The sequence below is a fragment of the Bacillus sp. EB106-04-02-XG92 genome (assembly GCF_058791995.1).
Map to the genome: position 1 here is coordinate 1 of NZ_JBYTEA010000016.1, position 57,671 is coordinate 57,671.

The following is a 57,671-nucleotide window of genomic DNA, read 5'->3' on the forward strand; positions in this document are numbered from 1 at the left end:
ATGTAAATTCTATTTCTAAAGTAAATGAAGAATCTAAAAAACAACAAGAAAACCATGTAGTTGGGGTAATAAATGATTCAGATTCTTATTATGTGACTGTTGCATATAAAGATGCTAATGGAAGTAGTCAAGAAGTTACTATAGACTTCCCGAATGGTAGTAACTCTAACTTTAAAAACGGGGACAAAGTTAAAGTTGCTAACAAAAATCAATGGAAACATCAAAAAATCTATGGACAAACTGTATTTTACACTGATGTAAATTCTATTTCTAAAGTAAATGAAGAATCTAAAAAACAACAAGAAAACCATGTAATGAGTAAAGATAAAGAACAAAAACTCTTAGCACAACTAAAAAAACGTTCTGGTACAGTGACAAAAAAATCCGAAGATAGCCTTGAAATTTCAAGTGAAAACCAAACCATTCGTGCCCATGTTAATTCGAAAATACTACCAAATATTAGTATAGGTGATACAGTAAATGTTTATGCTAAAGCATTTGAAATGGATCCTATACTTTTAAAGGACTTACCTTTCGAGGCAAGAAACGCGATTATTCAAAAAGGAAATGAACAAAATATTTTGGAGAATCAATACAAAAAAATCACAGGAAATGTTACAGGAAAATCTGATAATTCAATCTTAGTTTCGAGTAACAACATAACTTATGAAGTTGAAGCTTCAACCGAAGTATTACAAGATATTGTAATCGGTGATACGGTGAACGTTTATGCTGCATCTTTTGAGTTTAGCCCTATTTTACTTGCTGGTGTTCTTGTGAAGGCTATTTCTCCGATTGTTGAAAAAACAAATTAATGTTCAACATTCTATAAATTTATTGACTTCATCCGAAAAGAACTCCTAAATAACATAGGAGTTCTTTTTATGAAGTTATGTTTTTCTATAGTGCTCGTAAGACCTAGTATATTAATCGTGATTTACTATCTGTCCAACAGTAACTATCTTATTTTTATTTCCATAAGTTTTTATCAAGAGACAGAGCTTAATTTGCCCTTCTTTCTTTGAACTCCCCCACTCTCACTTCTAGATAAAGTGAACGTGTGGAATTCAACTGTTTTTAAGAAATATCAAATTTTATGAATAGAGGAAAAGCGCATAAATTATCTGAGATAAAATTTGCAAATATAAACATAAGGATATATTTAAGTATACTACTTAGAGCATTTAACGAGAAAAAAAGCCCTTAAAAGTTGCACCATACATGTGCAGCTAATCATTTTAGCAAAAACAAAGATTTTGTTCTATTAGTGAGCCAACCGGGACATCACTTAATAGAAATAACATCTTTGTATACAAAGATTGATGATTGAAAACCGTGAAGCTATTGAACGCTTGTAACACCGTCAATTAGAAGATAGTGATAGCTAACATAATGTACTTTAACTAAAAATGGAACATATTAAGATTTTTATAATATTATTAGGAGTTGAAAATTCAAATGAATAAATTCACTAAATTAGTCGCTGCTGAAGATTTTTCAGAGAATGTGTGGACAAAGAAAGATTATATCGTTTTACTTTTAATCCCATTAATATTATTTGTAGGCTTTATCACTCAATATTTCTCAGTAAAAAATCAATTGTCAGCAATTATTGATACCAGTTTACGCATTATTATGTTTATTTTCCTTATGGTTGTTTATGCTCCGATGCTTCGTAGACATTGGAGTAAATTTAAACTGGCATGGAAACGTTCCGTTCTATTAGTAATTGTTGGTGGTGTTCTTTTACAAATTATAGTTAGTTTGGTTCGCTCACTTATTCCAAGAGTTAGCACCAGCTTAAAAACAGATGTACCACCTTTAATTGAACCTTTAACTGCAAGTCCTGAAATGTTCATGCTCTTAATTTATATCGCTTTGGGTCCTATTGTTACGGGATTAATTGAAGATACTGTTTTTCGTTATACACTTCTCGGTAAAATATTTCAGGGTAGTTTTTTTAAAAAAGCATGTATTATCATTTTGAATTCAATTCTTTTCGGGTTAATTCACTATTATAATTTCGGGAGCATAATAGGTACAATCCCCTTCATGTTTGCAGGTCTATTTCTAAATATAATATATCTATGGACTAAAAATATTTGGCACGTGCTATTAATCCACACTGTCAATAATGCGTTCCTTACAATAGGGGCGCTATTAATCATAGTAATCTTACGACTACTTGGCCTAAAGGCATAACAGCGGAATAATGAACAAGCATAAAAGCCTTAAAAGAGTATTTCTCTTTTAAGGCTTCTTTTAACGTATTTTCCGAAAGAATTCTCCTTCTTCAATCGTGTGAAGGGCGTAGCCCAACGATAGGTGAGTCCTTCCCCTATTCCTTTGTACATATTGTACTATATAATAAGGAAGCAATTGAATACAAATTGAATACCATTAACTGTTTTCGCAATTAAGATTTCTTATATTTTATATGCTTTATTTATTAACATAGAATACACTCCACTTTCATCTCCCACCTAAAATTGGAGTTTCACACCTTCACATTTTTTGAGAGAGATATATTATATTGGAAAATGACAAAGGCGTTACGTAACATAAGCCTTCCTTTCTCAATTAATTCATTCTCATCCCAGCTGTACCTACTTGTTAAGTATTCCTCTACCATTGAATCGACTATTTTCTGAGTAATTTGCCCAAATAATATTGGTAGTTTTAATAACTTCTTTAATCGATACACCTGTTTTGATGGTGGGTCTATCCCGTTGCTTAACCATCTATGATGATTTACATAATATTCATATCCATACTTTCTAGAACAATCCAATACTATTTTATACTTCAAAAAAGACCATGAAAACTCAAATATACTTTCTCTCCCCTTTGTTCTAGCTGTATGTGAATTACTGGCCACTTAACGCCCTAACTGGGGGCTTCTTTACTTTTGATAGCTAACTCGTCTTAAGACAGCCGAGCTAACTCCCTTGTTCCAAAGGTTATTTTATTGCTTTTTACGCTAACTTTAATAGGCGTATTTAAGAGCTCTGCCTAAAGTCTTCTCTTTTTAATTCCCTCTAATATTAAAAAATTAACTGCATTAACTTCATCCAAAAAGCACTCCTCAATAACCTCGGGACACTTTTAAAACATTTTTTTATTAAGATTACATAACCTAGTATACTCCCCATACATTACTACCTGTCTAACATCAACTACCCCTTTTTCTTCCGTCTTCCTTATTTTTTGGTAACAAGAATCTCACTGCTGGTCTTTTTAGATTTTGGATTGTCAAATGCTAGGTTTATTGGTTAATGCGAAAATAACCCTATTCACTAATTCTTCTGGCATCCATTTATGATTTTTATCATTTGTTTCATCCGTCCCTAAAGAATCAATGAACTTTTTAAACTTTGGAAATAAAACAATAGAAGTGATCCAATGTATCGTATGATTTATAGAGAAGAAATGAAATACTCCTTGTTTTTCCCCCTCCTGCAATATTTCCTTTAACTGTTCAAAACTACCTATAAAATACGGTTTAATCTTTTCTAATCTTGCACTTTCCTTAATAATCTCCTCATATGCCAATGTGCCAATTTCAGGATTTTCTTTTATATGTGTAGTAAAGACTGTTAAATATTCTCTTAGAGCATTAATAGGATTAAATTGATTCTTCTCAAGAAAATTAGGTAACTCTTTAACAAGACCATATTTCTTAAATACCTCATAATATAGGTTTTCTTTCCCATTAAAATAGTAAGAAACCATAGCAACATTCACTTTCGCTTCTTTTGCAATTTCCTGTATGCTAGTACCTTCATAGCCACTTTCTCCAAATTTCCTCTTAGCAGCCTTTAAAATATTTTCCATCGTCCACTCTCGTGATTTTCCCATTCCCCACACCTCAACTAGTATATAGCTCATTTCAAAAGTCCAATAAGAACTTTGAATTGATTATCTTTTTAATTAAATTTAATTATATGTTTAAAATGATAATTTAACAATCGAAGAATTCTTAATCACTTTGGGCAATTCATTACACAACCAATATTTTAAAAACACAACATCTTCTGAACATATTCTTTTCCTACTTCATCAAAAAAGTATCCATTTAGAATCCATACGACAAACAGACTGGCATCTATTAGATAGATAGTGAAATAATACTGACAAATTGTCCGGCAACATTTTATGTATGTCGAACAAGTAAGATGGCTTCCTACTCTTCCTTGTTCGAAGCCAATTCATCTCCCATCTACTCACCGGGCTGAAGCCCTTCAAGTTCCTTGAGTAAGGTGGCTTCTTGGCCAAATGATAAAATGAATAGCTCTCAATTACTTCATTCTCTTATCTAGATTAGGGAATGAAGTAATTGGGTGACAAATATCTATTTTCAGCTTAATCTTGTATGCGAAAGAAAAAATAATAAGGATCAAATCTTATCTATTTTACGAATAAGATCTGATCCCTTCATTGCATAATACGTGTTTAAAAAATGCCACATTACTCATGTCTCGATAAAATAATCATCCATCAATTGTATTTCATTCATTGATTAGATTTGTTTAACCTCAATATAAGGTCCTTTAATGTTTAACTTGTTGATATCATTTGAGATATTACCTACAGTTGTTTTTTCATTAAACGTATAGACTTTTTCACCATTTACAAAGATACCCCAATTTTTATCTGCATAACTGATACCATAGCCAGCATTGCTAGATGTAGCTTTGAGTTGATTTCCATTCATTGAAAAAGATAATTTACCTTTTCCTTTGTTAAGTTTTTCATTTACACTATTGATACCATTCTTTTGCTCTTCAAGGGCTTTTTGATTATCAAGAGTAACTTGATGTTTGTTCCAGTCTAATTTATAGTGGTTAGTAAAGAACTCATTATATGTATCCTTGTTGTTTGTTCCCCACCATTTTGAACTTACCCATTCAATATTGTACTGATCTGAAATTCTACGATTTGTTATTTTTAAATCTGATGTAGCTTCTGTTTTATCAGCAGTAATAACCGCTACTACGTTTGGAGAAAAACCATATCCTGTTAAAGCTGGTACTGTATCTTTTGAAACAAAATTATTGGTTCCTTCATTATAACTACGTGATTTCATGAATAGTTGGTTGCCATAGAAAGTATTGAATGAATCACGATTATAAATTCCCCACTCTGGGAAATTAAATGATTGGAATCCTACTTTCCAATTTAATTTTTTATCTGTCTGAGTCTCTAATACTGTTTTATAATCTGCTTGATCGTAAGATACACTTTCTTTCCAAGCATAACTACCTGTAATACTCGCTTCAGCATTTGGTCCTTTATCATTTACCCCAACTTTAACACTACCACCAAGTGTATACCCTACTTCAGAACTAACCTTTGCTGAAGTCATTGTATTAACTGGGGCAGCTTTATGAAATTGAGCACTATCATCACTTGTTATTTCTGCTTCCGTATGATATGCCGATGGCCATTTTAATCCGCCATTATAGTATCCGCCATTAATTGTATATTTAGCATCTATATTACTACCATCCGTAGTAACAATTGCAATCTTTTTATCTGCGTACGGATCCTCAATAAAGGAAACCTTTATTGAATTTTTGATATTCTGCTTCATGTCATAAGTAGTTTTAAAACTATTATAGACCTTCCCACCATTTTGAAGATTTTCTACAGTTCCCTTAGAATCTGCCAATGCAGATGTTGTTTGTAAGCCAAATGTTCCTGACATTATAACGGAAGCTACCGCAACATATTTAGCTATTCCATTTACTTTTTTCATACAAACAGCCACTCCTTCTATAAACATATTATTTTTAAATTTCAATACTAGAGATAGATTCATAACAATACTATATAAAAATTTATAAATCTTTATGGCATTAACTAGCAGCACCGGTTTCGCTAATTTTCATCTCTCTTATCGATATCCATTATCAATATTATTAAAACACAAGATAACGATTTAAACAACAATTTTAAATTCATATTTAAAATTGTTGTTTAAAAAATAACAAAAAATTATAGGTATTCTTTACTCCTCATTTCTTCTTGTGTAACTATTCGTATAAAAAAACTAATCCTATAATACGTTCTTATTCACAACTAATTTAATTACAATTTATTATTTATTCTAATTTTTTTACAATTCTCTATTTTGGTTATCTTAAAAAATGAATTCAGTACAAACAGCTTTGTAGATTTGATTAGCTTATAAATAACGCATTTCATTACTTATCCAAGACATGTAACATTCCTTTTAAAAATGTAAGATATACCCAAATTTAACATCTATTATATTCACCCATACATACGAGTTTAATCAAAATAAACTTTATATCTTATGAATCACTAATAGCAACTGATTTTATAATAAATAATTTGTAAATAACAATACATATTCTTCTTTTATTTAATTCAAGGAACCCTTTCGTTTTATAGAATATAAAAGATTCTTATCAACTCTTAGATTTATTATAAGTGGGTAATTATTTATCTTATATAATAATTACTTACTACATTATTAACATAGTTACCTTACAAAAATGTAAGATTCATTTCATTGACACTCGTATATATAAGTTCCTATACTAGTTACACAATGTTGGTAAATATATAAATAGTCTCAATCTCTAAGTGTGTGACTATGGATTCTTTTTAAAATAATAGCCTATATTTACTTATATATTTCCTATCTGTAATATATAATTCCACTTACATTTGTTCTGATACGTAGAAACTAAAATACTCTTAAAAAGGTGTGTGATAAGTATGTAAAAAGAATATAGATTCAAATAGAAACATTATTAGCCAGATAGGTGAAACCCCATATACTAAAGCATAAACATTTCAATTCATATATTTCAAATAATGATAAGTTGTATTTTAAAAATGAAAAAATCCAAATTTATAGTTATGCTATTAATCATACTTTTCGACATACTGTATAACTTTTTAATAAATAAAAGTTATCTTTCTTTTTAGGGATCTAGACAAAAACACCCAGGTGACGTTTTATGTTGCCTAATACAAATTAGGGGGAATATGTATCATGTTCCAAGAGAGGAAAATAAACGGAAGACCAGTTTATCACTTAAAATACTTAGGTGAGACAGTAGCAATCTGTTCACGTAATGCTTGGAAACGTTGGGAAGTCAAGGGCATTACTATCGATATTTACATATCGGCAAAAACAAAGTTTCAATCAATTAATTTATTTGAACATAAATATAAATTGTATTTAAGAGGTATGAAATATGATAACTGATTTTATTTGCAAAGTTTCCTAACCCTAGTTACAATCTAGAAAAATGTGAGAAAAAGCAACGGTGATTACAACAGACAAGATTCCCGCTTTACTTAACGTGTCCAATAATATTGAAAGGGCAATGTTTTAAAAGCATACCACTCTTTGCACAATCAAGCATTTGAATAATCTCACTACACAGGGGCATAAACATATCAAACGGCGTTATTCCAGATTTGCAGAATTTCAAAGTCTTCTCTATACTTCACACACCTTGAAAGGAATCGAAACCATTCATGTCCTATATTAACAAAAACGAAGTTTGACAATCAAACTTCGTTTTTTCGGTGTACATTTACGAAAGACGAAAAAAGAAGAGGGGTTTCCTCCCTCTTCACCAATAAAATCGAACATATTTACAATTAAGGAAGGGTCTACATTCATCATGAGATGAATGTAATAATAATAGTTCACCTAGTGAATTATAACACAAATCCACCTACATTAATAGATAATTTTAACATTTATGGATTATATGTGGCAGAACTGTTAAACATCTTAATATTAAAAGGTTTTATATGATAGAACTAGAAAATGGCAAGTGTAGGGATAAAATATAAGGGGGATATGTATTATGTTTACAAAAAAACAAAAATTAGTAACAACCGTAACAGCTTTAACATTAGGATGTGGATTTACTTTCGGATTAACACCGGCATTTGCAGATTCTAATAAAGCGTCTGTAAGCACTACACCTATTTATTCTATTCATAAACAAGAACAAGATCCTTTTACTGGATATGTCATTTCAGTAGAAAACAATTATTTAGTGGTTGCTTCTACATCTACAAAAGATGAAGCTCTCGCTTACCAAAATGATTGGTGGGAGTTAGTAAATCAAAATAAGATTTTAAGAGTTCCTATTTCAGATGGTGAAAATTACACTATAGGTGAACAGTTAAATATTTATGCTGCTGCATGGACCAAATCTTTACCACCAATTGCCGTGATGCCTAAAATTGAAAAAGTACTTCAATAGATTATACTAAAAATAATAGGGCATTATTCTAATTAGAATGCTGCCCTATTATTTAGGAAAAAACCGAATACGTAATATTTATATTCTTTTTCGTTGCTCTCTGATTTTCATCATATATTAACCTAATACTTATCATTCTGCACCTGACGCAAGATCCTACATCTCACATTACTGTAAAGATATTACTCGCTATCTTTCATCTCTACAATAGTAGTATCGTTTACAATTCCATGGCATACCCTTTAAAAACATTAAGAAATATCTTATTTCATACCCCTATCTTTTACAATCTTACTGCTATCGCTAGCCAATTTAATTCTTTAATTCTATTTTCACAGATTCATATATTCTTCTAAAGTCAATTTTTTCTTATATATACTTTCAGCAATATCTCCTACATAGCGAATATGCCACGGTTCATATGCATATCCAGTAATACTCTCTTTACCTTTTGGATAACGGATGATAAATCCTGCACGATGCGCATTTTCTTTCAGCCATTTTCCTTCTTTCGTATTCGCAAAGGTTAGCTCTAGTTCATTATTTGCACTTTTAGAAGAGACATCCATCGTTAATCCTGTTTGATGTTCACTATGTCCAGGTTTTGCCGAGAAGCGATCCGTATGCTCTTGTCCTTTTCTTTTCACGTTGTTTGCATACAGGTTTTTTTGATAATCATAGGAGCGAAACCCAGAAACAGCATTCAACTGGATTCCTTCTTTCTTTGCTAAATCAAATAACCTTTCTAGTGCTTCTGCTGCCTCTTTACGAAGGTAACTCTTTTCTAGCGTTCCACTGAATGAGAATGGTACATTTGGTACAACTAAATCCTCCGGTTTATAGTCTTCAGGCAATCCATATTCCTTATTAACTACAGCCTGTATACTAGCAAAAGAACTCGCTATGTTATTTGAAGTACCATTTTTCTCTCTATTTATGGAGTTTTCATGAGTTTCATAGTTTGTTTTTTTTGGTTCTTTACCAATAGATTGATTGGTATAAACGATAAAGATACCAAGTATCACAATCATACAAGTAAAAATCCCTACTAATTTAATTCTCATTATTCATTTCCTTCCTGCCACTCTTAATATTTCTCGTTTATAATACTACAATCATATCAAATTCATATTAATTTGAAGTGAACTTTTGTTCTTAACAGAAAGACAGTATATCCTCCTTTTCGTTCGATACGCTAAAGATACTAACACGCAGAAACCAATTCTATTCCTACATATGGAAAAATAATCTAAAAATTTGTATAATAAGATTAGAAGTGTAGCATTCTATTATAGAAAGGTCTTGGTATAATGCTAGGTATTCATGTAAAAAAAACAAAAGAAGAGTTAATAATTTCATGGCAATTGGCGAAGATTACGATTCCATTACGGGATGTAATTGAGGTTACTGAAGATGCTACCTATGCGGGTGTTGAAGATACTAGTGCAATCCGTATTGGCACTGCATATGGAACAACAGACCGTATTTTAATCAAAACGGTAAAACAAAATTATGTATTATTTACAACAAATAAAGTTTCAATTTTAAATGCAATAAACGCTTAAAAATGAACAAGCTAACGGGCTTAAACAAGTCCAAGTTTAATAAAAAGGTGCGAAGCCATGGAATTGACTTTACACCTTTTTTAAATACTCTATATGAATATAAATCCCCTTTAACATTTCAATACTTTATCACTTCTATCACATCTTACTACTTTATACCCCATTTTTCTAAGCAAAGTAGAACATTACCCCATTCTCTGTATTAGTTACACCATACTTCCCAACATGTAAGTCAAATATGTTTTTTACAATTGAAAAAACAAAGCCCGTGCTGCAGCTTGAAAAATCAGTCGAGATATACAAGGTTTTTATGCCTGAATACAGCATGAAAAAAGCCTTGGCGACCAAACCAAGACTTTTTATGATCTTACGACCTATCAATCAACAAGAATCAGAACCACCCGACTTCTTGCTCATTATAATCTAGCATACACCCTCAATTTACTATACATTTTTTATATTTTCAACAATTTGCATTGCTTTTACACAACATTCATACTTTTCAATTCTGAAAGTCCCCTTACTCTACCTCTGCCATATAAATCTCCGTTCTAATACAGTTTGTACATCGGTATCATTCTACCTTCATCATAATCCAAATACACTATATTAGTAATTTTTGCTGTGTCTATTGATAAATATAATAAGACTGCCAAGTACACTTAATGAAAGCACAAAATATAACAATAAATCAGGTAGAAATTCTAAAGAAATTATTTCTACTGATTGAAAAATAAAAATGGCAATGATACCTACAGATAAGATATTGTACAACACATTATTTGTTTTATATTGAATTTCTCTCCCTCTTTCGTCTTTTGCTTCATCACTGGACTGAAATTGTATTACGTACATCTGACTAATGAATATTACAACTAAAAATAAAATTTTTAACCACAACATATGACTCACTCCTCCTGATAATCAAACACGTCAGTTATTGACTTTTCAAATACATTTGCGATTTTAAAGGCAAGAATTAGAGAAGGATTATATTTATTCTTTTCAAGAGTAGCGATAGTTTGTCGACTAACACCAACCCTTTTTGCCAATTCTTCTTGAGTCCAACCTTTTTCTGCTCGACAAACTACAATTCTATTATGTAACAATAGGAACACCTCTTAGAAAAATTGTAATTTATTTCTTACAATTCGTAAAGTATTTTTTACAAATCTTTCAACACTTAAAATAAATTTAGATTAAAAGATCATGAGTTATAAACCCCAAAATTCCCCCCTTTATAAAATAAAGCTCTTTACTTTAAAGTATATAAATATCCCTAACCAAAACTAAGAAAGTATTAAATCATATTTGATTAAGTAGAAGTTTCGTTTGATACATCTATATACTCTCATTATGATAATTACTTAGCGGAAGTATAAACCTACATTTTATGAAAAGTTACACTTCCTATGATACTTATCAAAAACCTACGCTCCCTCTCATAAGAAGTATTTAATAGAAAACTGTAAAAAAATCAAAAAATACATTAACGAAACTTGTACTACCTTACCTATACTTTTCAAATTTAAAAACATGGACAACTCTTTAATTCAGAATATTCTGTATATTTATGAAAAAAATCGTGATTAAATTTAATTTATCGAATTCCTGTTATTATCAGAATAAGCCTTTACAGAGAAATGGGGGATATTATGACTGTTCAAGAAAAAAGTAATAAACAATTGATGGAATTATTACATGAATGGTATGAAGAAATTCGTTTATATCATGTAGTAGAAGCAAAACAAACATATCTAAAAGTAAAAGAAAGTTTAAAAGAAATAGAAACAGACCAATATGTATCATTCTATTATTCCCTGCTGAATTTTAGATATAAAGTTTTGGTAGATGGAATGAGTATTACAAAAGATTCTTTTAATCAAATAGAAAAACTACCTCATATTAAAGATGAATTTTCATTTTTAGCTTACTATTATTATTTCTTTAAGGCAATCCACTCTACAATTATAGCAAATTATACTGAGGCAAAAACATACTATGAAAAGGCGGAAGGACTTTTAAAAGATATACCTGACGAAATAGAAAAAGCTGAGTTTGAGTATAGATTTTCAACATACTGTTATCAATCTTATCAACCATTTGAAGCGATTCAACATGCAGTAAAAGCCAAAGAAATATATTTGAATCATGTAGGCTATAAAATTAATATTGCTTTATGCGACAATGTATATGGACTGGCTTGTATAGATCTAAGAGAATTTGAAAGAGCGGAAGAATGTCTCAATATGGTTATTGATATTTTTAAGAAGTATGATGAAGAACAATTATTATTACGAGTACGATCCAATTTAGGCTGGTTATATAATATTCAAGATTTATATCCATTGGCGATTAGACAGAGTTCTGAAATTATAAATACCATACCGAACCATTTTAAAGCATTATTTGTCTTAGCAAGAGCATATTATAAGTTAGAAGGCATTGAAACAGCAAGAGCATATATCGAGCAAGGAATGAAATATACAAATGAATCAGGAAATGAGGAATATAAACACCGTTTCGCAGTTTTAAATGAACTAATTACAGAACTGCCTAGAATTAAACTAGAAAAAGTAGTTACTGATGCCATTTCTTATTTTGAAAAAGAGGAAATGTGGGATTGTGTAAAAGAATATGCAGAGATTTTAGCACTACAATTTTACGAGGCAAATAATCATGTTAAAGCGAGCAAGTATTTCTATATTAGTAATAATGCTGATAAGAAACATTTAAGAAAAGGAGCGTTAAAGTAATGAAAAAAATAAAAAAATTGTTATTCAGTACGATAATAGTAAGTACATTAGCATGTAGCATGATTAGTTTAAATGTATCACAACAATCTTCATTTAATGGTGGAGATACGCCAGCACCAACAAAACTGAGTGTCTCTGGTGGAGTATCTATTAATTAGCGTAATCCAGTTTTTCCACTTTAAAAATCAGAAAATTCAGCCTACAAACATAAAAAAGTTTAATATAGTAGATAAAATATTAAACTCCCAGTCCGAAACAGATTTGTTTCGGACTACTCACGTTACTATAATTGTGTGTAGGATGACAGACTAAAAATAGAGAAGTTTTTCTATACATAAATAGAAAACGAGCACCCTATCGCCATGTATAGGGATGCTCGTTTGTATATATTTACACTTCTGGTTAAAAATTTAAATCTACTACTTAAAAAAATCACAATTCTATATTTAAATTTTTTTGCACCAGAGTCATTTTTCTTATATTTTTTTCACACTTTTACTAAGTTTTTTGTAAAATTCACCTTTCGTTTTTATATGCTTAAACTGATTTGGATTAATATTTGCTTTTTGTGAGAGTGCTACAATCTCTTCTTTTGTAATTGAATCTTTAGTATTTATAGAGGCTATATTTGTATATTTTCCATCTTCAGTTTTTGGAATTTCTAAAACCCCTTTATTTACAAGATCCACTACAGCCTTATGCTCTGAAGAATGTGTATTCACGCCAGTAATTTTCCAATTATGCATAACTTTTGGTGTGTATACACCATTCTTTACCTCTTTTAAATATGTAATAGCAAGATTACGAATGGTTCCACCAGTTTCCCCGAATGCATTCTCTTGTTTAGATGACCAAATTTGTTCAAACTTACGCCCCTCTAAAGCTCCACCTTTTGCCTGAAGAGCCTCCATTCTATATGCATTCATTCCCAGCGTCATAACATCGTTCGTTTTGATTGGTTTATTTGTACGAATAGAACGTAAATTTGTAATTCTACTTCCATATGGTTTTGTTAAATCAATTTCGTATTTTACGCCTCCAAAGAAATCATTCGTACTGTATTTAGACGCACGACGGGTTTTATCAAAACTAACTGTTACATCTCCAGGACGAGATGAATTAAAGTACCCTGCTGCCCATTCCATATAGTCTTTTAAGTCTTTCCCAGTTACCTTATATACCGTAATTTCACCCAAAGCATATTGATAATTATATGCAATATCTTTTTTCTTAATAGGACCTACATCCAAACGGGCATTATCATTATCAATTTGATGGGCGACTACATCTGCTTTGCTGTAATAGAGCATGACCTCATGAAAGAAATCTGATAAAGGTGTCTCTTGAATCTGCACACTTGGAATACCCTTTATTTCATTTTCAGGAACAAGGTTTCTACCCTTTAATTGAGCGACTACAACATTTGCATCACCCCTCGCATACTCGTGAAAAGGTGTCAGTGTGTCTTCAAGTGTAGGATCAGATACTACTGTTGTTCCATCAGTATTTTTTACAGGTATAGCTGTAGCAGTTTTATCTTTTAGAACCAGCTTTCCATCTTGCTTTGTAAAAGTAAGGTCAATACGTGAGATATGTGTTCCATATTTATCTGGTTCTGTAATAATGACACCATTTACAACTTCTTTTTTAACAAGCTTATGCATATGAGCTGCAAAAATAGCGCTTAGTTCCGGACAAGCATTCGCAATATCTTGAACCCCAGTACCAGGGATTCCATTCTCATTTTCTAGTCCCATATGCATAACGCCTACCATTACATCTACTTTACCTTCTAACTCTTTAATGGCCTTCTTTGTCTCTTCTACTGGATTTTTCACCACTAAACCATCCAAATGATCTGTCCCTTTTTCAAAATCACTAATCATTGGTGTATTCATACCAATAATCCCGACTTTAATTCCACCTTTTTCAACAATTGTATATGCAGGAAGAAAACGCTCTCCATTTTCCTTATAAATATTTCCTGCTAATGTCTTTCCCTTATATTGTTCACTAACTTTTTTTAATGTATCTAAGCCAAAGTTAAATTCATGATTTCCAAATGCCCAAGCATCATATCCCATCGCATTCATCGCTACCATCATTGGCGATTGCGGCTGATCATTGAATAACTCTACTGAATTTCCTTGAATTGTATCCCCAGCATCTACTAATATGGTATTTGGATTTTCTTGACGTACCTTCTTTATAACCGTATAGAGTTGCGTTAAACTTCCACTCGTATTTGCACCATCAAGCGCATAATCCCAAGGCATAAATCTACCATGAATATCTGCAGTACCTAACAAAGTAATATTAACATCAGATTCCTCAGCTTTTGAGATAGATGGTTTGACTGTTACTGCTGTTCCAAGAAGTATTAGAATAAAAAAATAACATAAATAGTTCTTCCATTTCATTTTTTGCATAATAACAATATTTCTCCCCTTTTGTACTGTCATATAGTTGCTTGAACCTTAAAAATGTAACTTATTATTCGGAAAACTTCAACTACAAAAAGTAATTTTGCGGGTGATTCTGCATGAAAAACAAAAAATGATATAGAAAAAGCACTGCCGAATTGTTGAGCAATACTTTTCTATTAAACGTACTATAACAATGAGTGTCTATTTTCTTTTATTCATGAGTACTATAGGTTCATATATGTTCACTTTAATTTCAAGATACGTTCTATTTCCTCTACACTCAACTTACTTGCTTTTGCAATAGTTTCAAGTGGTACACCAATTTCATGCATTCCTCGGATCATTTGCATCTTACCTTGTTCAATGCCTTTTTCCATGCCCTCCTGTTCTGCATGTACTAGCTTAGCTTGTTCATCTAAAAGCAATTTCTCGCGAGCTTCATATGCTGTTCGGAAAGAAGAATCATGGCTCATATTTTCCCATTTATTAATTGCTTTTTGTAAAATTGGATCTTGATTCATCGCAATCTCCTCCAATGCAATGTTTGAGTTAAATGTTCACCTTCATGCGCTGGTAGTAATAACATCCAACGAACAAATGTATTTTCCCAAGGGTTTACTTTTTCTTCACGCCATTGTTTTACCAATTTTGGTATCTCTACAAAATGGATTTCAATGTCGCCACTTAATAGTTTTTGCATTTTTGTATTCCATAATTGTCTAATGGTATGAAATGCATCATTCTGAGAAAATAAAAAAGTAGTGAATTTACACTACTTCGTTGTATATAAATTATTTGAATTCTTTTCTATATAATTTAAATAGAATACATTTCTCTCAAAATAGACAATGATTTTTACTTTCCAACTTCACAAAGTAATTTTATCTCCTTAATTTGTTCTATGTGGCGCTGTTCATGTAAATAGATCAGTTCTATCCACTGCTCAAGAAGTAATTCTCCAAGAGCTGGATGCATCACTGATTTTTTCGCTAATATAGATTCATCTTCTATTGTACTTAGGAAACGCATTAATTCTTTTCTCGATTTGTTTAACAAATCGACCATTTGCTGTACTTCAAATGTCTCTATGCTTGGTTCAATCATTTCTGGTGCTATAAATTTTATTGATCTATCTAATAATATAGATTGAATTTCTTTACGCTCATTTTGTGTACTATCCATCTTTTTTAATCCAGATGAAATGACCTTTATAACCCTTTCATCTAATAACATTAAGTGATGACATACTTGTGCTATACTCCATTTATCCTTATCTGGTTTCTTATTAAATTGAGTATCACTTAACAAAGTAATTTCCTCAAATAAATGATTTCGCGTATCATAAAACTTGTCATTAACAAATGTATTCATGTTAATTCCCCTTTCATCAAAAGCAAAATAGATTAATTCCTACTCTAGCATTATTCTCTATGAAAAAATATTATCCTTCACTACCTATTGGTTATCATATCTGTTGTTGCTTGTGACAATTTAACAGCAAAACTTGTACCGAAACGAAATTTAAACCAAAACAAGAAACGAATAAAAGCAATCTTTGCAATATAAGTTTGTATATAATTCCATTCAAAGGCTTAAAATATCCAAGTGTCTATTCATAAATCCATTGTTTTTAATCTCATCTCAAAAAGGAGCTGTATTATATGGATAAAGAAAAGCTAGTAAGCGAACAGATTGCTCGCGTCCCATCGGATGCCCTAAATACCCCTAGTAAGGAACAAGAACAAATGCTAGAAACATCATCTCAAGTGGAACATAATCCAAACAATAACAATAAAGATAATAACCAAGACCTATACGGCACAGACTTCCCCATTTCAAATGTAGATAGAACAACAAACAAAAAGTAAATAACTAACAAGTCAGAAACACAGGCCAAAATAAAAGATTTTTTTTACATAATCTCTGAAAGAATTCTCTTACTTTAAATGTTCGCAGGACAATAATCTGGCAATAACAGTATGAGGAATTTTTCTTTCTGCCTACAAATAGCAAAACGAGCACCTTATCACTATGAATAGGATTGCTCGTTTTTATTTTCGTCTATTCCTTTGCTGGCCAAATTTTCGCGTTTGGTTCTAATAACCACTTGTGTTCTTCCTCCATGATACGATCATTCCAAGGATTATTCTCAAGGTGTCGAATCATCCAACAAAAATACATGGCATATCCAGGCGCCGTTGCTTGTGGATGGTCTAGCTCACCTGGAATTGTAATAAAGCTATTATGTACAACGCGATATGCATCCTCACCAACCATTGCACAACCAAATCCCTGTGGTTTGTTAAAGCGATAATAATATACCTCCGGTTGATCATGGTGATGTGGCGGATAACTAGACCATCGACCTGGATAAGAAATAACTTCTCCTACTACCATATTAGAATATGCTGCATTGTTATAGTCAAAAATTGTACGAATAACACGCTGCGCCGTTCCCTCCCATACCCCATCTCCCGCTACAACACTTTGACACTCATTTGGAGTATATAACTTAGACGCAAATTCTTGATCATTATCTGTTTTTTGAACAAGCACTTCACTATCTGAAAGAGCAGTAATGGTAACCTTCACATTTTTAGATACATGTAAGCACCAAGGGTTTTCTTCAAACACAGAATGTCTTTGAATAACTTGTTCCATTCCTTCCCACTCTAAACGTATTGCCCCTTCCAGTAAAAGAACCGCTGTTTCATTCTTATTATCAAATAGCAACTCTTCTTTCCCATTAGACATCTTATATATGCCTATATCCATTAACATATCACTGCATTGACCGTTCATTTCTGTTAATACATTATATCCTTCAGTTAATTCACCTAATTTTCCTAACATGGCTTTCTCCCCCTTTTATTTAATGGCTACTCAATCATTCTCTACTTTTTTCAGTTCACTACATTCCGAGTTTCGTCTAACTATTACTGAAGAAAGCTTTTCTATTTATACTCTGTTTTCACTTCCGAATATTTGCATATGAATTTTAACATTTTCGTATGCAGCCTCAATAACATCCTGGTGGTACGTAAAGTAATCTGAATACGGATTATTTAGGACGGCAGTGTTAACCGCCGTAATTACATTCTGAAATGTGGCTGTTGCTACATTAATTTTTCGAACACCATGTTGAATACTTTGCTTGAAATCCTTTGAACTAATGCCAGAACCACCATGTAATACGAGTGGAATATGGACTACCTCGTTAATTTCTTGTAGACGGCCTAATCGTAAATTAGGATCTCCATTGTACATACCATGCGCATTTCCAATTGCAACAGCTAACGCATCTACGTCTGTCTCTTCAGCAAATCGTTTTGCTTCTGTAGTGCTTGTCAGCAACATTTCAATATCTTCTGATCCGTCCTCACTACCACCAACTCTACCAATCTCAGCTTCTACCGTCGCTCCATACTGTTTCGCAAGTTCTACAATTTCTTTTGTCTTTTGGATATTCTCTTCTAACGGATAGTGAGAGCCATCAAACATAACCGAACTAAAACCAATTTCTAACGTCTCTTGAATCTTTTCAAATGTCATACCGTGATCAAAGTGAACTGCTACTGGAACATTTGCTTGTTTCGCTGCAGCTACCATCAATGGACCAATCATATGAATTGGCGAATGATTCAAACGAACTTCCGCAATTTGTAGAATAAGCGGCGAACTTATCTCTTCAGCTGCTTTAATAGCTCCCATTACCATTTCCATATTCGCGACACTAAAAGCTCCAACCCCATAATTCTCTTGATTTGCTTTCATTAAAATATCTTTCATTTGAACTAATGGCATTACATACTCCCCTATTTCAATATTATTTATTACATGTAAAACCAACCTTCACGTCTTTTTACCCCTTTTGTAAGAAGACATGTTGATTACCATACCATTTACTTAGGGATAATCTTAAAATGCTTAAATTACAGACCGGCTTTTTCTTGTATAAATTTTCGGGCTTTTAATGCGTATTCAAAAGGATTCGCTAAAGCTGGGTCTTGCTCTGCTTCTACCACAAACCACCCTTGATAATCAGAGTTTGCAAGGATAGTAAACACTTCATCAAATTCAATTACGCCATCCCCGGGAACTGTAAATGCCCCATTCTTCACTGCCTGTAAGAAGCTCAATTCGTTTTCCTTTACAATATCTACTACTTCTTGACGAATATCTTTTAAATGTACGTGTTTAATACGAGGTAAATATTTCTTCAAAATATAAAGTGGCTCTTCTCCTGAAAAAACAAGATGACCTGTATCAAAAAGCAGAGATACAAGTGCTGAATCAGTTATATCCATTAACTTTTCAATTTCTGCCGTTGTTTGAACACCCGTACCCATATGGTGATGGTATACAATATGCAGCCCCTTTTCCTGAGCTAATTTACCCAGGTGATGTAATCCATCCGCAAGCTTATTCCACTCTTCTTCTGTAAAAACAGGCTTATTTTTAAATAGTGGTACATCCATTAAACCTTGAATACTATGCCCTTGCTCTGAAACAACGATAACTTTTGCACCCATGTCGTGTAAGAAATCCCTATGCTTAATAAATTCTTCTACTGTCTCTTCAAGCGGCTTCGTTGTTAAAAACGTACTAAACCATGCACTTGCAATCTCCAAGTTTCGTAATTCCAAAGATTTTTTTAATACAACCGTATTTCTCGGATATTTATTCCCTACTTCACTTCCATTAAATCCAGCTAGTGCCATCTCACTAATACATTGTTCAAACGTATTTTCTGCCCCTAGCTCCGGCATATCATCATTTGTCCAAGCAATTGGTGCAATTCCAAGCTTAACTGTATTTTCTTTAAACATCCCCTTGTCTCTCCTCTTTACAAAATGTGATAGAATTTCGCCAAATTCTCTTATCTGGTTATTGAAAAGAGAGCTTCTTAAACCATATGCATGTAGATAAAAAGCTCTCTTTGTGTCCTAATCTAATAAGATCTTGCCTGTTGCAAATTACTTACTTTACTCTCGTACGCAGCTTGTATACTTTGACTTTTAGATACTTCCGCAACACCTACATGCCACCATGACTCGTATCCATTTGTCATTGTTTTTGGTAATACTTTAATATCAATTAATGTGGAAACTGTTTGTTTTTTCGCATCTATAAGTGCTTCCTGTAATTGTTCTATTGATGTAACATGATATGTTTTCACACCATATCCAGCTGCGCTAGCTGCAAAATCAATTTTCATAATTCCCCCGTCTAATTTACGAGTTTCCTGGTTTCGATAGCGAAACTCTGTTCCAAAGCTCCCCATTCCATTGCCCATTTGTAAGTTATTAATGCAACCAAATCCGGAGTTATCAAACAATAAGACGTTAATTTTCTTGTTTTCTTGAAGACTTGTGACAAGCTCTGAATGAAGCATCTGGTAACTACCATCCCCTACCATTGCATATACTTCCTTCAATGGTTCAGCTAGCTTTGCACCTAGTGCACCCGCAACCTCATAGCCCATGCAAGAGTATCCATACTCCATGTGATATGTATTTGGTTTTCTTGATGCCCACATTCTTTGTAAATCACCTGGAAGACTTCCTGCCGCTCCAACGATAATTGCATCTTCATCAAGTAATGTATTAATTTGTCCAATGACTGCAGTCTGTGTTAATTGTGAACCAAGTGCGTCTACATACTCATTTAACTTTCCATCGAAATGACCTTCGACTTCTGGTGTGAACTCTTGATCTGTAAAGCGAATATTATGTAGACGTGCTAATTCTGTTTCCCAAGCCTCTTTTGCATCACCAATTTCTACTGTATAACTAGATCGATAATCCATTACTTGCAGTTCATCTATTAGAGCAAGAAGCGCTTCTTTCGCATCCGCTATAACCTTTAATGCATCCAGCTTATTCGCATGGAATTCTGAAATATTGATGTTTAAAAACTCAACTTCCTCATTTTGAAATAATTGTTTCGATGCCGTTGTAAAATCAGTAAATCTCGTCCCGATTCCAATAACAAGATCCGCTTCCTTTGCAATTGTATTAGCTGCTATATTTCCTGTTACCCCAATGCCGCCTAGATTATATGGATGACTACTTTCAATTGCACTTTTTCCAGCTTGTGTTTCTCCAAATGGAATGTGGAATGTTTCAGCAAACTGTTTTAACTCTTTTGCCGCTTCTGCGTATCTTACACCACCACCGCAAATCATAACTGGCTTTTTCTTTCTCTTAATCATTTCCACTGCATCCGCTAAGCTGGCTTTTGTAGGTAGACGACGTTCAATACGGTGAACACGCTTTTGGAAGAAGTAATCTGGGAAATCCCATGCTTCCCCCTGGACATCTTGTGGTAAACAAATTGTTACAGCTCCTGTTTCTGCCGGATTTGTTAAAACACGCATCGCTTGAATCATAGCTGTCATCAATTGTTCAGGACGATTTATCCTATCCCAGTACTTACTTACTGCACGGAAAGCATCATTTGTAGAAATAGATAAGTCATGTGTTTGTTCAATTTGTTGAAGAACAGGATCAGGTTGTCTCGTTGCAAATACATCTCCTGGAAGTAATAAAACGGGAATATTATTTGCCGAAGCTGTTGCTGCAGAGGTAATCATATTTGCTGATCCAGGACCAACAGAAGAAGTACATACCAAAATTTGTTTTCTATGTTTTTGTTTTGCAAAGGCCATCGCAGCATTTGCCATTCCTTGTTCATTTCTCCCTTGATATACTTCTAATTCTCCTGCATCTTCTTCTAAAGCTTGACCTAGGCCTACTACATTCCCATGACCAAAAATCGTAAAGATTCCCTTAATAAACTTTTGTTGCTTTCCATCAAACTCTACGTATTGCTGATTCAAAAATTTTACCAATGCTTGCGCCGTCGTCATTCTAACAGTTTGCATACGATTTGCTCCTTTCTATCTCTAACAGTCATTCTGCATATGAAAAAGGAGTATTAGGAATTTGATAGACTCCTAATACTTCCTTCTTATGCTTTACTACTTTCCTTACTTTTGCTTACAAGCAACTAAACAGATTCTACTTCTCTCTTAAAGATTACTTTTCCCAACGAGATGTAAGCATTTTCTTTCTAGTATAAAACTCAACGCCGTCAGTACCGTTCGCATGAAGATCACCATAGAAAGAGTCTTTCCAGCCAGAGAACGGGAAGAATGCCATTGGCGCCGGAACCCCAACATTCACACCTAACATGCCGGATTCAATTGTTTCACGGAATTGACGTACACTTGCCCCGCTATCTGTATAAATGCAAGCTCCATTTGCAAAGCGAGACTCATTTGCAATTTCAATCGCTTCATCTAATGATTTCACACGAACAATCGATAAAACAGGAGCAAAAATCTCATCTTGCCAGATTTTCATTTCTTTTGTAACATGGTCAAAAATTGTTGGCCCAACGAAGTAACCAGCTCCTTTTACAGCTGTATCCTCGCGTCCATCACGAACTAATGTAGCGCCCTGTTCTACACCTGAATCGATGTAACCAATTGTGCGCTCTTTATGGTTATCACGAATAACTGGTCCTAAAAACACATCTTCATCAAGACCATTTCCGATGACAATTTTATTCGCTTCTTCTACGAGTCTTCCAACTAATTGATCTGCAATTTCTTCTTCTACTGTTACAACAGAAGCAGCCATACAACGCTCACCTGCTGAACCGAATGCGGCACTAACAATTTGCTTTGTTGCTAGTTCAAGATTTGCATCATTTAATACAATGGAATGGTTTTTCGCACCCGCTAGTGCTTGAACACGTTTTAAGTTTTCTGTTCCTTTTTTGTATACATATTCTGCGACAGGCTGAGAACCTACAAATGAAATTGCCTTCACTAATTTATGTTCAAGAAGACCGTTTACTACATCGTGAGCACCATTTACGATATTTAATACACCTTTTGGTATGCCTGCTTCTGCAGCTAATTCTGCTAATCTTGCCGCTAGAAGTGGTGTACGCTCTGAAGGTTTTAATACAAAAGTATTACCACAAGCAATTGCAAGTGGGAACATCCAGCATGGAACCATCATTGGGAAGTTAAAAGGTGTAATTCCGCCTATAACACCAATTGGGTAACGATACATACCAGACTCAATACCTGTTGCAATATCAGGTAATTGTTTTCCCATCATTAATGTAGGGGCACCCGCAGCAAACTCCACGCACTCAATACCACGAAGAACTTCACCGTAAGCCTCGTTATAGCTTTTTCCGTTTTCAATCGTAATTAGTTTCGCTAACTCTTCCCAGTTATCTACTAGTAATTGTTGATATTTAAATAGAATACGAGCGCGTTTTGGCACAGCCGTTTTAGACCAAGATTTGAATGCTTCATTTGCTGCTAATACAGCTTGTTCAACATCTCCTTTTGTTGAAAGTGGTACTTGAGCGATTACTTCTCCTGTTGCTGGATTATATACAGCTTCCATTTTAGTTGAAATGGATTCTACCCATTCGCCGCCAATGTAGTTTTTTACAATTTGTGCTGTTTGTACTGTCATATTCATTCTCTCCCTTTTATGTAATGTAGAAGCATCCAATAGGATACGCACCTACTTGATTATTAATTCATGAGGTTTCTATACCAATTCCTCAGCCGTTTCCATGAATGCAGAAATCTCTGCCCTTGTTGGCATTGCATCAGAACAGCTATGTTTAGAAATAACGATCGAAGCAGAAGCGCCACCTAATCGCATCGCTTGAGGAATTTCAAGCCCTTGCATTAAGCCATAAATAAACGCAGATGCATACGAGTCGCCAGCGCCAAACGTCTTTAACACCTTTGTTTTAAAGATACCGCCGCGGTGAGATTGACCGTCTCTCGTATAAGCGATTGAACCATCCCCGCCGTGTTTAATTACAACGATTTTCGCATGATGAGAAAACCATCTTTCAGCCGTAACTTGGTCATTAGATTGTTCGTAGTTTAATAGTTTTTCCATCATATCGAATTCTTCGCGCGTTCCAATAATGACATCAGATTTTTCAGCCGCTAGGTTGTAATACACAGCCGTTTCAGCTTCTGACTGCCATGTATACGGGCGGTAATCCACATCAAAAAATACAACTACATCATGTTTACGCGCATATTCTAGTGCTAAAAATACTGCCTCGCGAGAAGGGCTTTTTGCTAAAGCTGTACCTGAAATTAAGAGGGCTTTTGATTGTTTAATATAGTCCTCAGATACCTCTGTTGGATCTAGGTTTAAGTCTGCGACATTGTCGCGGTACATTAAAATACTGCAATCCTCAGGGCTTTTAATTTCTGTAAATGCTAAACCTGTCACTGCACCAGTAAGATCGATACATATCTGATCTGTATTAATATTGTTGTCCTTTAGGTACCCCGTAATAAAGCGGCCCATTTGGTCATCGGACACTTTACCGATAAATCCTGTTTGTAAGCCAAGACGTGCAGCACCAATCGCAATATTCGCAGGAGAACCTCCTACATATTTAGTAAACGTTCTTGTTTCTTCCATAGGACGTTGTGTTTCATTAGCATTTAAATCAACGCATAAACGTCCAACTGCAATTAGGTCCAATGGACGACTTTCTTTAAAAATAAGTGGATTCATTGTTACTACCTCCCATGCTTTATGAAAGAATGAATGCTGTGGTTCATATTTTTATTAACCTACTATTCATTACTCTTTATCTATCTATAAGTAAGCGCTCTCTTTATTGATTTAATGCAGGCTGTTTATGTTCAATTTGAACAGGTTTTCCTGTTAGCAAAGATTCCTTCGCAGCTTTCGCAATTCGCTCTGCTTGTAACCCATCATTACCACTGCAAATAACAGCTTGTCCTTCTATAATTGACTTTGTAAATTGTGTTACTTCCTCAATGTAAGCTTGCGTGTAGCGCTCTAAGAAGAAATAAAGCGGCTTATCTTTTACAATACCTTCTGTTTTTGACACTTGTACTGTTGTCGGGCAGCAATTATCCGCAGCAACCGCACCTTTTTCACCAAACACTTCAACACGCTGGTCATATCCATAAACAGCTTGGCGGCTATTATCAATTACTCCTAAAGCTCCATTTGCAAATTTTAATGTGACAATTGCTGTATCTACATCATTTACTTCCTGAATGGTTGGATCAATTAATGTTGTTCCATATGCAAATACTTCAACAACTTCACTATTCATCACATAGCGAGCCATATCAAAATCATGAATCATCATATCCATAAACAATCCGCCTGAAGAGCGAACGTATTCTATACTTGGCGGTTGTGGATCGCGTGACGTAATTTTTAAGATATGCGGCTGCCCCACTTCACCTTGTTGAATCAGATCATACACTTTCCTGAAGTTCGGATCAAAACGACGATTAAATCCTACTTGAAGAGATACTCCCTGTTCTTTTACCACTTCTAATGCTTCTAATGTTTCTTCTACTGAGAAACTAACAGGTTTTTCACAGAAAATATGTTTTTTCGCAAGAGCTGCTTCTTTAATAATTTGCGCATGTGTATTTGTTGGTGAACAAATAAAGACAGCATCAATTTCTGGATCTGCTAATAAATCCTGATAATTTGTAGTCAGAGTGGAAATCCCTTTATCTTGAGCCCACTTTTCTAGATGACTAATCACTACATCTGAAACCGCTTTAATTTTCACTTGTGGCATAAGCTGCAAATTATCAACATGTAGTTTCCCAATTCGCCCAGCACCAATAATCCCAATCTTTAAAACGTTCATATGATTTCTCCCTCTATATTAAAATTTAAGAAACGAAATGAAAGTCTATAGGGTTTAGCGTATCAAGTTAGTTAAGCGCTTCCCCTATTTTTCTTCATTATACACACTTGATTCTAAATTGAAAACATTTTTATTTTTTTGAATACTCCTCTTTTCATCCGAATTTTGCATTCCCTCAATATACGTATTACATAAAAATAAAAATTAATAATTAGAAATAAACACTCTAAAAAGCTACAAATATACTCTTTTAAAATACTGATATAACAAAGAAAACCAAGCCTTTAAATAGTAATCCCCATGTATAAGGTATTTCTTTCTTTTCATACTCGCCATTATTTTATTCTCCAATAAGTAAATAGAATCTTTCTATAAAAGAAAGTTGTAAATTATCAAAAAATTTAATTGACGACCCCATAATGTAAGCGTATACTTTTTTTATCAAAAAGAATTAAGCGCTTAACCAAAAAATAACTTATCGGTGGTGGGAGAATGAACGCTATTAGTTCAAACAAAACATTTATGGACAGGATTGGGATCCCTTCTAATTTAACTTGGGGATACATAGGGATTATTGTTTTTATGATTGGGGACGGGTTAGAACAGGGATGGTTATCCCCTTATCTTGTTGAAAAAGGACTAACGCTAGAACACGCTGCTTTCCTGTTTACTATTTACGGAATTACTGTATCTGCTTCTTCTTGGTTTTCTGGGGTATTTGTACAAATGTGGGGACCAAGAAAAGTCATGACGTTTGGTTTAGTATCATTCATTTTAGGTTCAATCGGATTCATAGGTATAGGAATTCAACATATGAATTATCCCGTAATATTAATTTGTTATGCCCTACGAGGGTTCGGTTATCCTTTATTTGCGTATTCTTTTCTAGTTTGGGTATCTTACAGTACGCCTCAACAAATGCTTTCAAGAGCAGTTGGCTGGTTCTGGTTCGTATTCCAGCTGGGGCTTAGTGTTATTGGGGCCTTTTATTCTAGTTATATGGTTCCGAAAATCGGCGAAATTGCTACATTATGGAGCGCTTTAATTTTTGTTGTCGTCGGTGGATTGTTCTCAATTGTGGTAAATAAGGACAGGTTTAAAGCACAAACCGTAAGCGCTAACAAATCAAGCGAATTACTAAAAGGCATTACCATCGCATTTGAAAATCCTAAAGTTGGGATTGGTGGTATTGTTAAAATTATAAACTCTGCCGCTCAGTTTGGATTTGTTGTTTTCCTTCCTACCTATATGATGAAATATAATTTTACGATGACTGAATGGCTTCAAATTTGGGGTACTCTATTCTTTGTAAATATGGTGTTTAATATTATTTTTGGTATTGTTGGAGACAAGTTTGGTTGGGTAAATACGATTAAATGGTTCGGAGGAGTCGGTTGCGGAATTGTAACTCTTGCACTCTATTATGTACCACAAATGGTGGGACATAATTATTGGGCAATATTATTTGTTGCCTGTTGCTATGGAGCAACACTTGCCGGTTATGTACCTCTTACCGCATTAGTTCCATCTTTATCTCCTGAAAATAAAGGAGCTGCTATGTCTGTCTTAAATTTAGGTTCAGGATTATCCGCATTTGTTGGACCATTAGTAGTAACTGCCTTCATCGGGCCATTAGGTGTTGGCGGCGTGATGTGGATCTTTGCTGGTTTGTATTTCTTTGGTGCATTTTTAACTCATTTCCTTACTATTCCAAAAGAAAATGAGATGGAGCAGGATTTAAATACGAAAAGCGGTGAGCAATTCTCTGTATAAATCCCATATATAAAAGAAGGTCATCCTAACTATACTTAGTTACGATGACCTTCTTTTGTTACATTCAAATAGGCTTATAAAAAATCTATCATGTAATATCCTTTACTGAGGATCGCTCTACTAACTGAGGAATAATTGTAATTTTTTGCTTAGCATGCTCCTTCATTTCCATCGTTTTTAAGAGTTGTTCAAACGTACAGGCTGCCATTTGTTTAATTGGCTGCTCAATTGTCGTTAACCCCGGATCTGCAATCTCAGCATAGATTGTATTATCAAATCCGATTATTGATAAATCTTCCGGAATTGAAAGTCCTTGTTTTCTTGCTTCATTCATAAGGCATATAGCAATCAAATCTGTACAAGCAAAAACCGCTGTAGGTCTGTTAGGCAAATGAAGTAATTCCTTACTTGCACGTTTACTGTCTTCCACTGTCGAATAGCAGCTAATGATAGCCTCATCATCTAACGAAATCCCCGAATCCATAAGAGCTTGTTTGAAACCATTCAATCTCCCTAAGCTACTTTTTCTATCCTTCTCCATCATAATCGTTAAAGATGTATGGCCTTTCTGCGTTAGATAGCTTCCAGCTAGATAGCCTCCCCTCATATCATCAGTTGTCACAACATGAGTCGTGATGGAAGGATGATCTACAGTGAATAGTACTAGTGGCAAATCTCGATTCACGATTTTTTTTACAAGTTTATAATCATTTATCTCTGTCGCAATAATAATGCCATCTACTTGCTTTTTAAACAATAAATCAATGTATTCATGCTCACGTTTTGTTTGATGGTCTGTACTACATAAAATGAGTGTATACCCTGATTCTCGTGCACTATTTTCAAACGCTCTTGCTACTTCAGCAAAAAATGGGTTTGAGATATCTGGGACAAGTACCCCAATTGTATATGTTTTTTTGCCTGTTAACGCTGCTGCTACACTACTTGGCTGGTAATCTAATTCATCCATTACCTGATTTACTTTGTTTATTGTTTTTTCACTAATACGCCCAGTTTGATTAATTACCTTGGATACAGTTGCTATTGATACACCTGCTTTTTCCGCAACATCATAGATTGTTGGTTTCACTTTAATTATCCCTTCTTAATCATCTTTTTCTATATTTTATCATAAAAATATTTTGCTTCTTGGTACACAAAAGGAATTCTTTTAAAATTTGTAAATACCTCTACCCTTAGGCGTAGTTCCTCTCATTAACATAACAACTAGCTCAAAGTGAATATTTCAACTAATAAATATCCACATACCAACTTTTTACAAAAAACATACTTTACATCTATACTAATATCTATATAAATATTAATATGTATTATAGATATATATTGTATATAAAATCAAAAAATTTATTTTAGGAGAAATTAACTATGAAATTCAAAAACGTAATCGCAACTGGTTTAATTGCTGCTACTTTATTTGGCGCAACAAATCCAACACATGCACAGACTAAACATTTCAACGATGTACCACAAGGACACTGGTCTGAAGAATCGATTTATTATTTAGCTGATAAGGATGTAATAAGTGGGTATGGTAATGGAAATTTTGGATTTGGGGACAAAGTAACACGTGGGCAAGTTTCTGCTATTATTTCTAAATATTACGGTTTACGGGATGATAATTATTACGGTAAAAACTTTTCAGATATCAAAGGACATATGTTTGAAAGTAATATCAAAGCTGTTGTACATGCAGGTTTTATGAGTGGAGACAATACAGATAAATTCCGACCTGATGATACGTTAACCCGTTATGAAATGGCCGTTATTCTTCAAAAAGCTTTTCGTTTAGAAGTTAAAGGGAATATGCCATTCAATGATATACCAAGGGGGCATTGGGCAACAGACTACGTACGTGCCTTGTATAGCAATGGGATAACAAGTGGTGTCGGACAAAATCAGTACGGTGGGCAATATAGCGTAACAAGAGAACAGTTTGCTAAGTTCATGTACAATTCAATCTTCATTCATGGTAAAGAAGATAGATCCTCAGAATTAATCAACCTTGCAAAATCTTTAGGTTTTGTTGATAGGGATGAGGAATATGGAACACTTGGATATAATCTCCATGGAAAAAAAGCTGACCCTATGTCTGACATTATAACTATATTCCCATATGGTAACGGTGGTGGTTATTGGGACTCTATAATTTTTATCGAGAGTAGAGATTCTGCAATTAATGAGCCTATCAAAGCATTATTCAATCAATTGCTGCCAACAAAAGGAGATTATTTATATTCTATAGTTAATAATCCAAGCCTACCGAAAACAAGACAAACTTTTGAATTAGATGGTAGAGAAGTTCAAGTAGATAATACATATAAACTAAGTATTTCTTTTGGGAAGGTAAAAAAATAATTTACAAGAAAAGAGTCATTCAAATGTGGCTCTTTTTATAATATATTGAAATCTATTTATTTAATCAATTCCTTCATTTTATTCATTGTAATTCCTAATATTAAGATGTAAAATAACATTATCTTATATGCGCTTAAGATAGATCGGAATAAGAAAAGGAACCCTCCTGGGTTCCTTTTTCTATGAAACAATAAAAAGCACTCTATTTAGATGCTCTCCGCTCTTACTTTTTTTATATAACACTAAATCCTATTGCCATAAGGATACCTCATACAATACATACTAACCCTACTAATATTTAAAACTCTAGTAACCCAAAATGTCCAAGTATCATGCATAGAATTAAGCCTATAGGATATACAAAGACTTCTTTCCAATTTACCCGTTCATTTTCACTAGCTATATAGGACATAGTTATACGACAATTAAGACTCCTAATATAATTAAAACAACACACTTTACTTTCTTCAAATTTAATCCTTTTTGCTTATCCCTTTACTGTCTCGATAATTGAAACTATCCCTTTTCCCTTTTTGAACTACCCCCACTTTCACTTCGTTTAGAAGTGAGGGATTCCTAAGTAAAGAGTTCTATCGAACTCTAATTGATTAGGCTAACCCCGCAGTCCCTACGGTTAGAAGTCTTATTGCTTCATTCTTTATATTGATACTTGCGTTAATATCCCTATCATGGTGTGTACGACAAGAAGGACAGTCCCATTTACGTAGGTTTAGATTTTTAACGTCTTTATTTTGATATCCACAGCAAGAACATAATTGGCTGGAAGCAAATGTTTTCGATACGACAATGACTTGTTTACCATACCATTTTGCTTTATATTCCAACATGGTTCGAAACTGTGACCAAGATACTTCACTAATTGCTTTTGCTAACTTACGATTTTTTAACATATTCGATACTTGCAAATCCTCTATACCGATAACATCGTGGTTTTTGATGATTTCAGTTGAGATTTTGTCTAAGTAATCTTTTCTAGCATTTGATATGTATTCATGAATTCTAGCTACTTTTACTCGTTGTTTATTCCAGCGAGAAGATCCTTTCATTCTTCTAGAAAGGACACGCTGTGCTTTCGCCAACTTATCTTCTAATGATCGGAAAAACTTCGGATTTTCATAGGGTTTTCCATCTGACAAAATAGCGAAATCTTTGAGTCCTACATCTATCCCAATGTAAGAATGTGTTTTCGGAAGTTCTTGTAATTCTGTTTCAACTAATAGTGACACAAAATATCTGCCAGAAGGGTTCCGTCTAACAGTCGCATTTACAATACGTCCCGTTATTTCACGACTTTTGGCAAATCGAACAAGACCTAGTTTTGGCAATTTTATTTTGTTTCCTACAATGGCAATGTTTTCATTTGTTTGTTTTGTGGTATAAGATTGTACGTTATTTTTCTTGGATTTGAAACGGGGGGCACTATTTTGTTTTTTGAAAAATCGTGTATACGCATCCGCAAGGTTGCGAACAGACGACTGAATCGCAATACTATCCACTTCTTTGAGCCAAACAAACTCTTTCTTCATGGCAGGAAGTTTGGCAGAGCATGTACCATATGTTAAACCTTTTCCAGTTTCTTTATATGCGTGATCCCATAGGGATAGGAAATGATTGAATACAAAGCGAGAACAACCTATTGTTTTATTAATTAGAATTGTTTGTGCTTGATTTGGATAGATACGAAACTTAAAGGATTTATTAATTATCATTTGATTCACCTCCATTTCGGTATATGACCATTATACACCAAACATACATTCGATAGATAGTGAAGTAACACTTTATGTATGTCGAACAATTAGGATAGCTTCCTGCCATCCCTTGTTCGAAGCCAATTCATCTTCCACCTACTCACTTCGCGTTTCTTGAGGAAGGAGTCTTCTTGGCTAAAATGATAAAATAAAAAATATTATAACCAAATCTAGTTACTGGTCAATCCTGCAATTTTTTAAATATGACAACATTATATTTTACATCTACATTAATACATCTATCAAACCTATTATATTTATATATAATTATAATAGGTTTCGGTATACTTATTAAAATACTATATCGCTTTTACGGAGGTAATGTTATGAAAAGAAAATTAGTTAAATTATGCTCTGCTCTATCTATTAGTACCTTAACAATACTTGGAGCTGGACATTATACTGCCCATGCTGAAGAAGTCTTTACTGATGTACCACAAAACCATTGGTCATTTACAGCAATACATGACTTAAAAGAAAAACAGATCCTATCTGGATACGGAAATGGGATATTTGGCTTTGGAGACGATGTAACACGAGAACAAGTTGCCATTCTTATGTACAATTACCTCAAACCAGATAATAGAGAAGGATTTACTAATCCTTATTCAGATATCAATTCTCTCACAACCCATTACTCAAAGGAGATTTTATCTCTGACAAGCTTAGGAATCTTCACTGGAGATGAACATGGTAATTTCCGCCCTAAGGATACTTTAACACGTGCTGAAATGGCTTCTGTATTAACGAAGGCATTCCAATTAAAAGCAACGGGAGCATTTACTTTTAAAGATATATCGAATGGATATTGGGCAAAAGATGCAATTCATGCTATTCATTCCAATCATATTGCCGAAGGTACAGGTAACAATGACTATAGTCCTTATATGAAGGTGTCTAGAGAACAGTACGCACAATTTATCTTTAATGCTATGAATAGAAATAATGAACCAGATAATAATAATTTACCACTTATACCTGTTGAGGAAATTGGAGGAATTGGAGAGTCTCATGTTACTAATGGAGGAACAATTTTTAAAGGATAAAATTTTCTATTACAATATTAATAATTAACCATCTATATCTACTTTCGAATAATAGACCGAAAGTTTGCTAATAATATAAAATACCAAGTCTCCAATTTCCCTGGAGCTGAGCAGTTAGTTCATACTACCTGCTCTTTTTATTTTTTATTGTCACCCTTCCATAGTACCTCCATATGTTGTATAGAGATATCTCCTTCTAAATTGTCATTAATGCCTCTTTCAAGTCCTAATACACACCTTAAAAGAGCACTTTTAAAAAGTGCTCTTTTTAATTTGCATGTCACTCATCCTTGTATAAGGATAGTAATACTCTTTAATTTTATCTTTAGAAAGGTAATAACCTCCCCTTAAACAGTATGATAGGAGGTTATTAAAGTCATTTGAAATTTGTTTTTTTTTATGTTTTCGATTTTAGTAAATAATAATATTGTTTAATTTGAGAAGCAAATTTTAAAAACAAACTTCTTTATTTCAAGATCATAATTTTTTCTTTTACAAATACTGCAAACCTCTCCAGGTCACCTTCCTCAATTAAATTCATCACTTCACGTTCGCCATCATGAAAAAAAATGATTTTCTTTCCTGTTAATAATCCTTTTTCTACATCTATTGAATTAATTTTGGCATAATTAAATACTTTAAACGTTTCACTCCCTAAATATTTTGTATAAAAACACATACGTTCATTTGTAGCGACCAATATCCCTTTTCTTTGACTACCCATACCAAATACTTGATATTGAAACATTCCATATAGGCTGTTTTCAATAATCTCATTTTCATTAAGATGTGATTGTACCAATGTCATAGCCGTTTTTATATTTTTCATGACAACTCCTCCTGTATTCTCCCTTTATTAACTATAAGGATATTAGAATACCCACATTTTCATCATACAGGATAAGGAGTTTAAATTCCAATTAATACCACTTTTTTTGAAACAACTTTATTAACTGTGAATAGTCCTACGATGAATTGGGATTTTTACTTATGACTAATTGATGGAATTATTTCCAATACTACAAACAGATTGGTAACAGCCCATCTGTTTCCATAATGCATCTCTGATTTTCTTGAATTCTCCCTGAGGTAAGACGGCTATTTTTTTATAGCTGCCTTTTTGTATGAACAGCAAATATAGGTTTATACTATTAACGGAATGCTTGAATCATTGTCATTAAAAATGTTCAGCGCTTCCGCTCCTTAAGAGAACAGTCTACGCAACTGTTCTCTTTCCTATTTCCTTTTTTCACACATATAATATGACAAGCATTATTAACTCAGCTACAATCAATAGCATTGCAACATCCTCAACGTTTCCTCAACAATTTCTCAATATTTTTCATGGACAACAGCACACTTTCTCAACAGTTTTAATATCTTAATATTAAATACTGAAAGGAGATGTTGAAAAATGACTTGGTTCATTATTTTAGGATTTATGCTTATTTTAATAATAAGCGGTTTTCATGCACATAGTATTCATATCATTTTCAAAATAGGTTCAGATACAAAAGCTGTGCCAAGTTGGTCTTTCGTTAATAAAATAAACTTCCAAACATTAAAGGGATTAATAAAAGGACTAAATAAGGATAAACTTAAAATCCTTACAATAGGAGAACTTGTTATTCCTTTAAGTTTCTTTAATAGATTATTTAGCAAAACATTAATTTTTCTATTCCTATTCTTTTACTCTCAATACTTAAACTAACGTAATATGTGATGAGTTAAAGAATAACACCCACTGACCGTAGCAATCCAACAATCGATCGCCTATGATGAACTGGGCCTGGAGAATTAAACAAAAAATTAAGCGGATGTTTGAATGTGAGTCCGGTATTGTACTGGACTCATTCCTTTTTAGTGTACTTTGATTTTTTGCGATTGTAATGACCTCTATAATTATCTAGTACTCTCTTAATATGTTCTATACTTTTGAATTTTGTAAGATAAATTACTCTTGCTTTGTCTTATTCTGTAATTCCATCTCTTTTTGAAGGAAGGCCTTTAACTTTTTTAAGTAATCGATTTCCATACATAAACATTCATTTTCATCTTTTAATGCCTCTATAGCCTCTTCAATAGCTGCATTATCTAACTTCGATCTTGTATTTGTAATTCCCATAGGAGGATCCCCTTTCTTCTTTTATATAGGAAATCCAAGTCTTATAAATCATATATTTCCTTTCATCTACGAATTATTTCAATGAATTCCTTAACAAAAACGATTCATTTATTTCCTTTGTTTTTAATCTATTTCTAAATATTTCAGATCTACCCATTGAAAAAAACTATATTCATTCCATATTTCTCTCCCCTAAATGAATCGTAGTACATACTATCCCCAACACACTTATAAGTTTTTATATTTTTTAACAAAATCTTCTTACACTTAAATAGACATACTACTTTATTCTGTCAACTCCATCTATATTGATAAATATGAACAATTAAATTTATTTGACATTTCAATGACTTATAACAGGAAAATATATACATTAAATAAAACCTGATATATCTTTAATTTGTAAGTTGTAGTTAGTTGGCCAACTTTCCATACAATTTAATAATTTAAAATATGGGGGATCTAAAATGAATCAAGTATTAAGAAAAAGTAAGAAAAAAATGAAGTATCTAGTTGGTTCACTTCTAATTTCTCTATCAATGTTTTCAACTACTAGTTTTGCAGCTACAGAAGGTGCTGTAAAAAGTGTTACAAATAGTACCTATACCGGAATTGCAGCTGATATAAATCTACCAAAATCAGTTGTTGTTAAAGATGGATATGTGAATTGGTATTTAGGTATTGGAGCATCTAAAGTTGAGGGTGGTATTTCCAAAACACCAAGTGGATATAAAGTATTTTTAAATTCAGGATATAATGAATCAGGTCAAAACAGTAAGTATTGGAACACGCAGTATGATGCATCAATTAAAGATGGTGACCGAGTAAACCTTAAACTCGTTAATAACGGAAATGGTACGGTTACTATGTATGTAAATGGAAACCCTAGATATGCAAATCAGCCTGTATATGGCTCATTTTCTCAATATGAACCAGTAAAAATGGTTCAGGGGGTTGAAGATACTGGGCGTAACTCCTTTAGCCAAGCTAGCTTTTCAAACGTACTTCTAAGAACAGATACATCTGGGTCTACCTACAAAAGTTGGAATGGTTCAATTTCTTCCTCATTTTCAAGACACGGTACTTATGGTAACAATTTCACAGTTTATTCTCAAGTACCATTAAGCGCAAGTTTACGTTAAGAATGTTTTTAAAATAATAATGTTTTGTGAAAAAAGTGGTTGCACTTGCAGCTACTTTTTTCTATAGAGTACATTGTAATAAATATCCGCGCCAATATAAATACCATCTTTCAACTTTTTCAAAAAATAAACTGTTTTATTTAGATGTTATGTACAAAAAACGTAGAAATATTTAATTCCTACGTTTTTTTATGGGTTAATCAATTCATTCATTTACTATTACAATTCAAAGTCATACTTCGTTTGATAAGCCACTAATTCAAAATAATACTCCGAAAAAATAACCCCAACTAGCTTTACGCATATATCTCTTGAAAAAACAAGAAACCACCCATTTGGATGGCCTCTAAATTTACTAGTCTTAATATTTTTCTGCTACTAAAATATAATCAAAGTTATTATCTTCATTCCCTCTTACCGATGAACTTACTTCAATATAATAGTCTTCCCATTCTTCTGCTTCAAAGACGATTTTTTCCATATCATTAGAATGGTTCAAAGATTTTTTAATTATTTTACCTTTCGAATTTCGTACAAATAGATCAAAATCATTATCATCATGCATTCCCTGCAAAGTAACTTCAACTTTCATCGTATCACTTGGGGAAAATCTAAAGATATCTATACCGTCTTTATCGTCTAAATTTAAATTGCCATAAACCACACAATCATACCCCAAATCTAATCTATTGGCTGTTTCAAGAGTATTATTTGGCTCCGTATCTCTAAATTCTTTCTGTTTTCTAGCAGCGTCCACAAAACTTGTACTACTAAACACAAGTGTTACGGTTCCTAATAATATAATCCCTAATTGTTTTAAATTCATTTTCCTCATCCCCTCATTATTTTTTGTGTTTATTACGACATCGATATACCTATATTTTACTATTTTGTAAATAATTTTACTATTGAGAAAATCTATTTATCTTTCTTTATTTATCGTTTTCCGACAGAAGACTCCTTCCTCAAAAATGTGAAGGTGTGAAACACCAATTTTAGGTGGGAGATGAATGTCGGTTGGCATAAGCCAACATGTTTGCTATCATTTACTTGTACAGATTGCTCTTTGAAAACTGAAGATATGAGGTTGGTTGCAGAAAAACGTTGCAACCGTAAAATCTTCAACGTTCTTTCGCCCCATACTTGCCGAAGTTGCGAAAACCAAGCTAAAGTAGGTAGTGTGGTGAGTCAACGTACAAGATACTTATGTTTTCACCGTAGGGACTACGGGTAGAGCCTGCTAAGATAACCGGTGGATACACCGGTGTTCGCAGGAATCTCCCACTTCAAACAGTCCGTAAGGACGTTAAGTGGTGAGTAGTTCAATTTACAATCATTTTATTAACTTTTTCTAAGAGTCGAAGTTTTCGAGTCGGTATGTTAAAATTTGTTTCCCCATCTTTTAGAGCTCTACAAAAACAGGTGAATTAAGCAGATTAATTTGCAATAAAAATAGAAATAGTCCGTCATGGTAGCCTATTTCGTCTTTTTTAGATGTATTAAATGGCTTGTATTTCTCTCTTAATCCTTCGATTTCCTTACACTTCTCCTTAATATCCTCTCGAAGAAATAATCTAACCTTGTATAATTTTTTCACAGTTATAATTTTCCACTGTTGAATTAGAAAATTCATATGTTGACCATTTACACCTAGAATTTTTCTTTCCCCATTTCGCACGAAGGTTCCTTTTTGCTCTACGGTAACAATTTCATACATACACATCTTCCTTTCCATTTGAATGATAAATTATTAAATTAAGATTTATTATTATGCAAAATTACATTTCAATTGTAGTTGATAATCATTCTTATTGTAACTATAATGATTACATGTTAGGTGATATACGAAAGTTATTTACGAATTAAACCTAACTGCGCATTTAACTACAACCGGAATGGAGATGTTATAAGGTATGAAAAAAATCATTTTAGCTGGTGCATTAGGAATTGCAGCTCTTGCAGGCACAAATCTACCAGGATTAGAAGTAACAAAAGCAAGTGCAGCTTCTATCGAGTCAAATTTATCAACAATTGAAGGGCGTGTAGTTGAGGTTACTGATAATGTTATCTCTGTTGAATCAACAAAGTATTCAGAGCCTATTAGTATTTATTTAAACTCTACACCAAATGTAAAAGTTGGTGATCAAATAAAAGCTACTGGTGCAATGATGCGTAATTTTACGGACTATATGGTTGCAGAGTCAATTGAAAAGGTTCAAAGTATTGATACATTACACCAGGGAAGTTATTTAAAACATGTTTTTGCATACGAATATGAAATAGGACATGTTACAAAAGTAGATAAGTTTAAATCTGGAATAGAAGAATATAATTATGTAATTGTTCAATATACTGGAAATGACGGAAGTAAACGTAATGTTACGGTTTATTTGACACAAGGGCAGAAATTTAATGTAGGTGAAAAAGTTAAAGTGCATATGGCGAACGCTGAAAGAAGTAATGAGTGGTCGATAACAGATGAGATTGAAAAAGTTAATGATTCTCAAGCATTAACTGATGATCGATGGATTTGGTCTTAATATAAAATTGTATTTTTTCTCTAATTAAAAATAATTATTTGTCTTAGTTAATTTCTTCTGTTTGTAATATGAAGAATTGAAATATTAGCCAACCAACTAAATGTATAAACCTTTTAATTGAAAAGAACTTGTAGATAAAACTACAAGTTCTTTTTAATTTTCTAAACGATAAGGGGAAGTAAGCAAACATTCAAAACTTCATATTTATAGACCAATCTGTTCAAAATCGATTGTATATTCTATAGCAATATTGGTTCTTTAATGGTTGGTAAAAACTCGATACTCATAGCATAATTTAATAACAAATTGATATACTCTTGATTTGGCTCTAAACAATGTATATTCTTCAAATATCCTTGCGTGTATAAACAAGATGGTATAGCTACTGATAGCTCTTCTACAGATTCTAATAAAGGCATTATGAGCTCTAAAGCTTTCTGTTCATCGGTGGTTAGATTCGTATTAAAAAACTTCTCTATATACTTTTCTTGTTCCATTAACATAATATCGTATCCAAAAGCTTGTAAACTATTAATAAATTGGTCCCATTTAAGCTGAGTTGGATTACAAATATGCATGGTTTTATTTATTGTATTGACCTTATAGGATAATTCAGTAATAGCTAAACTTCCATAGTCTACAGGCGTTAAATCTACATACGTATTGATGTCAGGTGCTATGCTAGATAGGCATATCCCTTTTATTAATCTATAAAATGCATTTTCATCAATATTGTATTGAAATTTACCTGTTTTAGAGTTACCCACTAAATTCCCCACACGGTATATCGTAGCACGAACCCCTTTTTCCATTGCTTCTCTGACCAGTTTCTCGCCTTGAAACTTACTTTCTAAGTACACATTATCTAAATTTTGCCCTCTATCAAAATTAGACTCAAAGAATTCAAATTCTTTTGGATCGCTTTCAGCCTGCCCTACTACACTTAAAGTAGATATATAATGAAAACGTGCATTTGTATTCTTAGCTAATTCCAATAAATATTTTGTAGACTGAACATTTACCTTTTGAAAATGATCGCGTTCTCCATAGTGTCTAACTTCTCCACCACAATGTATGATTGACTCTACCTTATTATTTAAATGGTCCAATCGCTTTGAATCTAGACCTAAATTTATCAAAGATAAATCTCCTTCAATTAACTCTACTCTCTCCTCCAACTTTTGGAGAATTTCTTTACCGAAATAAAACATCATTCTTTCTTTTAGCTTTGAACCAATTACTTGATCCTCATGCTTTCTTACTAGACAGTAAATAGTCGTAGATGGCAACTGTAATAAGCGTTTTAAAATGTGTGCTCCTAAATATCCTGTAGCCCCTGTAAGGAAAACTGCTTTTGGATAATTCACCCTATCTATCTCACATTCTTCTAATTTTTTTCTTTTATAAACAGGAGTCGTTTTCGTTTCATTTTCTATACATGCTACATTCATATTTTTCTCTTTCTTGAACGACATTTCTTCCATTTCTTCAATATGAGAGGCTAATTTTTCTATTGTTCTATACTTAAAGAAATCTTGGATTTTCAAGTTAGGGTATAACGGTTTTAATTTGACTAATGTCGGCATAACTTTTAAAGAATGTCCACCCAAATTAAAGAAATCATCTTTTAAACCTATAGATTTAATGTTTAGAACTTCGGACCATACTTTAGCAATGTTTTTTTGCACTTTAGTTTGAGGCTTAAGTATACACCCATCGTTTTGCTCATTATCAAACTCTATTTCTGGTAGTTTTTCGAAATCAATTTTCCCATTAGCCGTTATTGGTATTTCTAACACATGAGAGTAATATTTAGGGATCATATATTCTGGCAATACATTTGATAAATATAAAGCTAACTTATTTTTATCTATTTCTAAACCGTCCACTGTTTTATAATAAGCTTGCAATAGCATTCCATCTTTCGTTTGTGTTACCACAGCCTGATTTATCTCCTCAAATTGTAATATTGCATCTTCTATCTCCCCTAGTTCAATTCTGTGCCCTCTAATTTTAACCTGCTTATCTTTTCTTCCCATAAATTCTATATTTCCATTTGATAACCACTTTGCTAAATCACCTGTTCGGTATAACCTTTTACTGTTATCTTCTGAAAATGGATTTGCAATAAATGCCTGTTTTGTTTTTTCTTTCTGCTTCCAATACCCTTGGGCCAATCCTAAACTCTCAATATATAATTCGCCCATGCTCCCTACCGGACAATGTTGCATATATGAGTTCAATATATGAACCTTTGTGTTAGAAATTGGAATACCAATCGGTATACTACCTAAAATGTTATTTTCGCATTCTAAGTCTGGTATGAAATAATACATCGCTGAAACAGTTGCTTCCGTAGGACCATACTCATTTACCAGTTGTACTTGGTTTTTAAAAGTATTTTTCCAACTCCTAATAGCATTTGTTGATGCGGCTTCCCCTCCCATTATCATAAATCTTAACGAACGTATCTTTTCACTATCCAGTTTATTTAATGAAGTCGATAGTTCATTAAAAAATACTGTTGGTAAATCAGAAATAGTTGCTTGTATTTCTTGGACAGCTTGGGCATATGCTGCAGTTGAATAGCGCTGTTCATCACTTAATACATATAGTTCCGCCCCATTTAACAAAGTAGAAAAAATTTCCGATACAGAAGAATCAAAACTATGGGAATAAAACTGTGTTACTTTATCATTTGGTGAAATATGAAATACTTCATTTCTCCATTCAACTAAATTTAATACTCCTTTATGAGTTAATAATGTACCTTTTGGTTTACCTGTTGATCCTGAAGTATAAATTACATAGGCCAAGTCATCTGGTTTATTTAAAATTTTCACATCACCATTTATTGTCGTACGATATATATCCTCTATTATTGAAACGTTATAACTACTTGGATTCAAATGATTTTTGTATTTGTAATTCGTTATAATTCTACATGCCTCGCTGTCACTTACTATATAATTTATTCTATCCTCAGGGTATTTTACATCGATTGGTATATAGGCAGCACCGGCTTTTAATATTCCAATCATAGAAACGATACTATTCATACTTCTATCTAAAAATATGGCCACCTTGTCACCTTTTTTTATACCTTTATCAAGCAAATGTTGAGCTACTTGATTAGAACTCCTATTTAATTGCCTATATGTTAAAGACTCTGTTTCAGTCGATATAGCAATCCGATTTGATTGTCTTTCTACTTGCTTATAGAATTGCTCCTGTATATTTTGAAAATAAGGATACGGTCTTTCTGTATGATTTACCTTTCTATATAGAGATTCCTCTTCCAGTGATAGGAATGAAAGATTCTCATATGCCACTGTTCTTTGATGAATAAATGCGTCCAGTATATTAAGTAAATTTTGAGTAAACCTATTAATTGACTCTTCCTTGAAAAGATTAATATTATACTCAAATGAAATCTCTACATAATCCGATCCTTCTTCAACAGCTAAAGAAATATCAAACTTACTAACATCTTGTTTATTAGGTAACAATTGAAGCTTGTACGCATCATGTTGTTGCAAAATATCTTTCTGGTAACTAAACATAGTAGAAAAGATCGGGTTATTTCCAAAGCTTCTATCAGGATTTATTTGCTCAATTACTTTATCAAATGGGTATGATTGGTTTTGGAAAGAATTCAAACATTTTTCTCTCACTACTTGTAATAGCTGTTTTAAATTTTTCACATCATTCAATTGTGTTCTAATAGCTAAAGTATTTACAAAAAATCCTTGTATTTGTTCAAATTCTTGATAATTCCTTCCAACAACCGGTGTACCTACAATAATGTCTTTTTGATCCGTTAGATAATGTAACAATTGAATATATGCTGCCAAAAATAGCATATACATCGAAACATTCTCTTGTTCACATACTTGTTTCAAAGACTCTTTCATTTTATTATCTAACTTCATTTCAAATACTGTACCTCTATTTGTACTTTGATGATTCTGACTAAAATCTAAAGGAAGATTTAGTATAGGAAGAGGTGCTGCAAGTTCGGCCATCCAATAAGATTTTTCTGTATCCCACCGACCTAATTTTAACTGCTCCTGTTCCCACTCAACATAATCTACATATCGATTAGAAATAGTTGGCAACTCAGGATTTCTTCTTTTAGCAAAGGCACTATATACCTTCATTAATTCATCTAATAAATTCCTTACACTCCACTCATCAGTAATAATGTGATGTAAATTGATATATAAATAGGATTTTTTCTTATCAAGATTAAAAATTCTAATCCGGAAAAGCGGTCCATTTTCCAAATCAAATGGTGTATGATCCGTTTGATTTATTGTTCTACGTATATATTCTTGTTGTTCCTTTTTAACCATGTGTTCAATCTCATGGTGTATCAGGTCAATCGCTATTGATTTTAATATCACTTGTCTAGGCTCCCCATTTTTTTCAATAAACACTGTGCGGAGCATCTCGTGTCGTTCAACTAAAAACCTTATGGCGTCCTGTAAAATATCTTTTTTCAAACTCGGCTCAATATATATGTGTAGTGGTGTATCGTATACTCTATTAATAGCGTTTGATTTATTTAAAAACCAGATTCTTTTTTGAGCACTTGATAACTGATAACTTTCCTTATCTGCAACTTTTAATATTTGCATCTTCTGTTCTTCCCTATCATGACTTACTTCCATTAATTTATCGATGTAAGCAGATAGACTAGCAATTGTTGTATGCTCAAAAATATCTCTAATTTCTATTTTCAAATGAAACTCTTTTTGAATTTGATTTAATACTTGCACAGCAATTAATGAATGTCCCCCAAGTTTAAAAAAGTCGTCATCTCTACTGATTCTATATTTCCCTAAATTTAAAATCTCTGACCATGTTTTTGCCAACCTTTTTTCTGTGCCACTTATTGATGGTATATATTGATTTTGCATATTTTCAAGTAAAGATGGGATTTGTAATTCTAATTTTTTTCTATCAACCTTACCACTTGGTGATAATGGAAATGTTTTAAGATGAAATATATAATTTGGCATCATAAAATCTGGTAATCTTTCACTTAAGAATGTTTTTAAGTTCTCTTGTTTTATCTCTGTATTGTCTTTTGATACATAAAAGCTAGCAATTTTGTCATTTTGATAAGTTACTACTACTGCATCTTTTACCTCTGGGTGTTTAAATAATGCTCTTTCTATTTCATCAAGCTCAATTCGATACCCACGTAGTTTTACTTGATTATCTTTCCTTCCGATAAATTCTAAGTTTCCATTTGGTAAAAGACGTACTAAGTCCCCAGTATTGTATATTTTTTTATTGCGATTATATGATTTTTCGAAAGAAATAAATGCCTCTTCTGTTTTTTTCTTTTGATTTATATATCCTTTAGCAACCCCATCACCACCAATGAATAATTCACCTACTACTCCTGACGGACATAACGTGTTGAGCGGACTGATCACGAAAACTTTACTATTAGCAATTGGTTTACCTATTGGGATATTAGAAGTTTCTTCTTTTATCTCATGATTTACTTCATAAATGGTTGTACATACAGTAGCTTCAGTAGGACCATATGCGTTAAGAATTGGAATCTTTAACCCTACTTTACTTTGCCATTTACGAACTGATTCAGCAGGTATGGTTTCCCCTCCTACAAATACACATTTTAAGGAATTTAATTTAAGCAACATTTCTTTTGGCATATCAGCTATTAATTTAAAAAATGCAGTTGGTAAAAGAACAAATGTAATACCATTCTTGTTAATTACATTTATAAATTCTTCTGCAGAACGTTTTTCCATTTCAGAAATTACATGCATTCTTCCTCCGCATAACAAGATCGGAAACATTTCCATAATGGAGGCATCAAAAATCATTGTTGCAAATTGTAAAAATACATCATTTTTGTCTAAATTAAATTGATTCATTAATGAATATGATAAATTAATTACTCCTCTATGTGGTACAACTACTCCTTTTGGTAAACCGGTTGAACCTGACGTGTAGATAATATACGCAGCATCTTCTATGTTATGTGTAGACGCAATATTTTCTATAGAATAATTAGTGTAATGAAAATCCTCTAGAAAAATTGTATGAATCGCAAAACTTTCAATTAATCCCCTGAATTCTTTCTTTGTAATAATCATTTGACTTTCACTATCTTTTAATATAAATTCTATTCTTTTTTCAGGAAACTTTGGATCAATTGGTACATAAACTCCACCTGATTTTAGTATACCTAGAATGCATACAATTGTATCGATCTCTCTCACCATAGTAATACTTATACGCTGTCCCTTTTTTATATCATTTTCACGTAAATAATTCGCAATTTGATTTGACCTTTGCTGCAAGTCATAATAAGTAATCGATTTATCCCCCATTGAAATCGCTATTTGATTTGGCGATTTTAATGCTTGTAGATCAATTAATTGATCTAATGTTTTTGAATTAGGATATGCAAGAGTATTTGAGTTTATATCTTTGTATAAACGATGATCCTTTTTTAAAAGTAAATCCAATGAATGGATAGGTTCGTTCACATTCTTCATTAGTTTTTGTAACAAAAATATATATCTTTCAACTAAATCATTCATACTATCTGGTTTATATAATGCTGAATTATAGTCAATCTCAATTTTATTCTCTGTTTCCCCTTCATATCTCATTATTCTCCAGGTCATGTTAAAAGGATTTACTCTTTTACAATCTGTTAAAACTGTGGACTCAATATCGGGAATTTTCAATTGAGGTATCCTTACCGTATTAAATGCTGTTGAATAAATCATATTATGATGTGTATTATTATTTAGATTTAAATCTCTTACTATATGTGAATATGGATTATGTTTATACTTAATAGCCAAATGAACAGATTTATTCACCTTGTTAAGTATCCCCTTAAATGTATCACCTTTTTCTATTGTTATACGTATAGGTAATGTATTAACAAAATAACCAAAAGCATTCCTTTCTTCCGTTTGTGGTCTAGTATTAATTGGAATACCTACAATAATTTCTTCAGCATTTGTCATTTGATGAAGCAAGGCACAATAAGTACTTAACATAACCCGATAGACACTTATGTTATTTCTTTTAGCAAAACATTGTATTTGATAAAATAGATCGGCATCAATATTCTTACTTATATTTTTGTTCGTATATATCGGTTCATTCATTTTATTAATAGTAGCAGGAAACTCTGTAGGAGGTAATTCACCTTGTAAATAATCTTTCCAATAGGATGATCCTTCTCTATATATTGCACTGTCAATAAAACCTTCCTCAAATTCTACAAGGCTCTTATAAGGAGATTCTAATACTAAACCCGTATTTTCTTGAAGTAATTCACAATACGTATGAGACAATTGTTGAATAAAAATTCCTAAACTACATCCATCATAAATAATGTGATGAAAAATCATATGTAAAATAAATTCATCTTCACACAATTTAATGATGTGGAATTTAAACAAAGGCCCTTCTTCTAAGTTAAATTTCTCATTCACTATAGAGTCTAAGAATTTTTTTAAAATAAATTTTTGTTCTGTGTTTTTAAAAGCAGTTAAATCCTTAATTGGTATATCAAAATCAATACTCTTTTGAATGAATTGTTTAATTTTTTCGTCCCTCTTAATAAATAGTGTACGTAGCGCCGGGTGAGATTGCACCACTAAAGTAATCGCTTTCTTAAAATTATCTATTTGAAGATCTCCTTTTAGCTTTATTATGGTAGCTTCATTGTTCATTCCATTTTCTAATTCCATTTGATGAGCTATCCATAATGCTTCTTGCCCTACTGTTGTATCCAATTCTTCTACAATTTCATATTGCTTTTGTATTTCCTTCATATGAATTTCTCCTTTTATAAATATTTCAAAACGGATAATATTTACAGTTACAACTATATGTACACATTCTGCGATTTGTAAATGTATATTTTCCGACTCAATTCAACATTTATTTCGCTTATTGCATAGTTATTAAAATGATGAATAAAATTCATATTTATACCGTGAAAGTTCATACTTTTATTCAATTTAAGCATAAAAAACCATTTTACTAATAATTCCAATTAATTTTTATAAAGTAATCTCATATTTATTTATTAAAATATATACTCTAATTTACACCCCGAAACTAGATTTCAAGAATATTCCAACTGGTCACTATGTATATTTCTAATAATATACACTGAAAAGGAGGAGTCCGTATAAAATGGAATATAGATTATTAGGTAAAACGGGATTAATAGTTTCAGAGATAGGATTCGGCTCTTGGGCAATTGGTGGAGATGAATGGGGAGCAGTAAAAGATAATGAATCCATTGATGCAATCAATAAAGCAATTGACCTAGGGGTTAATTTTATTGACACTGCTGACGTTTATGGATTAGGTCATAGTGAAAATTTAGTTGCAAAAGCTATAAATAAACGTAGGCAGGATATCATTCTTTCTACAAAAGGTGGATTAATTGGTCATCATTATGACCCCAATCAACCAGCCGTTTATGGAGATGCTCAAAAGATCATTGATGCGTTTGATGCTAGTTTACTGCGGCTTAAAACGGATTATATAGATGTGTACTTTTGTCATATTTGGTGGGATAAACATGAAGAAACAGAAGCCTTTCTACAAGCTTTCCAAACCTTAAAAAAATCTGGTAAAGTGAGAGCAGTTGGCGTTTCTACTAATGATTTAGATTATATTAAACATTTTAATCAGAATGATGATTTAGATGTTGTACAATGCGATTATAGTATTTTAAATAAAGAACCTGAAAAAGACATCCTTCCTTATATTGAAAAACATAATTTAGGTGCTGTGATAAGAGGTCCACTTAAAATGGGAATTTTAACTGGGAAATTTAATCATGAAACCCAATTTCCAGATGATGATTTAAGAAAAGATTGGCCAAAAGAAAAGTGGTTTAAAGATAGCTTAAACAAAGTAGAAAAATTACGTTCACTTGTACGATCAAATCGAAGTCTCACGCAAATTGCCTTACGTTACGTTTTAAGCCACCCCGCCGTTTCAGTTGCTATTCCTGGTGCAAAAAATTCTACCCAGGTTGAAGAGAACTCTTCCCACTTAACTCGTCCATTATTATTAGATAATGAAATTGAATTCATTAAACAACTTTGATCAAATAATTATTCTTCCATAAAAAATTATGCTGATTTTTCTACCAAATCCATACTACTACTTCTTCTCCACTAGAACATATCTTTAGCACTTCCACCCTATTTTTTTATCTTTTCCCAACAATATCTACAGTTTATAAGGTAGTTGAACCCTTTTATTCAACTACCTTATAGTACGTTCTACATTATATTAAAATATCTACTACACTAGTTGAATACATGCTAAGGCAACACGCAAACCGAATAAACAATTAATTCAGAAATATTTTTAGAAACTTCATTATCTCACAATTACTTTTTTTAAAATAAATCAAAAAATTTTTCTTTACTTTAAATTCCATAGTTCATATAATCTTCTATGGAATTACATTTTTTTCTAAATAGCTCCTCATTTCTAAGTATTCAAAAGGGCAATTACAAATTATTACACCCTTATGTTTAACCAAGTAAAATAAAAATCCAGTTTTTTACAAGGAGAAGTGACTGCATGCAAGATATTTTAAAATTATTTCCGAGCGTTGATGGAAATGAAGAAAAACAACAACTTTTATTAGAATCTATGCAGAAAATAATTAAAAATCTTGACCAATTAAAAAATGAAGAGCGAGCTACTTTAGGTAAATGTGAGGAAAAATCAGAAGGATACTACAATGGCTTAATTCACCAAAGTCATATTCCACTAGCTGGAATCACTATATCTGAGGTTATAGAAGAGCTAAACCAATTTATGAATGGACATCCTTATCCAAATAAATATTACTTGTCTAACGCTGTACCACTACCAAGTATACCTTCACTATTAGGTGTACTAACCATGGCACTTTTAAATGGTAATGGTGTTTGGGATGTATATGGTCCAGGGGCAGCAGAAGCAGAAGTAAAAGTTGTATCCATGCTTTCAAAACTGATTGGTTATAATCCACATAATAGTGGTGGTTATACAACATGGGGTGGACAAGGTTGTGTATTTTCGAGCTTACGTTTAGCAATTTCTAAACAATTCCCATTAGCAAAAGAACATGGTGCTCCACAAAATGTTTATTGCTTTGCTTCTGAAAATGCACATTATAGTTTATTAAAGTCAGCTGAAGCAACTGGCATAGGGTCGAATCACTTAATAAAAGTGAAAACTGATCCCTATACAAATTCTATGGATATAAATGATTTAGAGGCTAAAATTATACAAGTTATTAAAAATGGCGGTATCCCCCTTTATATTCTAGCTACTATGGGATCAACAGATACATTTACTATTGATGATATAAGAAAAATTAAAGCAAGCGCTGAAGCAATACAGAAAAAATATAAATTAAAACCTATTTATATCCATGCTGATTCTGCAATGGGCGGATTCTATAGTTTCTTTAATAATTATAGTTTTGAAGAAAATTCACTCTCATTTGAACCTAATGTGAAAAATGCCTTACAATACGTACAAAATAAAATGCAATATATGTCCCTTGCAGACAGTGTATGTTTTGATTTTCATAAATTAGGACAAACACCTTATGCTTCAAGTATTTTAATCGTAAAAAAGCATACTGATTTACAACTGATGGACATTGAACAAGATGATACACCTTATCTTGGTAATAGATCATATGGAAGTTATCATACAGGCTATACCTTAGAATGTTCACGAGCTGGTAGCGCTATTCCGATGTATATTAATCTATTAGCCTTTGGAATTGAAGGATATCAAAAATTATTAGCAAATTATGTCCGTGTAAATCTATTATTTAGAGAGAAGTTGCGTGAGGCTCTACCTCAAGTCGCAATCACTAATGATTTTACATATGGACCAATTACAACCTTCCGTTTCTATATGAATGGAGATGGCCAAGGAAATTGGGAAAAAGAACGAATAGGTCTTGCAACAAAAGAAGAGATTGAGGATACAAACCGATTAAATATAGAACTATTTAATTATCTAGGAAAAAATCGCGATCAAGTATTTTTTGGTGATACAACTCGTTCTTGTGTAGTAGATATAATAAACAGTAGTGATAGAAATCCGATTTCCACATTAAAATTCTTTTCTATCTCTCCATATACAACTGTTGAATGTTTAGATGATATCGTATCATTTCTTTATGAGCATATTTCGATTGCTACTAAACAGATTTATTCATATGTTTAATAATCATATTTGTTAGCGTTTTAATAGTTAAATTTAACTAAATTAAATAAAAATCATTATTCTTTTAATTACTATTAACTATATTAAGAAAAGAGGAAAAACATATGAATATAGAGCTACTAGATACACACCACGTGAAAGATGCAGCACATTTACTTGCACATTCTTTTGTGAATAACGAACCTCTTGTAAGCAGTTTACAAATTCCTTTTGCTTCTTTTCACAAAATGTGCGAAGAAATGATGAAACAAGCTGTATCTCAAGCTATGTCATTTGTAGCAATAGAAAATTTTCAAATTGTTGGAGTTCTTTTAACAAAAAAAGTAACACAGCCACTAATAGATACAGAGAAAGCGATTGAACTATGCCCGCAAATGGAACCTATTTTTCAACTTTTAGATACATTAGAGACAGAATCTATTGAGTTTTCTCATTTAGATAAAGAAAAATTGGTCTATCTAGATATGGGTGCTTGTCATCCAGATTGGATGGGAAGTGGGATAGTCACCAGCCTTCTTTCACACGCCATTCAAGAAATAAGTAAAAAAGATTTTGATTTTATTGCTGCTTGTACAAATAAAATTTCTCAAAAAATCCTAAAAAAACTGTTTACGACCTTGGAAATGAATGAAATAGTGTATAGTAATTTTCCTTATAAGGAAACATACCCATTTGCTAACACGACAACTTCTTTAGCAGCTCAATTACTATATATACCTCAATCCCAATTCGTCATCAAGGCCATATAAATTTGTGTATTGTAAAAAGAAAATAAAGTTATTTTTTTTAATACCTAAAACAAGCATAACCCCGTTCTAAATTTAGGACGGGGTTAAAATATAGTTGTTTAATTTTCGATATAAGATTCTTCACTGTACTCAAAAAGATAACAATAAAGTCGTTTGAGAATCTAAGGTTTATTCAACAATAGACCCCTTTAGTTGAGGAGAGGGTGGTTATACGTACTAACTACTTAGCCGTCGTCCCGTGAACTCTTTTTATTGTTTCGTCCTTTTCATTTTCATTCAAATATTCGAAAAAACCTAAGCGATTCCCCCACGGGTCTGTAAAGCTACCCCATTTTACGGGAACCTCTTCTCTTGAATATATTTCAAAAGGCTCAATATATAATTCCTTTATCAGTCTATCCCTTTCAGCCTCTAGATCCATCACACCCATGCGTATAGGACCGCTACCTTCTGTTGGCGTTCCCTCGGCTACCTGTAACCAACTCCCGGGTACGAGTTCAAACTCAATAAATCCTTCATGAGGTACAAAATCAGGCTCTTTATTCAGTAGTGACTTGTACCATTCCTTTCCCTTTTCAAAGTCTGAAACACGAACTTGCACAGTCGTTTCAATAATCACCATAACCCCTCCATTTTTTAAACATCGACCTTAATCTACTTCAACACAGTTGTATACATTCCTTCTTTGCTGATATTCAACAAAATGGGCCGATTGTTGAATATCATGACTGGTGTTTTTTTAAACAACTTTATTATGTTTTAAACGACTCTATTGTAAATTAAACAATTTTATTATCTCTGTACATGTAGAAGACTTGCTGTACTTTTGTGCAGCTGCTTTTTTATATAGAGTAAATTAGCAATAGATATTCTTACATAAGTGACACCTTTCACACTTTAACTTCTTCGAATTCAATAGCCACTTTCTCAGCATGCCTTATTTCTCTGCTTAACCTACTCAAAGATCCCCTTCTATTTATTTCAACATGTGTTAATTTCATACGCTCCATTATTTCGTCTATACCAGTAACTTAAATACTTTTACCTATTTTAATGTCTAATCTTTTATTTTTGAAGTAACGAGTGTTACATAGATTCCCACTCTTAAACACTTTAAGAAATATTACTTGAGAACCCCTTAATATCCCCTATAATACTGACGGTTATCATTTTCTTTCATTTCGTTTATCTATTCATATTACATACCCTATAGCTGCCTAATCTTACTTAAAGATTCCCATGTGAAATTCATGATAAAAGGAAACAAACGTGTCATATTTAGCATTTAATAAAAAAGAGTGAGAATTACTAGATTCCCCTTTCTTCCTTTTAAGCAGCTCTTTTAAGTCTAATTCTATTGTATTCCTGCTAATAAATAGCATGTTATATAACTATATAAAAACTCTACCAAATCATTAAAGGAATCTCCTTTCCCCTATCGAATTATTGTAGAGGGAAAGGAGATGAATGCATGGAAATCCTAGGACTAGATACACGTGCATTAGCGACTTTAGGTGCACTTGAATACACAAATCGTCGCAATAAATTAATCGAAGAAGCGGACAATAATATATACGAGTGTAAAGAAATGAAGGAAATCCTTCAAACGTTCCCTAAAGAGAAGCAGATTGAGATTCTTGAAAATCAAGCCTATTTTGAAGCAGTGGCAAAGATGATTGAACAAAACAATTTAATTCTTTTAGAACAGATGAAAGCTCTACAACTAATTCAGAAATAACAAATTTATGATTGATTAATTCTACATACGCTTCCATAAATAATATATCTTTATCTATACTACCAGCCTCTGTTTTTACAGGGGCTTTTGTTATGCTCTTGTTCGTATTTTGAATTTGAATGGTTTCTTTCACATGTATGAATAGATCTTCTAACAATCCTGGTATAGACTCCAATTCTTGCTTTTCAATTTCCTCTGTGACGGCACTTATAAACTCCCATAGTACTTTTGCACCTAGTAGTTCTGCTAATCGTTTTTCACGCATTTCAAATGTTTTCATATTCATATTGAACACTTCCTTTTCTATATTATTTACTGTGAACTAAATTTTTCTAGATTGTGATGTAGCTGATATTTAGTAATTAACCCCCTATTGTAAACTATAATTTACAACGAGACCCAAAAATAGATTCTACATTTGTTCCCAGTATTTCCGCTATTTTTATAGCTAACTTAACGTTGGGTTGTTTTTTATTATTCTCTATATCAGAGATATATGGGCGGGATAATCCCACAAGTCCTGCTAATGTTTCTTGTGACATTAGTTTTTCTTTCCTCAACTCAGCTATCTTATTCATTTCTCCAACCCCTTTTATTTTTGTATTCATTCGATTACAAAACAATTGTAAACCATAGTTTACTTTATCGTCAACAATGTTTTACATATTTTTTCTCTATTTTAGTTTCTTTTTGTAAATTATTGTTTACAATTGTACTAGGAGGATTACACATGAAGAAAACTCTTGGTGAAATTATTAAAAATTATCGTTTAGCAAATAAACTATCCTTACGCGACTTTGCTCAAAAATGTGATGTTAGTCATACTTATATAGACAAACTTGAAAAAGGCGTAGATTCCAGAACTGGAAAACCAGTAGAACCAACACTATTAGTAATAGAAAAAATAGCAAATGCCATGAATATAAGTACTAAATCCTTATTAGAAGAGATAGGATTCATTGCAAAAAATCATAACGAAGTACATGATATAGAATTAGAGAAATGGTTTACAGCTATTAAAAGTGCCTCTCCCCAAAAGCGAGAGGAATTAAAGAAGTTTTGGGAATTTATAATACAGAAAAAAGATTAATATTTCCAAAAGGCCTCCACCTTGACAGGGTGGAGGTCGTGAGTTCGAGCCTCTCCGGGGTCATATGAAAAACCCCTTGATAGTCAAGGGGTTTCTATTTTATATTTATTAATTTTAAAGCCGTCACAGACTCTCTGGTCACATATTGGTCACCCCACCATAAAGTTGTTCATTTACTACCGCGCTCCGCTTGCTGTCCTCTACAAAATAATTTAGGACGTTGTCCTAAATCATTTCGTAAAGGATACAATTTGGATATTTATTTTATGACTTTTGTCCTAAATAATTAATCATATTATAATGATATTACGTTATTATTTATGTTTTTTTAATTCACTCTCTTTCCAGCCATTAAACTCATAATAAAAAAGTTCAGGACTATATTCCCTAAGATCAGACATAGATTCAGCATCTAAACGTTTATATAAATCCAAATGAAACCAATCATATTTCTTCTTAACAGGATATAAAGGATATCCCATAATAAAAGCAAACTCCTCCCAATCAATTAAATTATTTTTATTACCACAACACATTTTTACATCTTCACATCTATAAACCCTCTCACACTTCGTACAATAGCAATAAGACATCAATAATCTCCTTCAAATGTTTTTAGTTTCATTCTTAAATAAACTCTTGAAAAGCCGGATTAGATTCCCATTTTTGATCACTTACTAAGTCTATGAAATAGCTTATTACTTCCATATTATTTTTATTGCGTATAAATCCAATAGGATCATTATCCTTCAACAATTCAGCAATTGAATTAAGTAAAAGAAAAGTAATTTTTTCATTAATTAAAAAGTCTTCTGTATCTTTTTGAATAAATCCTACAGGCAACTCATCAATTAAAAATTTTATAGCCTTAACATTTGATTTCCATCCTTCATTTTGAATATCATCATCTTGAATAACCACCCTTATATCCTTGCCTTCAATAAAATTAATCGGCGTATTTTGTCTTAATAAATCATTTACAACATTTTTCTCCATTTTAAACATCCTCCTGTACAATAACTTAGAATAATAGCTGGTTTATTTTATTTGCAGTCTCAAGTTGCATACTCGGTAATACATGACTATATGTATCTAATGTGACACGTATATTTGAATGTCCAAGTCGTTCTGCAACTACTTTAGGATGAACACCTTCTTTCAATAACAAAGTTGCATGTGTATGCCTTAAATCATGGAATCTAATCCTTGTTATATCTATTTTCTCTATTAAGCTATAAAAAGACCTTAATAAATTTCTAGGTAAACATGGTGTCCCAATATTTGTGCATACCACAAGATCATGGTTTATATATAAAATCCCTGCCACCCTTTTTTCATTATCAATGATTTCTTTATGCTTCACTAAAAAATTTATTGTTTCATTAGGTAATGCAATGCTTCTTTGTCCAGACTTTGTTTTTGCTCCTGCTATTATTTTGTTTCCCGCATGATTTAAAGTCTGCTTAATGGAAAGTGTATTATTATTAAAATCAATATCTTTCCATCTTAGGGCTAATATCTCACCCTGTCGCATTCCTGTAGTAAGTGCCAAAAGGAATGCAATATAATATCTACTACTTTCTGCTACCTTTAGAAAACTTTTAACCTCTCCTATATCCCAGACTTTCAATTTACTTTTATATGCTTTAGGTCTATCAACTAAAGAGGCAACATTACGTTTTATTAACCCCCACCTTTCAGCTTTTTTTAAAGAATCATTTATTAAAGAATGTATTTTTTGTACATTATCCCTTGATAATAAATTAATCTTTATTATCTCATTATACAATTTTTGGATATCTATTGGTCTTATTCTGGAAATTTCTATGTTTCCTAGATTAGGAATAATATATTTATTTATTAACCAACTGTAAGTTTTAAAGGTTGATTCTTTTATAAGTATCCTTTTATCATCAAGCCAACTATTTAAATATTCTTTATACAACATTTTAGAAGGTTCACTAAATGTACCTTCTTTTAAAAGAGCATGTTCTGCTTCAGTTAAAGCATTTTGTGCTTCCTTTTTTGTTTTAAAGCCCCTCTTCTTTTTTTGCCGTCTCTTCCCATTTACTTTCCCTAGTTCTAGTACATAATACCAACTGTGACCATCTTTTTTTACAGAACCAGCCAATTAATTTTCCTCCTTTACATCGCTACCTTCTAACCAAGAGATAAAGACAGTCTTTAATACTTTAATTCTTCTCCCTATGCGAACTATATGAAAATCCCCAGAGTTAACCAACTCATAAGCTTGTCTTCTTCCAATTCCTAATATTTGTTGAATATGTACAACATCTAGTACTGATGGGTATTGTTCTAATGTATTCATAAAATCCTCCTATTTTAGCATGAATGAGTTGATAGAAATCGTCTGCTTCGCTGTAATTTTTCTTGATCAAAAGTAGTGTTTTTCTTATTTAACTTTGATTCAGTCCATCTCTTTGCAATTTTAGTAGTAACCTCTAAACTATTATGATTATTTAAGGCTCCCACTGAAATAAGTAAACCAGCAATTTGATCTAATAGCTGTTCTGTATTCCCTATTTTCACTTTTTTTCTTATAATGGGAGAAAAATTTTGTGTTAAATCGGCTTTTTGAACGACAGTCCACCTAGGATCTAGCGGCCACCTAGTTTTATTTTTATCTGATAATGGAATCTTAAGGGTTAACCATTCCATTGTTAAGTAAGACCAAATATTATTTTCCTTTAGAATAAAATCTTCTATAGAGCTAACTCCAAATTCTTTTAGACATTTTCTTCTAATTTGAAATTCAACCCTCCATACAGATTTTATTTCATCCCATAAATGCTCTTTCCACAGATCATAAAACCACAGTTTTTGAGATTTTTTCACTTCAAGCGTTTTATTATATATACGTGCCAACAATGGATCACCACGCCCTATTGTAAAACCACTAAATTCACTTCCATTGTAATATTCATCATTTACAAAATGATTTACTTTCCCTCTTGCTCTAGTTACTACTTTCTCCAAATCATATTTAGTAAAAGGAGTTTCATCACTATCTACACATACATCAATCCTTGATAACTTTGTATCTGTTATAGAGATTCCAAAACCACTTAACCAATTAAGAAATTCTTTAACAGCCTTTTCAAAGCCAAGTGACCATAAATAAGATGCAAGAAATCGTACTTTAATCGGTGACGTATTTTTTACTTCTTTATCCATAAAGTACATTAGGAAATCATTACACGATACCTTATAGGAATAGAAAGGAATCCCATTTCTATGCACTTTCAAACTAATTCCGTTTATTTCAACTTCATACTCTTTGGATTCTTCTTGAGCTTTAGATTTTAATAAAGCTAGCATATCTAATGTGCTTTTTAAAGATTGAAAATAGTCAAAGACTTCAACTCCAAATTCAACTGTATCAATACCTTTAATAATCAATATATGTTCCTCCTTACCTGATGTTGTAATTAGAACCCCGCATGTTATATGGTTGCGGAGTTCTTAATCAATAAAAACTCCCAATCTTGATATGCAACCTATGCAAGCCCCTGCTAGCCAGACGGCCAGTCCTTTAGGAGGCCTGGCCTTTCTAGCTATCAACAGCCTGGCAGGACTTGCTTGCATTTCCAAATCAAAACCTAGCTAATCCCCATCTCTGTATCGACTTCACCTATACAAAATCTTTTTCAAATTTCTATAATTCAATTAAAATAAAACTCTTATTGAATTATTCATTTTTCTAACCGCTTTAAATATTTTTTAATCTCACCTAAAAAACTATGTACACTAATACAAAATATCATTTATAACGGATTTCGTTAGTTTTCTACAAAAAAATATAGATAGAAATATAATATAACGGATTTAGTTAAATTATACTAACGTAATTCGTTATTTTCAACCATTTTTTATATATTTTTCTCAAAATCCGTTAATAATGCTAAAATAACTATAGACATAACAAGGAATGGAGCGAACATTATTTATGAAAGAGAAGCAAATACTTGAGAAGTTTTCAATTGGATCTCAAATCAAATCACTGAGAAAAGAAAGAAAATGGACACAACAACAACTTGCAGAAAATATTAATGTTTCTTCTCAAGTGATATCAAACTGGGAAAGAGGATATACAATTCCTACTGCCAAAGATATTAAAATACTGGCAAACCAATTTAATGTTGATACAAATATGATTCTTACTGGTCATAGTACTGAAGAACTTACTAACTATGTTACGGGGACAATGGCAGTTAGTACATGGGTGCAAAGTTTTGCAGACAATTTTGGATACGAACTAGTAGCTCAATTTTTAAATAATGATTTAGATATTGAAGAACTATTAAATT

Annotated in this window: 48 protein-coding genes and 4 pseudogenes (1 of these 52 running past the window's edge); 20 read left to right on the forward strand and 32 right to left on the reverse strand. The window is 32.5% G+C overall.

Annotation, left to right across the window (positions count from 1 at the left end; translation table 11 throughout):
• Nucleotides 1-815 (forward strand): annotated as a pseudogene (locus tag AC3WVA_RS25850) (S-layer homology domain-containing protein); the annotation flags it as partial.
• Nucleotides 816-1,458: 643 nt separating this feature from the next.
• The gene (locus AC3WVA_RS25855) at nucleotides 1,459-2,202 is read left to right on the forward strand and encodes a CPBP family intramembrane glutamic endopeptidase (protein WP_492322271.1); all 744 of its coding nucleotides are present in this window, start codon (nucleotides 1,459-1,461) and stop codon (nucleotides 2,200-2,202) included.
• 295 nt (nucleotides 2,203-2,497) lie between these two features.
• Here the strand turns inward: AC3WVA_RS25855 and AC3WVA_RS25860 are convergent, their stop codons facing one another.
• The 3 genes from AC3WVA_RS25860 to hlyII form a co-directional block, all read right to left on the reverse strand.
• Nucleotides 2,498-2,791 carry a hypothetical protein gene (locus tag AC3WVA_RS25860; protein ID WP_429604300.1) on the reverse strand — a complete coding sequence of 98 codons (294 nt, stop codon included), beginning with the start codon at nucleotides 2,789-2,791 and terminating at the stop codon, nucleotides 2,498-2,500.
• Between the two features lie 461 nt (nucleotides 2,792-3,252).
• Nucleotides 3,253-3,858: a hemolysin II regulator HlyIIR gene (hlyIIR, locus tag AC3WVA_RS25865; RefSeq protein WP_429604298.1), complete on the reverse strand. Its 606-nt coding sequence runs from the start codon at nucleotides 3,856-3,858 to the stop codon at nucleotides 3,253-3,255.
• Between the two features lie 661 nt (nucleotides 3,859-4,519).
• On the reverse strand, nucleotides 4,520-5,758 hold the full coding sequence (gene hlyII / locus AC3WVA_RS25870) for a hemolysin II HlyII (RefSeq protein WP_088058571.1): 1,239 nt from the start codon (nucleotides 5,756-5,758) through the stop codon (nucleotides 4,520-4,522).
• Nucleotides 5,759-7,027: 1,269 nt separating this feature from the next.
• Here hlyII and AC3WVA_RS25875 point away from each other — a divergent pair.
• The 3 genes and pseudogenes from AC3WVA_RS25875 to AC3WVA_RS25885 all read left to right on the forward strand — a co-directional run bounded on the left by AC3WVA_RS25875 (nucleotide 7,028) and on the right by AC3WVA_RS25885 (nucleotide 8,261).
• Nucleotides 7,028-7,243 carry a hypothetical protein gene (locus AC3WVA_RS25875; RefSeq protein ID WP_046955310.1) on the forward strand — a complete coding sequence of 72 codons (216 nt, stop codon included), beginning with the start codon at nucleotides 7,028-7,030 and terminating at the stop codon, nucleotides 7,241-7,243.
• Between the two features lie 58 nt (nucleotides 7,244-7,301).
• A pseudogene (locus AC3WVA_RS25880) lies at nucleotides 7,302-7,529 on the forward strand (DDE-type integrase/transposase/recombinase); the annotation flags it as partial.
• A 327-nt stretch (nucleotides 7,530-7,856) separates the two neighbouring features.
• Nucleotides 7,857-8,261: a DUF3221 domain-containing protein gene (locus AC3WVA_RS25885; protein WP_098521028.1), complete on the forward strand. Its 405-nt coding sequence runs from the start codon at nucleotides 7,857-7,859 to the stop codon at nucleotides 8,259-8,261.
• A gap of 332 nt (nucleotides 8,262-8,593) precedes the next feature.
• Here AC3WVA_RS25885 and AC3WVA_RS25890 read toward each other — a convergent pair whose 3' ends face one another.
• A complete protein-coding gene (locus AC3WVA_RS25890) occupies nucleotides 8,594-9,325 on the reverse strand; it encodes a M15 family metallopeptidase (protein ID WP_098347610.1) in 732 nt (243 codons plus the stop codon).
• 246 nt (nucleotides 9,326-9,571) lie between these two features.
• On the opposite strand from AC3WVA_RS25890, the gene AC3WVA_RS25895 reads away from it, so the two are divergent.
• Nucleotides 9,572-9,826 (forward strand): SunI/YnzG family protein, encoded by a 255-nt coding sequence (locus AC3WVA_RS25895; protein ID WP_000900627.1) that lies wholly within the window; start codon nucleotides 9,572-9,574, stop codon nucleotides 9,824-9,826.
• Nucleotides 9,827-9,974: 148 nt separating this feature from the next.
• Here the strand turns inward: AC3WVA_RS25895 and AC3WVA_RS25900 are convergent.
• The 3 genes and pseudogenes from AC3WVA_RS25900 to AC3WVA_RS25910 form a co-directional block, all read right to left on the reverse strand.
• A pseudogene (locus tag AC3WVA_RS25900) lies at nucleotides 9,975-10,096 on the reverse strand (sensor histidine kinase); the annotation flags it as partial.
• A gap of 339 nt (nucleotides 10,097-10,435) precedes the next feature.
• Nucleotides 10,436-10,729: a hypothetical protein gene (locus AC3WVA_RS25905; RefSeq protein ID WP_000964481.1), complete on the reverse strand. Its 294-nt coding sequence runs from the start codon at nucleotides 10,727-10,729 to the stop codon at nucleotides 10,436-10,438.
• 5 nt (nucleotides 10,730-10,734) lie between these two features.
• Nucleotides 10,735-10,935 carry a helix-turn-helix transcriptional regulator gene (locus AC3WVA_RS25910; protein WP_000903072.1) on the reverse strand — a complete coding sequence of 67 codons (201 nt, stop codon included), beginning with the start codon at nucleotides 10,933-10,935 and terminating at the stop codon, nucleotides 10,735-10,737.
• Between the two features lie 546 nt (nucleotides 10,936-11,481).
• Between AC3WVA_RS25910 and AC3WVA_RS25915 the strand changes: the two genes are divergently transcribed.
• Together AC3WVA_RS25915 and AC3WVA_RS25920 are read left to right on the forward strand one after the other, a co-directional pair.
• Nucleotides 11,482-12,582, forward strand: a complete 1,101-nt coding sequence (locus AC3WVA_RS25915) for a response regulator aspartate phosphatase (protein ID WP_000217983.1) — start codon at nucleotides 11,482-11,484, stop codon at nucleotides 12,580-12,582.
• Nucleotides 12,582-12,740, forward strand: a complete 159-nt coding sequence (locus AC3WVA_RS25920; RefSeq protein WP_048562785.1) for a Phr family secreted Rap phosphatase inhibitor — start codon at nucleotides 12,582-12,584, stop codon at nucleotides 12,738-12,740. The genes AC3WVA_RS25915 and AC3WVA_RS25920 overlap by 1 nt, the downstream gene beginning before the upstream one ends.
• Nucleotides 12,741-13,058: 318 nt before the next feature.
• Here the strand turns inward: AC3WVA_RS25920 and AC3WVA_RS25925 are convergent, their stop codons facing one another.
• From AC3WVA_RS25925 to AC3WVA_RS25935, 3 genes and pseudogenes are all read right to left on the reverse strand, one after another.
• Nucleotides 13,059-15,011 (reverse strand): bifunctional metallophosphatase/5'-nucleotidase, encoded by a 1,953-nt coding sequence (locus tag AC3WVA_RS25925; protein WP_195756926.1) that lies wholly within the window; start codon nucleotides 15,009-15,011, stop codon nucleotides 13,059-13,061.
• Nucleotides 15,012-15,250: 239 nt separating this feature from the next.
• A pseudogene (locus tag AC3WVA_RS25930) lies at nucleotides 15,251-15,762 on the reverse strand (Rpn family recombination-promoting nuclease/putative transposase); the annotation flags it as partial.
• Between the two features lie 101 nt (nucleotides 15,763-15,863).
• A complete protein-coding gene (locus AC3WVA_RS25935; RefSeq protein WP_001091626.1) occupies nucleotides 15,864-16,379 on the reverse strand; it encodes a DinB family protein in 516 nt (171 codons plus the stop codon).
• Nucleotides 16,380-16,669: 290 nt separating this feature from the next.
• Between AC3WVA_RS25935 and AC3WVA_RS25940 the strand changes: the two genes are divergently transcribed.
• Nucleotides 16,670-16,876 carry a hypothetical protein gene (locus tag AC3WVA_RS25940; protein ID WP_000356669.1) on the forward strand — a complete coding sequence of 69 codons (207 nt, stop codon included), beginning with the start codon at nucleotides 16,670-16,672 and terminating at the stop codon, nucleotides 16,874-16,876.
• A gap of 193 nt (nucleotides 16,877-17,069) precedes the next feature.
• On the opposite strand, the gene AC3WVA_RS25945 is transcribed toward AC3WVA_RS25940, so the two are convergent.
• The 7 genes from AC3WVA_RS25945 to iolG all read right to left on the reverse strand — a co-directional run bounded on the left by AC3WVA_RS25945 (nucleotide 17,070) and on the right by iolG (nucleotide 25,718).
• Complete coding sequence (locus AC3WVA_RS25945) at nucleotides 17,070-17,861, reverse strand: 5-deoxy-glucuronate isomerase (protein WP_492322272.1); 792 nt, start codon at nucleotides 17,859-17,861, stop codon at nucleotides 17,070-17,072.
• A 105-nt stretch (nucleotides 17,862-17,966) separates the two neighbouring features.
• Nucleotides 17,967-18,812 (reverse strand): class II fructose-bisphosphate aldolase, encoded by an 846-nt coding sequence (locus AC3WVA_RS25950; RefSeq protein WP_492322273.1) that lies wholly within the window; start codon nucleotides 18,810-18,812, stop codon nucleotides 17,967-17,969.
• Between the two features lie 128 nt (nucleotides 18,813-18,940).
• The gene (iolE, locus tag AC3WVA_RS25955) at nucleotides 18,941-19,837 is read right to left on the reverse strand and encodes a myo-inosose-2 dehydratase (protein WP_270735498.1); all 897 of its coding nucleotides are present in this window, start codon (nucleotides 19,835-19,837) and stop codon (nucleotides 18,941-18,943) included.
• A gap of 122 nt (nucleotides 19,838-19,959) precedes the next feature.
• The gene (gene iolD / locus AC3WVA_RS25960; protein ID WP_492322274.1) at nucleotides 19,960-21,894 is read right to left on the reverse strand and encodes a 3D-(3,5/4)-trihydroxycyclohexane-1,2-dione acylhydrolase (decyclizing); all 1,935 of its coding nucleotides are present in this window, start codon (nucleotides 21,892-21,894) and stop codon (nucleotides 19,960-19,962) included.
• A 154-nt stretch (nucleotides 21,895-22,048) separates the two neighbouring features.
• A complete protein-coding gene (locus AC3WVA_RS25965) occupies nucleotides 22,049-23,512 on the reverse strand; it encodes a CoA-acylating methylmalonate-semialdehyde dehydrogenase (RefSeq protein WP_492322275.1) in 1,464 nt (487 codons plus the stop codon).
• A gap of 78 nt (nucleotides 23,513-23,590) precedes the next feature.
• On the reverse strand, nucleotides 23,591-24,589 hold the full coding sequence (gene iolC / locus AC3WVA_RS25970; RefSeq protein ID WP_492322276.1) for a 5-dehydro-2-deoxygluconokinase: 999 nt from the start codon (nucleotides 24,587-24,589) through the stop codon (nucleotides 23,591-23,593).
• Nucleotides 24,590-24,692: 103 nt separating this feature from the next.
• Nucleotides 24,693-25,718, reverse strand: a complete 1,026-nt coding sequence (gene iolG, locus AC3WVA_RS25975) for an inositol 2-dehydrogenase (RefSeq protein ID WP_098521040.1) — start codon at nucleotides 25,716-25,718, stop codon at nucleotides 24,693-24,695.
• 492 nt (nucleotides 25,719-26,210) lie between these two features.
• Between iolG and AC3WVA_RS25980 the strand changes: the two genes are divergently transcribed.
• A complete protein-coding gene (locus tag AC3WVA_RS25980) occupies nucleotides 26,211-27,491 on the forward strand; it encodes an MFS transporter (protein WP_098646213.1) in 1,281 nt (426 codons plus the stop codon).
• 88 nt (nucleotides 27,492-27,579) lie between these two features.
• Here AC3WVA_RS25980 and AC3WVA_RS25985 read toward each other — a convergent pair whose 3' ends face one another.
• Nucleotides 27,580-28,581 carry a LacI family DNA-binding transcriptional regulator gene (locus tag AC3WVA_RS25985; protein WP_098521042.1) on the reverse strand — a complete coding sequence of 334 codons (1,002 nt, stop codon included), beginning with the start codon at nucleotides 28,579-28,581 and terminating at the stop codon, nucleotides 27,580-27,582.
• Nucleotides 28,582-28,877: 296 nt separating this feature from the next.
• Between AC3WVA_RS25985 and AC3WVA_RS25990 the strand changes: the two genes are divergently transcribed.
• On the forward strand, nucleotides 28,878-29,867 hold the full coding sequence (locus AC3WVA_RS25990) for an S-layer homology domain-containing protein (protein ID WP_098521043.1): 990 nt from the start codon (nucleotides 28,878-28,880) through the stop codon (nucleotides 29,865-29,867).
• A 608-nt stretch (nucleotides 29,868-30,475) separates the two neighbouring features.
• Here AC3WVA_RS25990 and tnpB read toward each other — a convergent pair.
• The gene (gene tnpB, locus AC3WVA_RS25995; RefSeq protein ID WP_492322277.1) at nucleotides 30,476-31,597 is read right to left on the reverse strand and encodes an IS200/IS605 family element RNA-guided endonuclease TnpB; all 1,122 of its coding nucleotides are present in this window, start codon (nucleotides 31,595-31,597) and stop codon (nucleotides 30,476-30,478) included.
• 368 nt (nucleotides 31,598-31,965) lie between these two features.
• On the opposite strand from tnpB, the gene AC3WVA_RS26000 reads away from it, so the two are divergent.
• Nucleotides 31,966-32,685, forward strand: a complete 720-nt coding sequence (locus AC3WVA_RS26000; RefSeq protein WP_195757105.1) for an S-layer homology domain-containing protein — start codon at nucleotides 31,966-31,968, stop codon at nucleotides 32,683-32,685.
• Nucleotides 32,686-33,151: 466 nt separating this feature from the next.
• Here the strand turns inward: AC3WVA_RS26000 and AC3WVA_RS26005 are convergent, their stop codons facing one another.
• Nucleotides 33,152-33,514 carry a PH domain-containing protein gene (locus AC3WVA_RS26005; protein ID WP_016136249.1) on the reverse strand — a complete coding sequence of 121 codons (363 nt, stop codon included), beginning with the start codon at nucleotides 33,512-33,514 and terminating at the stop codon, nucleotides 33,152-33,154.
• A 585-nt stretch (nucleotides 33,515-34,099) separates the two neighbouring features.
• On the opposite strand from AC3WVA_RS26005, the gene AC3WVA_RS26010 reads away from it, so the two are divergent.
• Nucleotides 34,100-34,396 (forward strand): hypothetical protein, encoded by a 297-nt coding sequence (locus AC3WVA_RS26010; protein WP_098521402.1) that lies wholly within the window; start codon nucleotides 34,100-34,102, stop codon nucleotides 34,394-34,396.
• A gap of 243 nt (nucleotides 34,397-34,639) precedes the next feature.
• On the opposite strand, the gene AC3WVA_RS26015 is transcribed toward AC3WVA_RS26010, so the two are convergent.
• Nucleotides 34,640-34,810 carry a hypothetical protein gene (locus AC3WVA_RS26015; RefSeq protein WP_166689422.1) on the reverse strand — a complete coding sequence of 57 codons (171 nt, stop codon included), beginning with the start codon at nucleotides 34,808-34,810 and terminating at the stop codon, nucleotides 34,640-34,642.
• Between the two features lie 467 nt (nucleotides 34,811-35,277).
• Between AC3WVA_RS26015 and AC3WVA_RS26020 the strand changes: the two genes are divergently transcribed.
• A complete protein-coding gene (locus AC3WVA_RS26020; RefSeq protein WP_098521401.1) occupies nucleotides 35,278-35,952 on the forward strand; it encodes a hypothetical protein in 675 nt (224 codons plus the stop codon).
• Nucleotides 35,953-36,313: 361 nt separating this feature from the next.
• Here the strand turns inward: AC3WVA_RS26020 and AC3WVA_RS26025 are convergent, their stop codons facing one another.
• Both AC3WVA_RS26025 and AC3WVA_RS26030 read right to left on the reverse strand, forming a co-directional pair.
• Nucleotides 36,314-36,778, reverse strand: coding sequence for a hypothetical protein (locus AC3WVA_RS26025; protein ID WP_195757104.1), 465 nt, complete (start codon nucleotides 36,776-36,778; stop codon nucleotides 36,314-36,316).
• Between the two features lie 576 nt (nucleotides 36,779-37,354).
• Nucleotides 37,355-37,669: a hypothetical protein gene (locus AC3WVA_RS26030; protein WP_098521399.1), complete on the reverse strand. Its 315-nt coding sequence runs from the start codon at nucleotides 37,667-37,669 to the stop codon at nucleotides 37,355-37,357.
• 196 nt (nucleotides 37,670-37,865) lie between these two features.
• On the opposite strand from AC3WVA_RS26030, the gene AC3WVA_RS26035 reads away from it, so the two are divergent.
• A complete protein-coding gene (locus tag AC3WVA_RS26035; protein WP_195756416.1) occupies nucleotides 37,866-38,492 on the forward strand; it encodes a hypothetical protein in 627 nt (208 codons plus the stop codon).
• Nucleotides 38,493-38,731: 239 nt separating this feature from the next.
• Here the strand turns inward: AC3WVA_RS26035 and AC3WVA_RS26040 are convergent, their stop codons facing one another.
• Entirely contained in the window at nucleotides 38,732-46,333 is a 7,602-nt protein-coding gene (locus AC3WVA_RS26040; RefSeq protein WP_492322278.1) for a non-ribosomal peptide synthetase, read from the reverse strand.
• A 367-nt stretch (nucleotides 46,334-46,700) separates the two neighbouring features.
• Between AC3WVA_RS26040 and AC3WVA_RS26045 the strand changes: the two genes are divergently transcribed.
• The 3 genes from AC3WVA_RS26045 (at nucleotide 46,701) to AC3WVA_RS26055 (ending at nucleotide 50,515) form a co-directional block, all read left to right on the forward strand.
• Nucleotides 46,701-47,627, forward strand: a complete 927-nt coding sequence (locus tag AC3WVA_RS26045; RefSeq protein ID WP_492322279.1) for an aldo/keto reductase — start codon at nucleotides 46,701-46,703, stop codon at nucleotides 47,625-47,627.
• A 486-nt stretch (nucleotides 47,628-48,113) separates the two neighbouring features.
• Nucleotides 48,114-49,766 (forward strand): pyridoxal phosphate-dependent decarboxylase family protein, encoded by a 1,653-nt coding sequence (locus AC3WVA_RS26050; RefSeq protein ID WP_492322280.1) that lies wholly within the window; start codon nucleotides 48,114-48,116, stop codon nucleotides 49,764-49,766.
• Between the two features lie 104 nt (nucleotides 49,767-49,870).
• Nucleotides 49,871-50,515: a GNAT family N-acetyltransferase gene (locus tag AC3WVA_RS26055; RefSeq protein ID WP_492322281.1), complete on the forward strand. Its 645-nt coding sequence runs from the start codon at nucleotides 49,871-49,873 to the stop codon at nucleotides 50,513-50,515.
• A 220-nt stretch (nucleotides 50,516-50,735) separates the two neighbouring features.
• On the opposite strand, the gene AC3WVA_RS26060 is transcribed toward AC3WVA_RS26055, so the two are convergent.
• From AC3WVA_RS26060 to AC3WVA_RS26070, 3 genes are all read right to left on the reverse strand, one after another.
• Nucleotides 50,736-51,134 carry a VOC family protein gene (locus tag AC3WVA_RS26060; RefSeq protein WP_492322282.1) on the reverse strand — a complete coding sequence of 133 codons (399 nt, stop codon included), beginning with the start codon at nucleotides 51,132-51,134 and terminating at the stop codon, nucleotides 50,736-50,738.
• A gap of 994 nt (nucleotides 51,135-52,128) precedes the next feature.
• Nucleotides 52,129-52,539 (reverse strand): hypothetical protein, encoded by a 411-nt coding sequence (locus tag AC3WVA_RS26065; protein ID WP_492322283.1) that lies wholly within the window; start codon nucleotides 52,537-52,539, stop codon nucleotides 52,129-52,131.
• Nucleotides 52,540-52,633: 94 nt separating this feature from the next.
• On the reverse strand, nucleotides 52,634-52,831 hold the full coding sequence (locus AC3WVA_RS26070) for a helix-turn-helix transcriptional regulator (RefSeq protein WP_492322284.1): 198 nt from the start codon (nucleotides 52,829-52,831) through the stop codon (nucleotides 52,634-52,636).
• A 152-nt stretch (nucleotides 52,832-52,983) separates the two neighbouring features.
• Here AC3WVA_RS26070 and AC3WVA_RS26075 point away from each other — a divergent pair, with 152 nt between their 5' ends.
• Entirely contained in the window at nucleotides 52,984-53,343 is a 360-nt protein-coding gene (locus tag AC3WVA_RS26075; RefSeq protein ID WP_492322285.1) for a helix-turn-helix domain-containing protein, read from the forward strand.
• 314 nt (nucleotides 53,344-53,657) lie between these two features.
• Here the strand turns inward: AC3WVA_RS26075 and AC3WVA_RS26080 are convergent, their stop codons facing one another.
• Genes AC3WVA_RS26080 through AC3WVA_RS26100 form a run of 5 tightly spaced genes read right to left on the reverse strand, consistent with a single transcriptional unit; the run spans nucleotide 53,658 to nucleotide 56,763 of the window.
• Complete coding sequence (locus AC3WVA_RS26080; protein ID WP_249278773.1) at nucleotides 53,658-53,936, reverse strand: aldehyde dehydrogenase; 279 nt, start codon at nucleotides 53,934-53,936, stop codon at nucleotides 53,658-53,660.
• Nucleotides 53,937-53,970: 34 nt separating this feature from the next.
• Nucleotides 53,971-54,339: a hypothetical protein gene (locus AC3WVA_RS26085; RefSeq protein ID WP_492322286.1), complete on the reverse strand. Its 369-nt coding sequence runs from the start codon at nucleotides 54,337-54,339 to the stop codon at nucleotides 53,971-53,973.
• Between the two features lie 25 nt (nucleotides 54,340-54,364).
• Nucleotides 54,365-55,474 carry a tyrosine-type recombinase/integrase gene (locus tag AC3WVA_RS26090; RefSeq protein WP_492322287.1) on the reverse strand — a complete coding sequence of 370 codons (1,110 nt, stop codon included), beginning with the start codon at nucleotides 55,472-55,474 and terminating at the stop codon, nucleotides 54,365-54,367.
• Nucleotides 55,475-55,672: a helix-turn-helix domain-containing protein gene (locus AC3WVA_RS26095; RefSeq protein WP_048557220.1), complete on the reverse strand. Its 198-nt coding sequence runs from the start codon at nucleotides 55,670-55,672 to the stop codon at nucleotides 55,475-55,477.
• 14 nt (nucleotides 55,673-55,686) lie between these two features.
• Complete coding sequence (locus tag AC3WVA_RS26100; protein ID WP_492322288.1) at nucleotides 55,687-56,763, reverse strand: replication initiation factor; 1,077 nt, start codon at nucleotides 56,761-56,763, stop codon at nucleotides 55,687-55,689.
• Between the two features lie 547 nt (nucleotides 56,764-57,310).
• Between AC3WVA_RS26100 and AC3WVA_RS26105 the strand changes: the two genes are divergently transcribed.
• Nucleotides 57,311-57,671, forward strand: partial view of a helix-turn-helix domain-containing protein gene (locus AC3WVA_RS26105; RefSeq protein ID WP_492322289.1) — the 5' portion only. 89 nt of this gene lie beyond the right edge of the window; 361 of the gene's 450 nt are visible here — the first part of the coding sequence; the start codon lies at nucleotides 57,311-57,313; the stop codon falls past the right edge of the window.

Coding starts and splice junctions, on each gene's coding strand:
- AC3WVA_RS25855 (WP_492322271.1), top strand. CDS start 1,459: ATGAATAAATTCACTAAATTAGTCGCTGCTGAAGATTTTTCAGAGAAT.
- hlyIIR (WP_429604298.1), bottom strand. CDS start 3,858: ATGGGAAAATCACGAGAGTGGACGATGGAAAATATTTTAAAGGCTGCT.
- hlyII (WP_088058571.1), bottom strand. CDS start 5,758: ATGAAAAAAGTAAATGGAATAGCTAAATATGTTGCGGTAGCTTCCGTT.
- AC3WVA_RS25875 (WP_046955310.1), top strand. CDS start 7,028: ATGTTCCAAGAGAGGAAAATAAACGGAAGACCAGTTTATCACTTAAAA.
- AC3WVA_RS25885 (WP_098521028.1), top strand. CDS start 7,857: ATGTTTACAAAAAAACAAAAATTAGTAACAACCGTAACAGCTTTAACA.
- AC3WVA_RS25890 (WP_098347610.1), bottom strand. CDS start 9,325: ATGAGAATTAAATTAGTAGGGATTTTTACTTGTATGATTGTGATACTT.
- AC3WVA_RS25895 (WP_000900627.1), top strand. CDS start 9,572: ATGCTAGGTATTCATGTAAAAAAAACAAAAGAAGAGTTAATAATTTCA.
- AC3WVA_RS25905 (WP_000964481.1), bottom strand. CDS start 10,729: ATGTTGTGGTTAAAAATTTTATTTTTAGTTGTAATATTCATTAGTCAG.
- AC3WVA_RS25915 (WP_000217983.1), top strand. CDS start 11,482: ATGACTGTTCAAGAAAAAAGTAATAAACAATTGATGGAATTATTACAT.
- AC3WVA_RS25920 (WP_048562785.1), top strand. CDS start 12,582: ATGAAAAAAATAAAAAAATTGTTATTCAGTACGATAATAGTAAGTACA.
- AC3WVA_RS25925 (WP_195756926.1), bottom strand. CDS start 15,011: ATGCAAAAAATGAAATGGAAGAACTATTTATGTTATTTTTTTATTCTA.
- AC3WVA_RS25935 (WP_001091626.1), bottom strand. CDS start 16,379: ATGAATACATTTGTTAATGACAAGTTTTATGATACGCGAAATCATTTA.
- AC3WVA_RS25940 (WP_000356669.1), top strand. CDS start 16,670: ATGGATAAAGAAAAGCTAGTAAGCGAACAGATTGCTCGCGTCCCATCG.
- AC3WVA_RS25945 (WP_492322272.1), bottom strand. CDS start 17,861: ATGTTAGGAAAATTAGGTGAATTAACTGAAGGATATAATGTATTAACA.
- AC3WVA_RS25950 (WP_492322273.1), bottom strand. CDS start 18,812: ATGCCATTAGTTCAAATGAAAGATATTTTAATGAAAGCAAATCAAGAG.
- iolE (WP_270735498.1), bottom strand. CDS start 19,837: ATGTTTAAAGAAAATACAGTTAAGCTTGGAATTGCACCAATTGCTTGG.
- iolD (WP_492322274.1), bottom strand. CDS start 21,894: ATGCAAACTGTTAGAATGACGACGGCGCAAGCATTGGTAAAATTTTTG.
- AC3WVA_RS25965 (WP_492322275.1), bottom strand. CDS start 23,512: ATGACAGTACAAACAGCACAAATTGTAAAAAACTACATTGGCGGCGAA.
- iolC (WP_492322276.1), bottom strand. CDS start 24,589: ATGAATCCACTTATTTTTAAAGAAAGTCGTCCATTGGACCTAATTGCA.
- iolG (WP_098521040.1), bottom strand. CDS start 25,718: ATGAACGTTTTAAAGATTGGGATTATTGGTGCTGGGCGAATTGGGAAA.
- AC3WVA_RS25980 (WP_098646213.1), top strand. CDS start 26,211: ATGAACGCTATTAGTTCAAACAAAACATTTATGGACAGGATTGGGATC.
- AC3WVA_RS25990 (WP_098521043.1), top strand. CDS start 28,878: ATGAAATTCAAAAACGTAATCGCAACTGGTTTAATTGCTGCTACTTTA.
- tnpB (WP_492322277.1), bottom strand. CDS start 31,597: ATGATAATTAATAAATCCTTTAAGTTTCGTATCTATCCAAATCAAGCA.
- AC3WVA_RS26000 (WP_195757105.1), top strand. CDS start 31,966: ATGAAAAGAAAATTAGTTAAATTATGCTCTGCTCTATCTATTAGTACC.
- AC3WVA_RS26005 (WP_016136249.1), bottom strand. CDS start 33,514: ATGAAAAATATAAAAACGGCTATGACATTGGTACAATCACATCTTAAT.
- AC3WVA_RS26010 (WP_098521402.1), top strand. CDS start 34,100: ATGACTTGGTTCATTATTTTAGGATTTATGCTTATTTTAATAATAAGC.
- AC3WVA_RS26015 (WP_166689422.1), bottom strand. CDS start 34,810: ATGGGAATTACAAATACAAGATCGAAGTTAGATAATGCAGCTATTGAA.
- AC3WVA_RS26020 (WP_098521401.1), top strand. CDS start 35,278: ATGAATCAAGTATTAAGAAAAAGTAAGAAAAAAATGAAGTATCTAGTT.
- AC3WVA_RS26025 (WP_195757104.1), bottom strand. CDS start 36,778: ATGAATTTAAAACAATTAGGGATTATATTATTAGGAACCGTAACACTT.
- AC3WVA_RS26030 (WP_098521399.1), bottom strand. CDS start 37,669: ATGTATGAAATTGTTACCGTAGAGCAAAAAGGAACCTTCGTGCGAAAT.
- AC3WVA_RS26035 (WP_195756416.1), top strand. CDS start 37,866: ATGAAAAAAATCATTTTAGCTGGTGCATTAGGAATTGCAGCTCTTGCA.
- AC3WVA_RS26040 (WP_492322278.1), bottom strand. CDS start 46,333: ATGAAGGAAATACAAAAGCAATATGAAATTGTAGAAGAATTGGATACA.
- AC3WVA_RS26045 (WP_492322279.1), top strand. CDS start 46,701: ATGGAATATAGATTATTAGGTAAAACGGGATTAATAGTTTCAGAGATA.
- AC3WVA_RS26050 (WP_492322280.1), top strand. CDS start 48,114: ATGCAAGATATTTTAAAATTATTTCCGAGCGTTGATGGAAATGAAGAA.
- AC3WVA_RS26055 (WP_492322281.1), top strand. CDS start 49,871: ATGAATATAGAGCTACTAGATACACACCACGTGAAAGATGCAGCACAT.
- AC3WVA_RS26065 (WP_492322283.1), bottom strand. CDS start 52,539: ATGAATATGAAAACATTTGAAATGCGTGAAAAACGATTAGCAGAACTA.
- AC3WVA_RS26070 (WP_492322284.1), bottom strand. CDS start 52,831: ATGAATAAGATAGCTGAGTTGAGGAAAGAAAAACTAATGTCACAAGAA.
- AC3WVA_RS26075 (WP_492322285.1), top strand. CDS start 52,984: ATGAAGAAAACTCTTGGTGAAATTATTAAAAATTATCGTTTAGCAAAT.
- AC3WVA_RS26080 (WP_249278773.1), bottom strand. CDS start 53,936: ATGTCTTATTGCTATTGTACGAAGTGTGAGAGGGTTTATAGATGTGAA.
- AC3WVA_RS26085 (WP_492322286.1), bottom strand. CDS start 54,339: ATGGAGAAAAATGTTGTAAATGATTTATTAAGACAAAATACGCCGATT.
- AC3WVA_RS26095 (WP_048557220.1), bottom strand. CDS start 55,672: ATGAATACATTAGAACAATACCCATCAGTACTAGATGTTGTACATATT.